The sequence below is a fragment of the Streptomyces sp. NPDC059355 genome, assembly GCF_042752335.1.
Classification (GTDB): Bacteria; Actinomycetota; Actinomycetes; order Streptomycetales; family Streptomycetaceae; genus Streptomyces.
In genome coordinates this window covers 1-55,880 of sequence record NZ_JBHYXN010000046.1, presented here as the reverse complement: position 1 = coordinate 55,880, position 55,880 = coordinate 1, and the positions used below count along the sequence as shown (strand labels likewise).

The 55,880-nt window shown below is 71.3% G+C and carries 50 protein-coding genes, 1 tRNA gene and 2 pseudogenes; 25 read left to right on the top strand and 28 right to left on the bottom strand.

Going from position 1 to position 55,880, the window contains the following annotated elements:
• The first annotated feature begins 178 nt into the window (after positions 1-178).
• Together ACFXGI_RS31800 and ACFXGI_RS31795 are read left to right on the top strand one after the other, a co-directional pair.
• Positions 179-772, top strand: coding sequence for a TetR/AcrR family transcriptional regulator (locus ACFXGI_RS31800; RefSeq protein ID WP_384714212.1), 594 nt, complete (start codon positions 179-181; stop codon positions 770-772).
• Positions 769-1,608 (top strand): alpha/beta fold hydrolase, encoded by an 840-nt coding sequence (locus ACFXGI_RS31795; protein ID WP_384714209.1) that lies wholly within the window; start codon positions 769-771, stop codon positions 1,606-1,608. Before ACFXGI_RS31800 ends, ACFXGI_RS31795 begins: the two co-directional genes overlap by 4 nt.
• Before the next feature lie 15 nt (positions 1,609-1,623).
• On the opposite strand, the gene ACFXGI_RS31790 is transcribed toward ACFXGI_RS31795, so the two are convergent.
• A complete protein-coding gene (locus ACFXGI_RS31790; protein ID WP_384714206.1) occupies positions 1,624-3,669 on the bottom strand; it encodes a hypothetical protein in 2,046 nt (681 codons plus the stop codon).
• 202 nt (positions 3,670-3,871) lie between these two features.
• On the opposite strand from ACFXGI_RS31790, the gene ACFXGI_RS31785 reads away from it, so the two are divergent.
• Complete coding sequence (locus ACFXGI_RS31785; protein ID WP_384714203.1) at positions 3,872-5,410, top strand: AMP-binding protein; 1,539 nt, start codon at positions 3,872-3,874, stop codon at positions 5,408-5,410.
• Between the two features lie 165 nt (positions 5,411-5,575).
• On the opposite strand, the gene ACFXGI_RS31780 is transcribed toward ACFXGI_RS31785, so the two are convergent.
• Positions 5,576-6,022 (bottom strand): anthrone oxygenase family protein, encoded by a 447-nt coding sequence (locus ACFXGI_RS31780; protein WP_384714200.1) that lies wholly within the window; start codon positions 6,020-6,022, stop codon positions 5,576-5,578.
• Between the two features lie 91 nt (positions 6,023-6,113).
• Between ACFXGI_RS31780 and ACFXGI_RS31775 the strand changes: the two genes are divergently transcribed.
• A complete protein-coding gene (locus tag ACFXGI_RS31775; RefSeq protein ID WP_384714197.1) occupies positions 6,114-6,692 on the top strand; it encodes a TetR/AcrR family transcriptional regulator in 579 nt (192 codons plus the stop codon).
• A gap of 176 nt (positions 6,693-6,868) precedes the next feature.
• On the opposite strand, the pseudogene ACFXGI_RS31770 reads toward ACFXGI_RS31775, so the two are convergent.
• Together ACFXGI_RS31770 and kdpB are read right to left on the bottom strand one after the other, a co-directional pair.
• Positions 6,869-7,087 (bottom strand): annotated as a pseudogene (locus tag ACFXGI_RS31770) (short-chain dehydrogenase); the annotation flags it as partial.
• A gap of 638 nt (positions 7,088-7,725) precedes the next feature.
• On the bottom strand, positions 7,726-9,876 hold the full coding sequence (kdpB, locus tag ACFXGI_RS31765; protein WP_384714194.1) for a potassium-transporting ATPase subunit KdpB: 2,151 nt from the start codon (positions 9,874-9,876) through the stop codon (positions 7,726-7,728).
• 380 nt (positions 9,877-10,256) lie between these two features.
• Here kdpB and ACFXGI_RS31760 point away from each other — a divergent pair, with 380 nt between their 5' ends.
• Positions 10,257-12,125 (top strand): APC family permease, encoded by a 1,869-nt coding sequence (locus ACFXGI_RS31760; RefSeq protein ID WP_384714191.1) that lies wholly within the window; start codon positions 10,257-10,259, stop codon positions 12,123-12,125.
• Positions 12,126-12,283: 158 nt separating this feature from the next.
• On the opposite strand, the gene ACFXGI_RS31755 is transcribed toward ACFXGI_RS31760, so the two are convergent.
• A complete protein-coding gene (locus tag ACFXGI_RS31755) occupies positions 12,284-12,916 on the bottom strand; it encodes an NAD(P)-dependent oxidoreductase (protein ID WP_384714188.1) in 633 nt (210 codons plus the stop codon).
• 410 nt (positions 12,917-13,326) lie between these two features.
• Here ACFXGI_RS31755 and ACFXGI_RS31750 point away from each other — a divergent pair, with 410 nt between their 5' ends.
• Positions 13,327-14,493 carry a copper resistance D family protein gene (locus ACFXGI_RS31750; RefSeq protein ID WP_384714185.1) on the top strand — a complete coding sequence of 389 codons (1,167 nt, stop codon included), beginning with the start codon at positions 13,327-13,329 and terminating at the stop codon, positions 14,491-14,493.
• A gap of 558 nt (positions 14,494-15,051) precedes the next feature.
• On the opposite strand, the gene ACFXGI_RS31745 is transcribed toward ACFXGI_RS31750, so the two are convergent.
• A complete protein-coding gene (locus ACFXGI_RS31745) occupies positions 15,052-18,312 on the bottom strand; it encodes a bifunctional cytochrome P450/NADPH--P450 reductase (RefSeq protein WP_384714181.1) in 3,261 nt (1,086 codons plus the stop codon).
• Between the two features lie 152 nt (positions 18,313-18,464).
• Between ACFXGI_RS31745 and ACFXGI_RS31740 the strand changes: the two genes are divergently transcribed.
• On the top strand, positions 18,465-19,148 hold the full coding sequence (locus ACFXGI_RS31740; RefSeq protein ID WP_384714178.1) for a PAS domain-containing protein: 684 nt from the start codon (positions 18,465-18,467) through the stop codon (positions 19,146-19,148).
• Positions 19,149-19,172: 24 nt separating this feature from the next.
• On the opposite strand, the gene ACFXGI_RS31735 is transcribed toward ACFXGI_RS31740, so the two are convergent.
• Genes ACFXGI_RS31735 through gnd form a run of 4 tightly spaced genes read right to left on the bottom strand, consistent with a single transcriptional unit; the run spans position 19,173 to position 24,875 of the window.
• Positions 19,173-21,575, bottom strand: a complete 2,403-nt coding sequence (locus ACFXGI_RS31735; RefSeq protein ID WP_384714175.1) for a glycoside hydrolase family 65 protein — start codon at positions 21,573-21,575, stop codon at positions 19,173-19,175.
• Positions 21,575-22,315: an HAD family hydrolase gene (locus ACFXGI_RS31730; protein WP_384714172.1), complete on the bottom strand. Its 741-nt coding sequence runs from the start codon at positions 22,313-22,315 to the stop codon at positions 21,575-21,577. Before ACFXGI_RS31730 ends, ACFXGI_RS31735 begins: the two co-directional genes overlap by 1 nt.
• Positions 22,316-22,323: 8 nt before the next feature.
• Entirely contained in the window at positions 22,324-23,820 is a 1,497-nt protein-coding gene (zwf, locus tag ACFXGI_RS31725; RefSeq protein ID WP_384714169.1) for a glucose-6-phosphate dehydrogenase, read from the bottom strand.
• Positions 23,821-23,831: 11 nt separating this feature from the next.
• Positions 23,832-24,875 carry a phosphogluconate dehydrogenase (NAD(+)-dependent, decarboxylating) gene (gene gnd / locus ACFXGI_RS31720; protein ID WP_384714166.1) on the bottom strand — a complete coding sequence of 348 codons (1,044 nt, stop codon included), beginning with the start codon at positions 24,873-24,875 and terminating at the stop codon, positions 23,832-23,834.
• A gap of 391 nt (positions 24,876-25,266) precedes the next feature.
• On the opposite strand from gnd, the gene ACFXGI_RS31715 reads away from it, so the two are divergent.
• The 3 genes from ACFXGI_RS31715 to ACFXGI_RS31705 all read left to right on the top strand — a co-directional run bounded on the left by ACFXGI_RS31715 (position 25,267) and on the right by ACFXGI_RS31705 (position 26,685).
• Positions 25,267-25,464, top strand: a complete 198-nt coding sequence (locus ACFXGI_RS31715) for a CsbD family protein (protein WP_384714163.1) — start codon at positions 25,267-25,269, stop codon at positions 25,462-25,464.
• A gap of 290 nt (positions 25,465-25,754) precedes the next feature.
• Positions 25,755-26,141, top strand: a complete 387-nt coding sequence (locus ACFXGI_RS31710) for a hypothetical protein (RefSeq protein WP_384714160.1) — start codon at positions 25,755-25,757, stop codon at positions 26,139-26,141.
• Between the two features lie 91 nt (positions 26,142-26,232).
• Positions 26,233-26,685: a VOC family protein gene (locus tag ACFXGI_RS31705; protein WP_384714157.1), complete on the top strand. Its 453-nt coding sequence runs from the start codon at positions 26,233-26,235 to the stop codon at positions 26,683-26,685.
• A gap of 75 nt (positions 26,686-26,760) precedes the next feature.
• Here the strand turns inward: ACFXGI_RS31705 and ACFXGI_RS31700 are convergent, their stop codons facing one another.
• From ACFXGI_RS31700 to ACFXGI_RS31685, 4 genes are all read right to left on the bottom strand, one after another.
• The gene (locus ACFXGI_RS31700; protein ID WP_384714154.1) at positions 26,761-26,916 is read right to left on the bottom strand and encodes a DUF6131 family protein; all 156 of its coding nucleotides are present in this window, start codon (positions 26,914-26,916) and stop codon (positions 26,761-26,763) included.
• Between the two features lie 147 nt (positions 26,917-27,063).
• Positions 27,064-27,137, bottom strand: a tRNA-Met gene (locus ACFXGI_RS31695).
• Positions 27,138-27,305: 168 nt separating this feature from the next.
• Positions 27,306-27,779, bottom strand: coding sequence for a CAP domain-containing protein (locus ACFXGI_RS31690; RefSeq protein WP_384714151.1), 474 nt, complete (start codon positions 27,777-27,779; stop codon positions 27,306-27,308).
• Between the two features lie 294 nt (positions 27,780-28,073).
• Entirely contained in the window at positions 28,074-29,582 is a 1,509-nt protein-coding gene (locus tag ACFXGI_RS31685; RefSeq protein ID WP_384714148.1) for a DUF4246 domain-containing protein, read from the bottom strand.
• 28 nt (positions 29,583-29,610) lie between these two features.
• Between ACFXGI_RS31685 and ACFXGI_RS31680 the strand changes: the two genes are divergently transcribed.
• The 3 genes from ACFXGI_RS31680 to ACFXGI_RS31670 all read left to right on the top strand — a co-directional run bounded on the left by ACFXGI_RS31680 (position 29,611) and on the right by ACFXGI_RS31670 (position 31,662).
• Complete coding sequence (locus ACFXGI_RS31680; RefSeq protein ID WP_384714144.1) at positions 29,611-30,219, top strand: hypothetical protein; 609 nt, start codon at positions 29,611-29,613, stop codon at positions 30,217-30,219.
• Positions 30,220-30,418: 199 nt separating this feature from the next.
• Positions 30,419-30,634 carry a hypothetical protein gene (locus tag ACFXGI_RS31675; RefSeq protein ID WP_384714265.1) on the top strand — a complete coding sequence of 72 codons (216 nt, stop codon included), beginning with the start codon at positions 30,419-30,421 and terminating at the stop codon, positions 30,632-30,634.
• A gap of 182 nt (positions 30,635-30,816) precedes the next feature.
• Positions 30,817-31,662 (top strand): SDR family oxidoreductase, encoded by an 846-nt coding sequence (locus tag ACFXGI_RS31670; protein WP_384714141.1) that lies wholly within the window; start codon positions 30,817-30,819, stop codon positions 31,660-31,662.
• A 33-nt stretch (positions 31,663-31,695) separates the two neighbouring features.
• Here the strand turns inward: ACFXGI_RS31670 and ACFXGI_RS31665 are convergent, their stop codons facing one another.
• Both ACFXGI_RS31665 and ACFXGI_RS31660 read right to left on the bottom strand, forming a co-directional pair.
• Entirely contained in the window at positions 31,696-31,887 is a 192-nt protein-coding gene (locus ACFXGI_RS31665) for a hypothetical protein (protein ID WP_384714138.1), read from the bottom strand.
• 491 nt (positions 31,888-32,378) lie between these two features.
• Entirely contained in the window at positions 32,379-33,218 is an 840-nt protein-coding gene (locus tag ACFXGI_RS31660; RefSeq protein ID WP_384714135.1) for an SDR family oxidoreductase, read from the bottom strand.
• A 91-nt stretch (positions 33,219-33,309) separates the two neighbouring features.
• Between ACFXGI_RS31660 and ACFXGI_RS31655 the strand changes: the two genes are divergently transcribed.
• Positions 33,310-33,681: a winged helix-turn-helix transcriptional regulator gene (locus ACFXGI_RS31655; protein WP_384714132.1), complete on the top strand. Its 372-nt coding sequence runs from the start codon at positions 33,310-33,312 to the stop codon at positions 33,679-33,681.
• A 272-nt stretch (positions 33,682-33,953) separates the two neighbouring features.
• Here ACFXGI_RS31655 and ACFXGI_RS31650 read toward each other — a convergent pair whose 3' ends face one another.
• Complete coding sequence (locus ACFXGI_RS31650; protein ID WP_384714129.1) at positions 33,954-35,234, bottom strand: MFS transporter; 1,281 nt, start codon at positions 35,232-35,234, stop codon at positions 33,954-33,956.
• Positions 35,235-35,382: 148 nt separating this feature from the next.
• Here ACFXGI_RS31650 and ACFXGI_RS31645 point away from each other — a divergent pair, with 148 nt between their 5' ends.
• Entirely contained in the window at positions 35,383-35,889 is a 507-nt protein-coding gene (locus ACFXGI_RS31645) for a MarR family winged helix-turn-helix transcriptional regulator (protein ID WP_384714126.1), read from the top strand.
• A gap of 342 nt (positions 35,890-36,231) precedes the next feature.
• A complete protein-coding gene (locus ACFXGI_RS31640) occupies positions 36,232-37,581 on the top strand; it encodes a lipase family protein (RefSeq protein ID WP_384714123.1) in 1,350 nt (449 codons plus the stop codon).
• 27 nt (positions 37,582-37,608) lie between these two features.
• Here ACFXGI_RS31640 and ACFXGI_RS31635 read toward each other — a convergent pair whose 3' ends face one another.
• Positions 37,609-38,460 (bottom strand): class I SAM-dependent methyltransferase, encoded by an 852-nt coding sequence (locus ACFXGI_RS31635; protein WP_384714120.1) that lies wholly within the window; start codon positions 38,458-38,460, stop codon positions 37,609-37,611.
• A gap of 137 nt (positions 38,461-38,597) precedes the next feature.
• A complete protein-coding gene (locus ACFXGI_RS31630) occupies positions 38,598-40,112 on the bottom strand; it encodes a carboxylesterase/lipase family protein (RefSeq protein ID WP_384714117.1) in 1,515 nt (504 codons plus the stop codon).
• A gap of 121 nt (positions 40,113-40,233) precedes the next feature.
• On the opposite strand from ACFXGI_RS31630, the gene ACFXGI_RS31625 reads away from it, so the two are divergent.
• From ACFXGI_RS31625 to ACFXGI_RS31615, 3 genes are all read left to right on the top strand, one after another.
• A complete protein-coding gene (locus ACFXGI_RS31625) occupies positions 40,234-41,082 on the top strand; it encodes an MBL fold metallo-hydrolase (RefSeq protein ID WP_384714114.1) in 849 nt (282 codons plus the stop codon).
• A gap of 3 nt (positions 41,083-41,085) precedes the next feature.
• Positions 41,086-41,967 carry a LysR family transcriptional regulator gene (locus tag ACFXGI_RS31620; RefSeq protein WP_384714111.1) on the top strand — a complete coding sequence of 294 codons (882 nt, stop codon included), beginning with the start codon at positions 41,086-41,088 and terminating at the stop codon, positions 41,965-41,967.
• Positions 41,968-42,037: 70 nt separating this feature from the next.
• Positions 42,038-43,093 (top strand): tartrate dehydrogenase, encoded by a 1,056-nt coding sequence (locus ACFXGI_RS31615; RefSeq protein WP_384714108.1) that lies wholly within the window; start codon positions 42,038-42,040, stop codon positions 43,091-43,093.
• 26 nt (positions 43,094-43,119) lie between these two features.
• Here the strand turns inward: ACFXGI_RS31615 and ACFXGI_RS31610 are convergent, their stop codons facing one another.
• Positions 43,120-43,524, bottom strand: a complete 405-nt coding sequence (locus ACFXGI_RS31610; RefSeq protein ID WP_384714105.1) for an SsgA family sporulation/cell division regulator — start codon at positions 43,522-43,524, stop codon at positions 43,120-43,122.
• 279 nt (positions 43,525-43,803) lie between these two features.
• On the opposite strand from ACFXGI_RS31610, the gene ACFXGI_RS31605 reads away from it, so the two are divergent.
• Positions 43,804-44,964, top strand: coding sequence for an SPFH domain-containing protein (locus ACFXGI_RS31605; protein WP_384714102.1), 1,161 nt, complete (start codon positions 43,804-43,806; stop codon positions 44,962-44,964).
• A gap of 62 nt (positions 44,965-45,026) precedes the next feature.
• Positions 45,027-45,929 (top strand): C40 family peptidase, encoded by a 903-nt coding sequence (locus ACFXGI_RS31600; RefSeq protein WP_384714099.1) that lies wholly within the window; start codon positions 45,027-45,029, stop codon positions 45,927-45,929.
• A 275-nt stretch (positions 45,930-46,204) separates the two neighbouring features.
• On the opposite strand, the gene ACFXGI_RS31595 is transcribed toward ACFXGI_RS31600, so the two are convergent.
• On the bottom strand, positions 46,205-46,573 hold the full coding sequence (locus ACFXGI_RS31595) for a hypothetical protein (RefSeq protein WP_384714096.1): 369 nt from the start codon (positions 46,571-46,573) through the stop codon (positions 46,205-46,207).
• A 249-nt stretch (positions 46,574-46,822) separates the two neighbouring features.
• Entirely contained in the window at positions 46,823-47,209 is a 387-nt protein-coding gene (locus ACFXGI_RS31590; RefSeq protein ID WP_384714093.1) for a hypothetical protein, read from the bottom strand.
• A gap of 467 nt (positions 47,210-47,676) precedes the next feature.
• Between ACFXGI_RS31590 and ACFXGI_RS31585 the strand changes: the two genes are divergently transcribed.
• The 3 genes from ACFXGI_RS31585 (at position 47,677) to ACFXGI_RS31575 (ending at position 50,112) form a co-directional block, all read left to right on the top strand.
• Positions 47,677-48,348 carry a response regulator transcription factor gene (locus ACFXGI_RS31585; protein WP_384714090.1) on the top strand — a complete coding sequence of 224 codons (672 nt, stop codon included), beginning with the start codon at positions 47,677-47,679 and terminating at the stop codon, positions 48,346-48,348.
• A gap of 187 nt (positions 48,349-48,535) precedes the next feature.
• A complete protein-coding gene (locus ACFXGI_RS31580) occupies positions 48,536-49,561 on the top strand; it encodes an alpha/beta hydrolase (RefSeq protein ID WP_384714087.1) in 1,026 nt (341 codons plus the stop codon).
• Positions 49,558-50,112 carry a winged helix-turn-helix domain-containing protein gene (locus ACFXGI_RS31575; protein ID WP_384714083.1) on the top strand — a complete coding sequence of 185 codons (555 nt, stop codon included), beginning with the start codon at positions 49,558-49,560 and terminating at the stop codon, positions 50,110-50,112. The genes ACFXGI_RS31580 and ACFXGI_RS31575 overlap by 4 nt, the downstream gene beginning before the upstream one ends.
• Here ACFXGI_RS31575 and ACFXGI_RS31570 read toward each other — a convergent pair.
• Together ACFXGI_RS31570 and ACFXGI_RS31565 are read right to left on the bottom strand one after the other, a co-directional pair.
• The gene (locus tag ACFXGI_RS31570) at positions 50,026-50,709 is read right to left on the bottom strand and encodes a response regulator (protein WP_384714080.1); all 684 of its coding nucleotides are present in this window, start codon (positions 50,707-50,709) and stop codon (positions 50,026-50,028) included. The genes ACFXGI_RS31575 and ACFXGI_RS31570 overlap by 87 nt on opposite strands.
• Positions 50,706-51,917: a sensor histidine kinase gene (locus ACFXGI_RS31565; protein WP_384714077.1), complete on the bottom strand. Its 1,212-nt coding sequence runs from the start codon at positions 51,915-51,917 to the stop codon at positions 50,706-50,708. The genes ACFXGI_RS31570 and ACFXGI_RS31565 overlap by 4 nt, the downstream gene beginning before the upstream one ends.
• Positions 51,918-52,205: 288 nt before the next feature.
• Between ACFXGI_RS31565 and ACFXGI_RS31560 the strand changes: the two genes are divergently transcribed.
• The gene (locus ACFXGI_RS31560; protein ID WP_384714074.1) at positions 52,206-52,877 is read left to right on the top strand and encodes a response regulator transcription factor; all 672 of its coding nucleotides are present in this window, start codon (positions 52,206-52,208) and stop codon (positions 52,875-52,877) included.
• A gap of 62 nt (positions 52,878-52,939) precedes the next feature.
• Here ACFXGI_RS31560 and ACFXGI_RS31555 read toward each other — a convergent pair whose 3' ends face one another.
• The 4 genes and pseudogenes from ACFXGI_RS31555 to ACFXGI_RS31540 form a co-directional block, all read right to left on the bottom strand.
• Positions 52,940-53,866 carry a formylglycine-generating enzyme family protein gene (locus ACFXGI_RS31555; RefSeq protein ID WP_384714071.1) on the bottom strand — a complete coding sequence of 309 codons (927 nt, stop codon included), beginning with the start codon at positions 53,864-53,866 and terminating at the stop codon, positions 52,940-52,942.
• 85 nt (positions 53,867-53,951) lie between these two features.
• Positions 53,952-55,355 (bottom strand): sulfatase, encoded by a 1,404-nt coding sequence (locus ACFXGI_RS31550; protein ID WP_384714068.1) that lies wholly within the window; start codon positions 55,353-55,355, stop codon positions 53,952-53,954.
• A 172-nt stretch (positions 55,356-55,527) separates the two neighbouring features.
• Entirely contained in the window at positions 55,528-55,620 is a 93-nt protein-coding gene (locus ACFXGI_RS31545; RefSeq protein ID WP_384714065.1) for a putative leader peptide, read from the bottom strand.
• 117 nt (positions 55,621-55,737) lie between these two features.
• Positions 55,738-55,880, bottom strand: a pseudogene (locus tag ACFXGI_RS31540) (ABC transporter permease); the annotation flags it as partial.

The window sequence follows — 55,880 nt, the reverse complement described above, 5'->3', positions numbered from 1 at the left end:
CGTCAGCTGTCCGCGCCTGCCGAGGATCCGGCCGCGGGCATCGATCACCTCGGCCCGCACCTGGTGGCCCAGAGCGCGGTGAACCGTCCGCATCCGCGGTACGGCGACATATCCCGCTCGCGTTCCTAGGACCCCTAGGTTTAAGCTAGGGGTCCTAGGAATCGGATCGGGAGGGTGCATGGCGAGGGCAGGACTGACGGCTGAGCGCGTGACCGTCGCAGGCGCCGAGCTGGCGGACGAGGTCGGGCTCGACCAGGTGACCATGTCGCAGGTGGCGCGTCGGCTGGGCGTGAAGGACGCGAGCCTCTACGCGCATGTCCGAGGCCTCGAGGATCTGCGCGGCCGGATCGCGCTGCTGGCGGCGGACGAGAAGACCATCCGCATCGCGGAGGCCACCTCGGGGCGGGCAGGCAAGGAGGCGCTGGTGGCGTACGCCAACGCCTGGCGGGAGTACGCGCTCACGCATCCGGGCCGCTACACGGCGACGCAGACTCCGATCCGTATCGACCCCGAACTGGCCGCGAAGGCGCCCGGACCACGGCGCGCGATCCAGCTGACCTACGGCATGCTGCGCGGCTACGGACTGGCCGAACCGGACCTGACCGACGCGGTCCGGTTGCTGCGCAGCACGTTCCACGGCTTCGTCGCCCTGGAGGCCGCGGGCGGGTTCGCGCACGAGCGTTCACCACAGGAGTCCTGGATCCGCGCACTCGACGCCCTCCACACCCTCCTGGAGCACTGGCCCCCGTCCCGGGAAGGAGACGCCGCATGACGACCGCCCCGACCACCGGCAGCCTGCGCGTGAACGGCGCGACCCTGCACTACGAGGTGCGCGGCCGCGGCCCGCTCCTGCTCCTGATCCCGGGAGGGACGGGCGGCGCGGCCTCCTTCGACGGCATCGCCGACGACCTGGCCGCCGCCTGCACCGTCGCGACCTACGACCCGCGCGGCATGTCCCGAAGCGCGCTGGACGACCCCGAGGCCGAGCAGCACGTGGCGGAACACGCCGACGACGCCTTCCGGATGCTGGAGCTGCTGTCGCCCGGTGAGCCCGCACGTGTCTTCGGCTCCAGCTCGGGCGCGATCGCCGCCCTGCACCTGCTCTCCGCTCATCCCGAACGCGTCGAACTCCTCGTTGCGCACGAGCCGCCGGTGGTGGAGGTCCTTCCGGACGCCCCCGAACATCGCGTGCTCATCGAGCGCGTGCAGGCGACGCTCCGCACCGAGGGGCTCATGCCGGCGATGGCCGTGTTCGCCGCGGGTCTGAAGAAGGACGGCGATGCCGATGGGCCGAAGGCCGAGATCAAGCTTCCGCCGCAGGCGGCGGCGCGGGTCGAGCGGACGATGGCCGACCTGCCCTACTTCGTCGGGCGCATCGTGCCGAGCTTCATGTCCTACGCCCCTGACGTCCACCGGCTGGCGGCGCTGTCCGGCCGGCTCGTGCTCGCCTGCGGCCAGGACTCACGCGGCGAGCTGCCCTACCGTCCGGCCGCTCTGCTGGCCGAGAGCCTCGGTACGGAACTCCTGCACTTCCCCGGCGGGCACACCGGCCTGACCACGCACCCCACCGAGTTCGGCGAGCTCCTCCGCAAGGTCTTGCGCGTCTAGGCCGTGTCTTTCGACTCAGGGCGTCCCACCCGCCGCCCCGGGACCCGCGCACGCGATGGCCTTCTCGATCAGGCCGCGCAGTTCCGCGTCGTGGAGGATCATCGGATATCCCCCGTCCGCGGACAGGCGACGCTCCGACCGCCTTACCACCAGCAGGGCTTCGCGGATCGCCGGGCTGATCTCGCCCATCCGGATCAGGGCCCGCAGGGCGTCGCCGAAGAACCCGAAGCCGTCACCGCCGTCGGCGATCGGCAGGACGAACTCCTCCAGGACCCGCATGCTCGGTTCGACCCGGCCCGTGATCTCCCAGAGCGTGATCGCCGCCGTGAGCCGCGGCCAATGCGTCGAGCCCTCCATCGCGAACCGCACCCGCTGCGCGTACGGCGCCGCGTCCCGGCCGAACCCGCCCAGTTCGCCGATCGGCCCGAACCCGGGTTCCTTCGCCCTCATGACCGCCCCGCCGACGAGGCGCAGGGCTGCGTCGCGATCGGTGCCGAGAAGGGCGGCGGTGTAGGCGACGAAGTGGTGATTGCCCGGGTGGTCCAGCACCTGACCGGTGAGCACCGCGGGTACGGCGGGGGCGGCGGCCGGTCCCATCGCCCGCAGCACCCCCATCACAGGGGTCGAAGTCCAGGTGTCCGCCAGCAGCGGGATGAGATCGGGCAAAGCGGGCAGCGCGTCCTCGCCCCAGGCTTCCAGTACCGGGAGGAAGCTGCGGGTCGCACCACGTCGGGCACCGCATTGCCGGATCGTCTCCCGTATCGCGGGCAGCAGGGTGTCCGCGTGTGCGCGCAGCGGAATCAGCGCGTCATGCGTGCTCGGTCGCCGAGGATCCCCGATGCCGTAGCCGCGGCCCTGCTCCTCCTCCTGCGCGCGGAACTGCTCGACCAGCCCGGGGAGGCCGCGAAGGTCACCGATCCGGGTCAGTGCCCACCGGGCGATTTTTCGGACCGTTCCGTCGAGGTACAAGTCGGACGCGTCGTCGTCGAGCAGGTCGGCCAGCCGGTCCGCGTACGGCGCGGCCGCCGGGCCCAGCACCGCGAGGATGTTGGCCGCCCGCAGCCGCACGGCGCCGTCCGGATCGGCCAGCAGCCCGCCCGCGAGTGGCAGCAGGGCGGCCTCCACGGAGCGCCGCTCGGTCAGGAGCCGCCACGCCACATCCAGTGCCTCCCGGCACAGCGCGGCGTCCCCGGAGCGTTGCGCGCTCTCGACCAGCCTTACGGTGAAGGAGAGTTCCACCTCGGGGTCGTGTCCGAGCAGCCACGCCGTGGATCGGACCAGGTCCTCTCGGGTCCAGGGAGTCTCGATGTCCGGGGTGTACCAGACGCTTTCGAAGCGCGGTCGCAGAGCGAGGTCCGAGAACACCTCGATCAGCCGGTCCAGTTGCCGGGCCGGCAGCTCTCGGTCGCGCTTCGCCGAGGCGTGAACGGCGGCGACCCACAGCACCGGGTCATCGCCGTCCAGTACGTCGGCCAGGACCGCTCGCGCCTCGTGGGCGGGCTCTCCGGCTCCTTCGGGAGCGGCTTCTCCCGAGGCGGCCTCTCCGGAAGCGGCCTCGCCGAGGGCGAGCAGCAGCGGCAGCCGTACGGTCGGGTCCGCCTCGACCCGCCACCGCTCCAGCAGTCGCGCGACCCCGACCGGCAGCGCCGTCGCCGCCCGTCGCACCGTAGGCTCCGGATCCGCGAGCAGAGCCCACGCCCCCGACCAGTCCTCGCCCGCCAGGGCCGGCGAGTGCATCGCCGCCAGCAGATCGACGAGGTCGACCCGTACACCCATGGCCGGGTCGGCGGCGAGCGCGATGACGAACGGCAGGGCGACCGCCGCCGCGGACGGCGTTTCGCACCCGTCCCGCGTGACGAGGGAGCCGAGCGGGTAGCAGTCCTCCTCCACCGCCTCCGACCCCGCCGAGACGAGCCGACGAAGCGCCCGCGCCACGTCCTCGACCGGTTCCTTCGGGGAGCGCGTCTCGAGCCCGTCCCACACCACGGCATCCAGAGCCTCCGGCAACGTTCCCCTCACCACTGCCTCGTTCACCACCACGTCGTCGTCCTCGCCGTCCACCGCCCGTCATCGTCCGGCAACTCCGGCGTCCTGTCGCCTCATTTGCGTTTGAGACCGGCGGAGCGGCTACAGCAGGCCGGAGGTCGGTGATGTTTGGGTGAGGAGGTGGGCATTGGCCGGATTTCGGCGTCCGGCTTTGGGTTTGTGGATCACCGACCGCTAGCCTCCCGCTAGTTGCTCAAGTCAACCAATGGGGATCGGTATGGACGACACCACCGAACACTTCCGCGGCCACGTGGAAGAGATTCTCGACGCCCTGGGAAACGAACCCGGCCGCGAGGCCCTGGTACACCGGGGCCGGCGCGTGAGCGCGGGTGAATTACGCGGCCTCGTCTACGGGATGGCCCGGGCGCTGCGCTCCCAGGGGGTGCGGCGCGGTCAGACGGTCACCCTCCTCGCCGGCAACCTTCCCGAGACGATCGCTGCCCGCTACGCCGCCGGCCTGCTCGGCTGCGCCGTGAACCATCTCTACGCCGGCCTCTCGGCCGACGTGCACGCCGACATCCTCCGGGACGTCGAGACCCGGGCGCTGATCGTCGACCCGGCCCACCGCGAGCGCGCCGCCGAACTGTCCCGGCGGGTGCCGTCGGTGCGGGTGCTGGTTCTCGGGGGAGGCGTCGGCGCGGGCCCGGACCTGGTGACGCTCGCCGCCGAGGAGTCCACCGAGGCGTTCCCGGGCTCGGCGCTTGCGCAGGACATCTGCATCATCCGTCACACCGGTGGGACCACTGGCCATCCCAAGGCCATCTGCACGACCTTCGAGCAGTGGGTGCCGGTCGGATCGGAGTGGTCCGAGGGCGGACCGGTCAGGACCCTGGTGTGCACCACCCTCGCGCATGCGGCGGGCCTCATGGCGGACACCACGCTGCACCGCGGCGGCACCGTCGTCCTGCTGGACGAGTTCGAGGCGGGTGCCGTGCTCGCCGCCCTCGAGCGCGAGCGCATCTCCCACGTGTTCCTGCTGCCGCCGCTCCTCTACCAGTTGATGGACCACCCCGAGGTCGACCGTACCGACACCTCCGGCCTGCGCTCGCTCACCTACGGAGGCTGCGCCTCCTCCCCGACCCGCCTCGCGGCTGCGGTCCGGCGCTTCGGCCCCGTGCTGAACCAGTTCTACGGCCAGAACGAGGCCGGCGGGATCAGCATGCTCCCGCCCGAAGACCATGATCCGCGGCGCCCGGAGCTGCTGCGAACCGCCGGGAAGATCATCGAGGGCGTCGAGGTCGCCGTCCGTGACGCCGGCGGACGGCACCTGCCCGCCGGCGAGCGCGGCGAGATATGCGTACGTTCCCCGCACGTGATGAAGGGGTACTGGAAGCAGCCCGAGCTCACCGCCGAGGTGCTGCGGGACGGTTGGCTGCACACCGGCGACGTCGGCTTCGCCGACGCGGACGGCTACGTCACGATCGTGGACCGGCTGAAGGACCTGATCGTGGTGGTGGGAGGCCACGTGTACACGGTGGAGCTGGAGGACGTCCTGAACTCCCATCCGCAGGTCCTGCAGAGCGCGGTGCTCGGGGTCCCCGACGCCAATCTCATGGAGCGGGTCCACGCGGTCGTCGTCCGCGCGCCGGGCGGCGAGGTCGGCGAGAAGGAGCTGCGCGCCATGGTCCGGGAACGGAAGGGCGCCATGTACGAGCCCTCGAGCATCGAGTTCGTCGACGCGCTGCCCCTGACCGACGCGGGCAAGCCGGACAAGAAGCTCCTCCGCAGCCGGGCGCTCGACGGCCCGGGCGAGTGACCGCCCCGCCCCGGGCCGGCGGCCGCGGATCACACCCCGCACGTCCTGTACCGGGGCTCTGACCTGTGGTCCCTCAGCAGCCCGTCTCATGGCGACGGCCGCGTTCCCGTCTCAGGGACGCGGCCATCGCCTGGATCTCGTGCCGGGGCCGGCCGGCAGAGGCGCTCAGGCAAGGGCGGTGACCAGCAGGGCGAAGGCGGCGATGATGACGGCGACGCGGACGTGGTGGAAGCGGTCCCAGCGGTTCATCTGCTGCTTCCAGTCGGCCGGCAGACCGTCGGCGGTCCAGGTCTTGACCCGATTGTTGATCGGGACGAGCAGAAGGATCGACATCACCACGCTGAGGATCAGCAGGGCGGCGGCGGTGACGACGAGGACGGCGCCGTCGTGGTTCCGGCCGGCGACAGCCCAGACCGCGGCGAGGGCGAGCGAGCCGATGTACCAGAACGGCATCACGGCGCCGAGCAGCCGGGCCCCATGGGTGCGGCCGCGCAGGCCGTTGTCGCCGGGGAGGCCGTCGAGGATCGGGTTGACGAAGAACGCGACGGAGAACTCCACCCCCACCATCACGCCGACGACCACGGTGGTGAAGACCTCGAGTGCGTTGAGCATGGCGACCCCTCCAGAAATCTAGCGGTGCTAGCTGTCGAGGCAACGCTATTACTGCTGCCGCTCGATTGTCTAGCGGTGCTAGGATCGAATCATGTCGGTACAGGAACGCAAGGAGCGCGAACGGGCGGGCCGCGAGCGCCTCATCTTGGCAACGGCCCGCGAACTCGCAGAGCAGCAGGGCTGGGACGCGGTCACCACCCGCCGGCTCGCCGAGCGCATCGAGTACAGCCAGCCCGTCCTCTACAGCCACTTCCGCGGCAAACGCGAGATCATCGGCGCCGTCGCCCTCGCGGGCGCCGCCGAGATGGCCGCGGCGCTGAGAGCCGCGGCCTCCGCCGCGGACGGTCCGCGCGCCCGGGTCACCACCCTCGCCCGCACCTACCTCGGCTACGCCGAACGCAACCCGGCGGTCTACGACGCCATGTTCCAGCTCGACGGCGGCCTGGCGTTCGCGCAGGAGGACACCCCGGAGCCCCTCAAGGACGCCTTCGCCGCCCTGCTGGAGAACCTCGGCGAGGCCGCCGGGGACGGCGTCCACCCGGCGCTGTTCACCGAGCTGTTCTGGGCGTCCCTGCACGGCCTGGCGACCCTGACCCGCGCGGGACGGCTGCCGCCGGGGGACGCCGACCGGAGGGTGGAACTGCTGGTGGACCGGCTCGCCGTGATCTGAGCCACCGCAGTCCTTCGGACGGCGTGGCCGACGAGGAGGTCGGCGAGCTTGTCGAGGCGCTTGACGGTGCGGTCCTCGGTGGCGGCCGGGGCCGGGGCGACGCGCTCGGAGCGGTCGTAGGAGGAGCCGTTGACGACGCGGCCGCCCGGGTCGCTGGTCAGCGCCGGCGCCGGCAGGTTGGTGAGGAGGTAGTGGGCCAGGAAGTTCACCTGGAACGCGCTCTCGTTGCCGTCGGCGGTGAGGGTGTGGCGCTCGGGGGCGGCCATGGCGGCGTTGTTGACCGGCGCGTGCAGCAGGGGGTGGTCGCGGACGACAGCGGCGCCGAGGTTCTCGACCTCCTCCAAGCGGGAGAAGTCGGCGGCGAGCGGGCGCAGGAGAGCCCCTTCGATGCCCACCGTTCGGCGGTGCGGCCGTGGAGGAGAACGGTGGCGCCGCTCTCGGCGAGCATGCGGGCGGCTTCGAAGCCGATGCCGGAGGTGGCCCCGGTGACGAGGACGGTACGGCCGGAAAGGGTGGAAGACATGTCGGGTTCCCGGATACAGGCATGAGGCGTACGCCCCTCACCCGGCGCGGAGCGCGGGGCGTGGGCTCAGGTCATGCGGGGAGAGGGGGGAGCTCCTACGCCGCCGCTGCCGCGGGATTCAGTGAACAGGAGGCAGGTGCGTGGAGCGGATGACGCGCGGCCCGAATCAGAGGGTCGGGCGGGCAGCGGGCGCTGCCGGCTGCGCCGACGCCGTCACGGCACGGCTTCGCCATGGCGGTGGCCGGTCTTCGTAGCGCGGACCGCTGTTCATGGAGCCGTCCCAGCGCATCGGCATGCGGCCGGGCAAGGTGCCGGACGTGCCTTTGACACGCCCCTGACGTGCGGTGACGGGGAGTCGTCAGGGCGGCGTCAAAGTCGGACAGGGCGCGGAAGGGACGCGTAAAGAAGGGACGTCGAGGCTCGTGGGCGTCGCACTACACAAGGGCCGCTCGGCTCGCAGCCTCAAGCGGGCGCTGCGACCGGGCGGCCTACGTGCGTACGGGGGCGGGACTATCCGAGGCCCGGGACGGCGGAGACCGCGAGGTCGATGAGCTTGATGCCGACGAAGGGCAGGACGAGGCCGCCGAGCCCGTACACGGCGAGGTTGCGGCGCAGCAGGTCGTGGGCGGAGGCCGGGGTGTAGCGGACGCCGCGCAGCGCGAGGGGGATCAGGGCCACGATGATCAGGGCGTTGAAGATGATCGCCGAGGTGATGGCCGAGGTGGGGCTGTGCAGCCCCATGACGTTGAGCGCGCCGAGTCCCGGGTATGCGGACGTGAACATCGCCGGGATGATCGCGAAGTATTTCGCGACGTCGTTGGTGATGGAGAACGTGGTCAGGGCGCCGCGCGTGATGAGCAGCTGTTTGCCGATCCGCACGATCTCGATGAGCTTGGTGGGGTTGGAGTCGAGGTCCACCATGTTCCCGGCCTCTTTGGCTGCCGAGGTGCCCGTGTTCATCGCCACGCCGACGTCCGCCTGTGCCAGCGCGGGCGCGTCGTTCGTACCGTCGCCCGTCATCGCGACGAGCTTTCCGCCCTCCTGCTCCCGTTTGATCAGCGCGAGTTTGTCCTCGGGAGTGGCCTCGGCGAGGTACTCGTCGACACCGGCCTCGGCGGCGATCGCGGCCGCGGTCAGCGGATTGTCGCCGGTCACCATGACCGTACGGATTCCCATGCTGCGCAGCTCGGCGAACCGTTCCCGGATGCCGTCCTTGACGACGTCCTTGAGGTGGATGATTCCCAGGACCCGTGGCCCTTCCCAGTCGTGGACGGCGACGAGCAGCGGCGTGCCGCCCGACCGGGACACCCGCGCAGACCGGTCGGCGGCCTCGGGCAGTACGTCCCCGCCCCGCATCGTCACCCAGGCGCAGACCTCCTGTACGGCTCCCTTGCGGATGGCGCAGCCGGTGCCGTTGTCCCAGCTCAGGTTGATGCCGCTCATCCGGGTCCTGGCGCTGAAGTGGACGAAGCGCGGGTTGCTAAGCTCGTGCTCCGCGGGTGCCGTCAGGCCGTACCGCTCGGCGAGGGCGACGACGGAGCGGCCCTCGGGGGTGTCGTCGGCGAGGGACGACAGTTGGGCGGCGTCGGCGAGCTTGCCGTGGTCGATGCCGGGCAGCGGGACGAAGCGCTCGGCTTCGCGGTTGCCGGTGGTGATGGTGCCGGTCTTGTCGAGGAGCAGGGTGTTCACATCGCCGGCAGCTTCCACGGCCCGGCCGCTCATCGCCAGGACGTTGCGCTGGACGAGGCGGTCCATGCCGGCGATGCCGATGGCCGAGAGCAGGGCGCCGATGGTGGTGGGGATGAGCGTGACGAGGAGGGCGACCAGTACGGCCGTGGACTGGGCGGCGCGCGCGTGCGCGGCCATCGGCTGGATGGTGACCACGACCAGGACGAAGATCACCGTCATGGCGGCGAGCAGGATGTTCAGCGCGATCTCGTTCGGGGTCTTCTGCCGGCTGGCGCCCTCGACCAGGGCGATCATCCGGTCGATGAAGCTGTGGCCCGGGCGGGAGGTGACCCGTACGACGATGGAGTCGGACAGGACGGTCGTACCGCCCGTGACCCCGGAGCGGTCGCCGCCCGACTCCCGCAGTACGGGCGCCGATTCGCCGGTGACGGCGGACTCGTCGATCATGGCGGCGCCGTCCACGACGTCCCCGTCGGCCGGGACCGTCTCGCCCGCCTCGATCAACACGAAGTCGAACGGCTGGAGTTCGGCCGGCGAGACGGCCTCGGTGGGCGCGTGGCGCAGGTTCGTTCCGTACGTCCAGTGCTGCAGCCGCAGCGCCACCGTGTCCGTACGGGCCTTGCGCAGCGACTCGGCCTGGGCGCGGCCCCGGCCTTCGGCCACGGCTTCGGCGAGGTTCGCGAAGAGCACGGTCAGCCAGAGCCAGACGCTGATGACCCAGGTGAAGACCGACGGATGCAGGAGCGCGGAGAGCGTGGTGAGCACGGAGCCGACGGCGACGACGAACAGCACCGGTTTGCGGACGAGTTCACGTGGGTGGAGCTTGTGCACCGCCTCGCGGGCCGAGGCCGCGAGCTGCTCGGGCTCCAGCATGTTCGCGGGGCCCGGACGCCTGCGGGGCGGCCGGGGCACAGGTGACCGAGGCGGAGTCACGAGACCTGGGGGAGTGTGCTGCGCGGCAGCGGAGGACATGGAGTGGCCTTCTGGTGGATATCGGCAGAGCGCCCCTGGCCGCATGTGTCGCGGCCCGAAGGGGAGCGGCTCCCCGGTGGCGGAACGGGCAGGAATTTACCGCCCGCTCTGAGTGATTCCCCGGACACCCAGGGGAATTGGCGGATCCTTGACGGCCGTGTACGGAGAGCCGTCAAGCGATCGACAACGACGCGTCAATGCACGCCGCGGTTGGCTCAGGACGACGATCGCCACCGACGGAACACCACTGCCGGCCAGGCCGTCAGGAGTGCGTGAAGAGTGGACGCGCCCGCGTATGGAGTGCGCCAAGAGGGCTGGTCACGCCGCGTTCTCGCCCCCACGCTGTCCCTCGTCTTCGCTCAATCGGAGGGACCGGCAACATGGCCACTCAGCTAGGCAAACGAGACACGGCGGCCTCGGTCCCCGGCACGGAGGAGCCTCCCGATACGGGAGCCGACGCCCGTCACAAGCTCACGGCCCTCCAAGGGCTGTCGGCACTGTCCCTCGACGCGATGGCGTCCGTGGCGTACGGGCCGGAGTCGATCGTTCTGGTGCTCGCGGCCGCCGGCGCGTACGGGATGGGGTTCACCCTTCCCGTCACGCTCGCCATCGCCGCGCTGCTGGCGGTGCTGGTGGCCTCGTACCGGCAGGTCATCGCCGCGTTCCCGGACGGCGGCGGCTCGTACGCCGTCGCCAAGCGGCACCTCGGCCGCCGTACCGGCCTGGTGGCCGCGGCCTCGCTGATCCTGGACTACGTGCTGAACGTCGCCGTGTCGGTCACGGCCGGCGCGGCCGCCCTGACCTCCGCCTTCCCGGGGCTGTACGGGGAGCGGGTCTGGATGTGCCTCGGCGTCCTCCTCCTGGTCACCGCCGTCAATCTGCGCGGGGTCGTCGACTCGGCCAAGGCCTTCCTGCTGCCGACGGCCCTGTTCGTCGGCTCGATCCTCGCCATGATCACCGTCGGGCTGTTCCGGGACGGGCCGGTCAGCACCGCTTCCGCCGCCGGGCACGCCTCGGCGCTCGGCGAAGGCGCGACCACGGTCGGCGCGCTCCTGCTGCTGAAGGCCTTCGCGGCCGGCTGCTCCGCCCTGACGGGCGTCGAGGCCGTCGCCAACGCCGTGCCGTCCTTCCGCGCCCCGGCCGCCCGCCGCGCCCAGCGCACCGAGGTCGCGCTCGGGGCCCTGCTCGGCGTGATGCTGACCGGCCTGTCGATCCTCATCGGCCGCTTCCACCTCCAGCCCGTCGAGGGCGTGACCGTCCTCGCGCAGCTCGCGGACGCCTCCTTCGGGCACAACATCGCTTTCTACGTGGTCCAGTTCGCCACGATGGTGCTGCTCGCGCTCGCCGCCAACACTTCCTTCGGCGGACTGCCCGTACTGATGAGCCTGCTGGCCCGCGACAACTACCTGCCGCACCTGTTCGCCTTGAAGGCCGATCGCCAGGTCCATCGCCACGGCGTGCTCGCGCTGGCCGCGATCTCGGCGGCCCTGCTGGTCTTCTCCGGCGGCGACACCAACACCCTCGTACCGCTCTTCGCGATCGGCGTGTTCGTCGGTTTCACCATCTGCCAGGTCGGGATGGTCCGCCACTGGTACACCGAACGCCCCGCGGGCTGGGGCAACAAGGCGGTCCTCAACGCCTTCGGCGCGATCCTCACCGGTGTCGCGGCCCTCGTCGTGACCGCCACCAAGTTCACCGAAGGCGCCTGGGTCATCGTCCTCGCCCTCCCGCTGCTGGTCCTCGGCTTCGAGAAGATCCGGCGGACGTACGGGCAGATCGGGGAGCGCCTGGAGATCGGCCGTATCCCGCAGCCCCCGACGACGTCCCGCTCGCTGGTCGTCGTACCCGTTTCCGGGCTCTCGAAGCTGACCCGGCAGGCGCTGACCGCCGCCCGCTCGATGGGGGACGAGGTGTTCGCCGTCACCGTCACGCACTCCGCGCCCGAGGACCGCAAGAACGCCGAGGCCCTGCGCCGCGACTGGGAGTTGTGGGACCCGGGAGTCGAGCTCGTCGAGGTCACCTCGCCGACCCGCGCGCTCGGCCGCCCCGTCTCGGAGTACGTGCGCGAGCTCACCGCCACCCACGCGGGCGCGCAGGTCACCGTACTGATCCCGGAGACCGAGCCGGCGCACCTGTGGCAGCGGCTCCTGCAGAACCAGCGCGGATCCGTCGTCGCGCACGCCGTACGCCGCGACACCGACGCGGTGATCTGCCGACTGCGCTTCCGCATCACCGACGCGATGCGGTGACAGGCCGCCGGACCCTTTTGGCCAACCGGGCCGGCCCGTTCGAGCCGGGCCGTGGTCCTCCCGTTCACGCCCGGGCCGCTCCTCGCGGTCGCGTGCGCCCTGCTGGTGGTCGGCGTCCGCCGCGACAACCCCGCGCGGCGTACTGCGCGAGCGGCGGCTCAGCGCGTGAGGATGACGCGCCGGCGGGCCCACAGGCCGCTGGTAGCCGCGGAGAGCAGGAAGTCCGCGACGTCGGCACGGTTGATCCTCCCGCCGGTACGTCCCTCGGTTCCGTCCAGCGGGATCGTCCGGTAGGCCCCCGTGGCCGGGCCGTCGCCGAACATGACGGGCAGGGCGATGGTCCAGTCGCGGTCGCTGCGGGCGATGGTTTCATCGGCGATGCCTTTGTCCGCCATGAGCGTGCCCATCACCAGCTTCGATGCCGCGGCCTGGAAGTGGGACTGGTGCCGGGAGGTGTCGCCCGAGCCGAGAGCCGAGAGCCAGACGAGACGCTCCACGCCGGCCGCGGACATGGCTTCCAGGACGGGACCGGCCGTGCGGGTGGCGAGAGTGGACTTGAAGTCCCTGCCCGGTCCGAGGGCACAGATGAGGGCCTGACTGCCCCGTGCCGCCTCTTCGAGGTCCGCGGCCGACGCGGCGTCGCCGATGACGACGGTGACGCGCTCGTGGTCGCGCTGCGGCAGTCGGGCCGGGTCACGGACCAGTGCGGTGACCCGGTGCCCGGCTGCGAGGGCCTGCTGGAGTACCTGCCGGCCGATGGGGCCGGTGGCGCCGAGGAGGGTGAGCTGCACGATCAGGCCTCTTTTCGTGTGCGGGCAGGTCGCCGGACACCCGGCTGTCGCCCTGCCCGGGCAGCGCTGATCAGCGCGGACCGTGGGTGGGTGCAGCCGCCGACCGACGAGTGGTTCGCCACCCATCTGGTTCGCCACCCATCCTCGCCGGGGTCGGCGCGGGGGCCCGGCAACGGCTCGCCCCGATCCCGGGCCGCCTTCGCGAACCCGGCCCCGACCCTGAACCCGGGCCCTGACCCGCTGCAGGGCCGGCCCGACGGGCAGGTGCCCCGGGCTTCTGCCACACCCCTGGGCGCATCACTCCCACTGCCGTGGCGTCCGCGGGAGGCGCGGTGAGGAGGCTGGTAAAGGTTCAACCATGTCCGGGCGGATGCCGATGAGCCCCGCGTCACTTAGGTTAGCCTCACCTTATGCAGCTCATACATCTGGCCGCCTCGGCCGGCTACACCATGCCCGCGTCCTGGAGAGTACTCACCAAGGCCGGATATTTCATCGGGCTGTCCGGGGCCATCGGCTCGACGGTCACGTACGCGGCCTCGGTACGTCCCTCCCTGCGCGAGGCCACGAGCCACGGCGACGACGTGGAGGTCACCAGACGAAGAGCGGCGAGTTACCTGGCCTGGGCCGGGGTGGTCCTGCTCGTCGCGGGATACTTCCAGCTCGCAGCCCGGCTGGCCCGGGCAGGAAAGGGCATGCCGTTCGGCGACGCGCTCTCGCCGGCGCGGATCTGGGACTTCCTCCGGGCCCCGGCGGGGAAGGGCGCCTGGATCGCCCAGGGCACTGTCTACCTCGTCCAGAACATCGTGCTGCTGCTCGCCTCCGCCGTCCTGATCGCACTGTTCCTGCCGCGTGCGCGGCGGCACTTGAACGCGGTCGCGCTGACGGCCCTGCCGCCCAGCCTCGCCGTGACGCTCATCGCGGCGGTGCCGGCCACCGCGCCCAAGAACGCGGACAAAGTGCTGGACCTCGTGTTCGGCCAGGTCCACATCGTCAGCGGCGTGGTCTGGATCGGCGGCCTGGCCTTCCTCGCCGGCCTCGCCGCCTCCCGCCGCCGGCTGGGGGAGAACGCGGGTCTGCTGTGGGCCGACATATGGCGCCGCTTCTCGCTCGTCGCCCTCGTCTGCGTCGGCGCGGTGCTCACTTCGGGATTGTGGCTGGGCTGGAAGCACGTCGGCTCGATCAGCCAGCTGTGGACGACGACCTACGGGCTCTTCGTGCTGGTCAAGATCCTTCTCGTGATCGGCATGGTGGCGGCCGGCGCCGTCAACCAGTTCTGGCTGATGCCCCGCATCGTCAAAGCCCGCCGGGACGATGACGCTTCCTCGCTGCTGCGTCTGACCCTGCGGCACTTCCCCAAGGTCGTCTGGGGAGAGGTCGTCCTCGGGATCGCGGTACTGGGCGTGGTCCCCTTCCTCAGCGGCTCCGCCCGTTCCGAGGCGGGCAGCCCGCCCGCCGTCTCCACCGGCAGCGTATTCGCGGTGGGTGCGCTGCTCGTCGTCACCCTGGCGGGCTCGCTCTACGTCACCTTGAAGATGTCCGACGCCCTCGCCCGGCGCGCGACCCCCACCGCGGCCTGAGCCCAATCGGCGATCCGCGCCACAAGTCCGTGATGCGATTCCCTGACCGGAATTCAAAATCCCCGGTGGACCTTTCCGGTCGGCAATTCCGTGGAAACGTGGCCGACGCCGGATGGAATCCCGGGTGATGACGCTATTGCCTGGGGGCCTTGGCCTCGGTCAGGTCAAGGCCCCCAACGCCCGCGTCCCCATGGCCGGCCAGGTGACCGCGGCCCTGGTCTGCGCAAACATCTTGAGGCAAGCCTCAGTTGGTGTGCCGCCTGACCCAGGAGATGAAATCGCTTTCCGAGGAGAAGGTGTGGTTGCGTTCCCTCGTGATCCCGTTGTTGTCATCCACGGTGGCGTTCCGCAGACTACCGTCCGATTGAAGCTGCCCCGTGGCCTTCCAGCGGCTCCTCGGATCGATCCACATTTTCGTCGTCATGTGTCGCCTCCGCCGTGTACGCGTGAGTCCTGCGAACTTTCGTGAAGGCTAACCGGCACGACTCGGGGTTGTCTCAGAATCCGGCCAATCGACGACGACATCTACGCATCGGCCGGATACAGAGCCCCGGCCGGTCAGCCGCCCACGTAGACGTCCTCCACGTACCGGCCGTCGGCCATCAGCCCTCGCAGCCACTCCGAGGCCGCCGCCCCGTCCTTCCCGCTGTGCCGGACGTACAGCCGCCGGAACGCTTCGCGGACGCCCGGGGCCATGCGGGAGCCGTCCCCGCAGACGTGGATGCGGGCGCCCGCCTCGGTCAACCGCCAGACCTCCTCGCCCTCCGCCTCGATCCGGTGCTGTACGAAGCGGACCCCGCCTTCGGGCGCCAGCGAGAAGGCGGGGCGCATGGAGACGGCGCCGTGGCGCTCGGCGTCCTCCAGCTCCGCCCGGTGGAGGTAGTCCACATCCGGGTGATCGCAGCCGAAGTAGCAGAGCGCCGGTGCCAGTTCGGCTCCCGAAGCACGCAGCGCCCGACGGTCGGCGATCGCCCCCCGGAAGGGCGCGAGGCCGGTACCCGCGCCGATCATGATGACCGGGGTCCGCTCGTCGTGCGGAACACGGAAAGCCTCCCGGCACGGCTGCACCCGCGCGAGGACCGTGTCGCCGGGACGCACCCGGTGCAGGTACGAGGAGCCCGCTCCGCGGAACACGCCGCCCCGGCCGGAGCGGTGAGGGGCTTCGAGCAGCGAGATCATCAGGTCGGCCTGCTCCGGACCTGCCGACGGCGACGAGGAGATGGAGTAGTGGCGGGGCCGCATCGGCTCCAGCAGTTCCAGCAGTACGGGCCACGGCAGCCGGCCCCGCAGCGCGGGGTGCGCCTCGACGAGGTCCACGAGGGAGCCCCGGCGGGCTCCGTCGGCTCCCGCGGCCTGCGCCGCGATCCGTTCCAGCGCGGCCTTCTCCGGCGGGCACGGGTCGTGCGCCGCGAGGACCGCCGCCTGCTCGGCCGTCACCGGGGCCTGGAGCTCGACGTACCGGGCGAGCAGCTCGCGTACGGTGACGGGGCGGTCGAGCGGCAGGGTGGTCCGGCCGGGGCGGTGGGCCCGGATGTTCAGCACCGAGCCCGGGTCGGCGCCCAGGACCCGGGCCGCCCGCTCCACCTGGTCGGGGTCGTTGGCCGGGAGGACGGCGAGGTGGTCGGCGGTGCGGTAGCGGACCCCTTCGGGAAGCCTGACGCGCAGGAAGCGCTTCGACCTGCCCGCCGGGTGGCCGAGGTCGGCGAGATCCCCGGTCTGCGTCACCGTCATCGGCCGGAGGCCGTGGCGTCGGGCCAGCGCGTCGAGCGGCCCATCCGTGATCTCGACGATGTCGTACGCGGGGCCGGATGAGTCCGGAGCCCCGGAGGGAGCCACGGACGCCGGGTCGCCGTAGCGCTCCAGCAGCGTCCGGCGCAGGGCTGCGGTGAAGCCGCGTACCGCTCCCGCGAGGTCCCCGGAGGCGTCGGCCTCGGCGCGGTCCATCAGCCGCGCCGCACCCGCCGAGGCGAGGCGGCCGTCGATGAGCGCGGGCACCTGCTGGTAGGTGGCGGCCCAGTTGCGGTCCCCGACGCCCAGGACGGCGTAGTGCACGCCTTCCGCGGCGCCGGGTCCCGCCTGCGCCAGCCAGGAGACGAATCCGGCCGCGTCGTCGGTGGGTCGTCCGTTGTACGAGGCGGCGACGACGACCACGGGCCCGTCCGTCGGCAGCCCGCCGTCGCGGTGGTCGTCGAGCGGCGCGACACGTGCCTCGAAGCCCAGTTCCGCCGCCGTTTCGGCCAGTTCTTCGGCGTACGTGCGACAGGTGCCGAAGTTGGACCCGTGCAGCAGCGTCAGCGTCGTGCCGGGAACGGCCCGGGTGGGGGAGGCGCCCGTCGCAGGCGCCTCGGTGTCTTCCCCGTGGCCGGCCGGGAGGACCGCACCGAGGGCCGCGAGGTTGCGGGAGCGGTCGGCCGGGGTACGCCGGGCCAGGGACATCGTGAACCCGTCGGGCTTGAGCGTGAGCGTCTCCTTGATGCGCAGCTCGTACCGCCCCTGGTCGACGAAGCGGTAGCGGTGCACCAGCATGCCCAGCAGCATCGTCGCCTCGTGGAGGGCGAACTGCCGTCCGATGCAGGCGCGTTCCCCGGTCCCGAACGGCTTGTACGCGTGCGGGGAACGGGCCGCCTCCGCCTCGGCGGCGAACCGGTCCGGGTCGAACTCCTCGACGTTGTCGCCCCACACCGGGTCGCGGTGCAGCATCGGGGTCAGCACCAGCATCCGCTGCCCGGCCTTGACCGGGTGGCGGCCGCCGATCACGGTGTCGGCGCGCGCCTCGCGTGCGAACGCGGCGGCGGTGGGCCACAGTCGCAGCGTCTCGCCCAGGACCTGGCGTACGTAGCGCAGCCTGCCGACGTCCTCGAAGGAGGGCTCGGGGTCGGGGTCGTCTCCCCACAGCGCGTCGGTCTCGGCCTGGGCCAGGTGCAGCACCGCCGGGTTCTTCATGAGGTGGTACAGCGCGAACGAGAGGGCGCCCGAAGTCGTCTCGTGGCCGGCGATCAGGAACGTGATCACCTGGTTCCTGATGTTCGCCTCGTCGAGCGCCTCGCCGGACCGGGGATGCGGGGAGCCCAGCATCAGGCCCAGCAGATCGTCGGTCGAGGTGTCCCCCGAGGCCTTGCGCTGCTCGATCACCTCGTCGACGACCCGGGCCAGGTAGGCGGCGTCCGCGGCGAACGCCTCGTCCTCGGCGGTGTGGTCCGCGCCGGGCACCCGGCCGAGCTTGGCCTGGCTGTGGGCGAGCGCCCGGACGAGTGCCTGGACGAACGGGTGCGCCTGCTCACGCCCGAAGGAGGCGAAGTCGTAGCCGAAGCCGGACAGGCCGATGGTGTCCAGGGTCATCCGGGTCATGTCCTCGGCGACCTCCACCGGGGCCGACACGTCGGTGCCCGCGGCGAACCGGGCGTCCCAGGAGCCGATGAGCCGCTGGGCGACCCGCAGCATGTGCGGGTGGTAGGTGCGCATCGAGGTGAGGGCGAAGGCCGGGAGCAGGATGTCGTGCGCCTTGGCCCAGTTGGGTTCGTCGTTGTACGCGGTGAACAGTCCGTCGGCGGCGACCTCGCGTACGTTCTCCAGCGCCGGGCCGATGCCCTTGACGAAGCGCTGCTCGTCGGAGAGTTCCTCCACCAGCGCCGCCGAGCTCACGAACACGGTCTCCCGGTCGTGGAAGCGCTGGACGAAGACCGGACCGAGCCGGCGGGCGTGCCCCATGGCCGTCTGCAGGGGGGTGCTCGTCATCCCCGAGTCGCTCACGTCGACGACCGGCGGGTGCGCGGCGGCGTCGTCGAAGGGTCCGGTGCCGGTGGTGTGCGATTCATTCATGGCGTCTGCCTCTTCTGGTCACGTCAGCCGTGGTGTGTCCACGGTGACGCGACCGCCGGGGCGATGGCGTGCGTCGACTACCTATTCTTGTAGGGGTGTTTTGCGTTCCGGGCCTTGATCGGAGGCAGTCGGCCGTGGCAGGGGGAGAGCGCGTGACAGAGCCGTCGGGGCGTGCGCCGGGCGAGGCGGCGGCCGCCTGGCGGTCGCGTTTCGTCAGCCTGTTCGACCGGGCGCCCGTGGCACTGGCGATCAGCGACGCGTACGGCCTGATCCTCGGCGCGAACCCCGCGTTCGCCTCCGCGTGGCAGCTCCAACCGGGAAAACTGGAAGGCCGCCGGCTCCTCGACATCCTCACTCCGACCAACGACCGGCAGCTGCACAGACTGGACGAGGCCCTGCGCTCGCGCCGCAGGTCCCGCTACCCGGTCGAAGTGAGCTGGCAGGTCCGGGGAACGGCCCGCCACGGCCGGGTCACCGTCGAACCGGTCTCCGATCCGCAGGACGACATCCCCCGCCTGCTGGTCTCGCTGACCGAGGAGCTGACCGGGGAAACGGGCGGAGGCCGGCCCGGACTGCCTCCGGAGGACCCGGCCGACGGCCTGAGCCCCCAGGAGGCGCGCATCCTGCCGCTCGTCGCGGCGGGGGCGTCGGGATCGGCCATCGCCCGCGAGGTGGGCCTCACCGTCGACGGGGTCAACTACCACGTGACCCGCCTCTGCCGACGCCTCGACGTACCCAACCGCCCCGCTCTGGTCGCCCGTGCCTACGTCCTCGGCCTGCTGGATCCCTCGGCATGGCCTCCGCGTGCGGCGGCGACCGGCCCGGAGCGGCCCTGAGGCGGCGACTGCGGGCCCCGCACCTCAGGTGCCGGGCGCACGGCCCTTGGGCTGGCGGGGTTCGGGGGAGTCGGGTGCGGGCGGGACGGGCAGGTCCGTCGGCGTGTCCACGGTGAGCGCGACCCGGGTGCCGTGATGCAACACCGTGAGGGGCTCTCCGGACAGGAGCGTGTAGCGGGCCGTCGACTGGCCCATGACGACGCGGATCAGCCGCTCCTGGAAACGGACGTTGAAGGCCAGCCGGGTCAGCGAGGACGGCAGGCGCGGCGTGAAGCGCAGGGGAGCCGGCGGTTCCTCGGCCTGCGGGATCCCGGACGGCCGGTCCTGCGGGGGCGCGTCCGGGGCCGGACGGATGAGCCGCAGCCCGCCGAGGCCCTGGACCAGGCCGATCCAGGTGCCGGCGAGCGAGGCCATGTGGAGGCCGTCCCGCGTGTTGTGTTCGAGGTCGTCCAGGTCCATCAGCGCCGCCTCGCGGGTATAGGCCCAGGCGAGGCGCAGGTGGCCGGTCTCGGCGGCGAGCACGGCCTGGCAGCAGGCGGAGAGGGAGGAGTCCCTGACCGTCAGCTGCTCGTAGTAGGCGAAGTTGCGGGCCTTCTCCTCGGCGGTGAACTCGTCCGGGCACGTGAACATGGCCAGGACCAGATCCGCCTGCTTGACGACCTGCTTGCGGTACAGGTCGAAGTACGGGAAGTGCAGCAGCAGCGGGTACTGGTCCTCGGAGGTGCCGTCGAAGTCCCAGGGCTCCTGGTCGGTGAAGCCGTCCGACTGCTCGTGCACCCGGAGCCGCTGGTTGTAGGGGATGGCCGTCCGCTCGGCGGTGTTGCGCCAGTCCGCGATCTCCTCGGCGTCGACGCCGAGGTCCGGTGCCCGGTCCGGGTGGCGCGATACGGCGTCCGCTGCGGCGAGGAGGTTCCGCCGGGCCATGGCGTTGGTGTAGAGGTTGTCGCGTGCGATGGCGCTGTACTCGTCGGGACCGGTGACCCCGTCGATGTGGAAGACGCCGTCGGCGTCGAAGTGGCCGAGCGAGCGCCAGAGCCGCGCGGTGTGCACCAGCAGGTCGAGTCCGGGACCGCGGTAGAACTCCCGGTCGCCGGCGGCGAACACGTACCGCTCGACGGCCGCGGCGATGTCGGCGTTGACGTGGAAGGCGACGGTTCCGGCAGGCCAGTAGGCCGAGCACTCGGCGCCGTTGATCGTACGCCAGGGGAAGGCCGCGCCGTCCAGGCCGAGTTGACGGGCTCGCTCCAGCGCGCGGGGGAGCGTGGAATGCCGCCAGGCGAGTGCGGAGGCGACGGCGTACGGCGCGGTGTGGGTGAGGACGGGCAGGACGAAGGACTCGGTGTCCCAGAAGGCGTGGCCGTCGTAGCCGGTGCCCGTGAGGCCCTTGGCCGGGATGGGGCGCCGCTCGCCGCGCGCGGAGGCCTGGTAAAGGTGGAAGAGGCCGAACCGGACGGCCTGCTGGACCTCTTCGTCGCCCTCCACCTCGACGTCGGCAGAGGACCAGAACTCGTCCAGGCAGGCCCGCTGTGCGTCGAGCAGTCCCTGCCACCCTGTGGTGCGGGCCCCTGCCAGCCCGCCCTCCACCTGGTCGCGCACGGCGGGCAGGGAGCGCTCCGCCGACCAGCCGTAGGCCACGAACTTGACGAGTTCGAGCCGTTGTCCGGGTTCGAGGGTGGCGGTCACGGTCAGGCGGGCGACGTCCGGCTCGCTCTCGGCGGCCCACGCGGTGCCGGCGGGGCCTTGCACGAGGTGGTCGGCCGCCACCGCGACGCGCTGCCCGCTCGTGGCCGTGCAGTGGACGAGGCGCAGCCGGGTGCCGTGCGCGTAGTGCTCCTCGGGGAGCAGCGGGGATTCGACGGCGGCGGCCATGCGCGGGTCGTCGGAGGCGGTGGGCAGCTGCTCGTTGGCGACGAGCTCGGACTGCACGGCGATGGTGGCCGGACCGTTGACGGTCTCGACGCTGTACGAGATCGCCGCGACGGCCCGCTGCGCGAGGGAGACGATGCGGTGCGAGGTCAGGCGTACCGTCCGCCCGGAGGGCGTGGTCCACTCCGCGGACCGGCTCAGGACGCCGGTGCGGAAGTCCAGGACCCGTTCGTGGGAGAGGAGTTCGCCGTAGCGCAGGTCGAAGGGGTGGTCGTCGACCAGCAGCCGGATGACCTTGCCGTCGGTGACGTTGACGGTTGTCTGCCCTGACTCCGGATACCCGTACCCGGCCTCGGCGTAGGGGAGCGGGCGGCTCGCGTAGACGCTGTTGAGGTAGGAGCCCGGCAGGCCGTGGGGCTCGCCCTCGTCGAGGTTGCCGCGCCAGCCGAGATGGCCGTTGGACTGGGCGAACACGGATTCGCTCTGCGCGAGGACGGCGAGGTCGAGGGCCGTCTCCCGCAGCTGCCAGGGCTCGGTCGCGAAGTTCTCGTGAGTGATCATCAGCGGTCCAGCAGCTCGGAGAGGTCGGAGACGACGACATCGGCGCCGTGCGCTCGCAGTTCGGCCGCCTGACCGGTGCGGTCGACGCCGACGACGAAACCGAAGCCGCCCGACTTGCCGGCGGCCACCCCGGCCAGTGCGTCCTCGAACACCGCGGCATCCTGGGGGTCGGTGCCGAAGAGGCGGGCGGCCGCCAGGTAGCTGTCGGGGGAGGGTTTGCCGCGCAGTCCCTGCTCGACGATGGTGATGCCGTCGACACGCTCTTCGAAGAGGTCCTCGATGCCGGCCGCGACCAGCACGTCGCGGCAGTTGGCACTGGAGGAGACGACGGCGCGGCGCAGGCCCGCGTCGCGTGCGGCGCGCACGTAGGCCACGGAGCCCTCGTAGGACTCGACGCCCTGCTCGCGGATGGCGCGGAGCACCAGGTCGTTCTTGCGGGTGCCGAGGCCGTGGACCGTCTCCTGGTCGGGGCCGTCACTCCCCGTGCCATCGGGCAGCGTGATGCCGCGAGAGGCGAGGAAGGTGCGTACGCCGTCCTCGCGGGGGCGGCCGTCCACGTACTCGTCGTAGTCGTGCACGGCGTCGAACGGCACGAAGGGCGAACCGTCGCGCTCGGCCCGCCGCCGCAGGTAGTCGTCGAACATCTCTTTCCAGGCGGCCGCGTGGACCTTCGCGGTCCGTGTGAGTACGCCGTCGAGGTCGAAGAGGCAGGCGCTGATGTGATCGGGAAGTCCCAGCATGCGTCGCCTCACCGCCCGGCGGGCCGGTGTCGTTCGGGCAGGTGCCACCGGTAGGGGGCGGCGAGGGAGGTGATGGCCTCGGGCCCCCAGGATCCGGGCTCGTACGGGACGACGGGTGGAGGCGCGTCCAGCAGCGGCGCGGAGACCTCCCACAGGCGTTCGATGCCGTCGGACCGGGTGAAGAGGGACTGGTCGCCGAGCATGGCCTGCAGGATGAGGTGCTCGTACGCCTCCAGGGCGTTCTCGGTGGTGAAGGAGCTCTGGTAGCCGAAGACCATGTCGGCTTCCGCGAGCTGCATGGTGGGGCCGGGTTCCTTTGCGAGGAAGCGGGCGGTGATGGAGCCGGGGTCGGCGAAGTCGATGACGAGTTCGTTGGCGCGGCCGTCCGCCGCCTCCCGGGCGTCCAGGGGGAACATGCCCAGCACGGGCTCGCGCAGGCCGAGGGTGACGACGTGCCGGCCCTCGGCCAGCGCCTTGCCCGAGCGCAGGTGGAAGGGCACGCCGGCCCAGCGCCAGTTGTCGATGTCGACGCGCAGCGCGACGAAGGTCTCGGTGTCCGAGGCCGGATCGACCCCCTGCTCGGCGCGGTAGCCGCTGTACTGCCCGCGTACGACGCGGGCGGGGTCCAGGGGCCGCATGCTGCGGAAGACCTTGACCTGCTCGTCCCGGAGCGACTGCGCTTCGAGGGCGACCGGCGGCTCCATCGCCACGAATCCGAGCAGCTGGAACAGGTGCGTGACGACCATGTCGCGGAAGGTTCCGGTGCCCTCGAAGAAGTGGGCGCGGCCCTGGATGTCGATCTGCTCGGGCACGTCGATCTGCACGTGGCTGATGTGCTCGCGGTTCCAGAGCGGCTCGAAGAGCCCGTTGGCGAACCGCAGGGCGAGGATGTTGTCCACCGCCTCCTTGCCGAGGAAGTGGTCGATGCGGAACACCCGGGACTCGTCGAAGACGGCGTGGATGGCCGCGTTGAGCGCGCGGGCGGACGCGAGGTCCGTCCCGAAGGGCTTCTCGACGATGACGCGCGCGTCCCGGGCCAGCCCCGTGGCCCCGAGCAGCTCGACGACGGAGGTGAACGCGACGGGCGGGACGGCGAGGTGGAACAACCGCCTGGGAGTGCCGCCGACGGCCTGCTCGGCCTCGCGCACCGCCGTCACCAGCGGCTCGGTCGCGTCCGTGTCGGCCGCGCCGAAGGACAGGGCGGCCTCGAACTCCTGCCACTCAGGGCCCTCGGGGCGCGAGCGGCCGAACTCCGCCACGGCCTGGCGCGCGTGGGCGCGGAACTGCTCGTCGCTCAGGGCCTCGGCCGCCGGGGCCGAGCCGACGATGCGGTAGCGCTGCGGCAGGAGCCCGGCCTTGGCGAGGTGGAAGAGGCCCGGCAGCAGTTTGCGCCTGGCGAGGTCACCCGTCGCGCCGAAGAGCACGACGACGTGGTCGGCGGGGCGCGGCCGGGTCTGGTTCCGGGTCCGGGTCCGGGTCCGGGAAGTGTCGGAATCCGTGTCCACGGCGGGCCCCCTCACGCGTCCGCGCCGGGGCGCTTCTCGGCATGGCCGCCGAACTCGCTGCGCATGGCGGACAGCACCTTGGCGGTGAACTCGCCCAGCCCCCTGGACTCGTAGCGTTCGTAGAGGGAGGCGCTGATCACCGGGGCGGGCACGCTCTCCTCGATGGCCGCCAGCACGGTCCAGCGCCCTTCACCGGAGTCGGACACGCGGCCCGTGAAGTCGTCGAGCCGGGGGGAGCGGGCCAGGGCGTCGGCGGTGAGGTCGACCAGCCACGAGCCGACGACGGACCCGCGGCGCCACACCTCGGCGACTTCGGCCACGTCGATCTCGTACTGGTAGGCCTCGGGATCGGACAGGGGTGCGGTCTCGGCGTCGGTGGTACGCGTGCGCAGGCCGGCGTCGGCGTGCTTGATGATGGCGAGGCCCTCGGCGATGGCGGCCATCATTCCGTACTCCACACCGTTGTGGACCATCTTGACGAAGTGGCCGGCGCCGCTGGGACCGCAGTGGAGGTAGCCGTGCGAGGCGGTGCCGTCGGTCCGGGTCCGGCTGGGGGTGGGCTCGGCGCTGCCGGTGCCGGGCGCGATGGTGCGGAAGAGGGGGCCGAGCCGTTCCACCGGACCCCGCTCGCCGCCGATCATGAGGCAGTAGCCGCGTTCCAGGCCCCAGACGCCGCCCGAGGTGCCGCAGTCGACGTAGTGGATGCCGCGATCTGCGAGGGACCGGGCCCGGGTGATGTCGTCCCGGTAGTAGGAGTTGCCGCCGTCGATGACCGTGTCGTCCGGCCCCAGGAGCCCGACCAGTCGGTCCAGGGTCTCCTGGACCACGCCCGCCGGCACCATCAGCCACACGGCGCGGGGCGGTTCCAGCCGCTCGACGAGCTCCTCCAGCGAGAAGGCCGGCGTCGCGCCCTCCCCTTCCAGCGCCCGTACGGCATCGGGGCTGACGTCGTTGACGACGCACCGATGGCCGTCCTGCATGAGCCGGCGCACCAGGTTGGCACCCATCCGGCCGAGTCCGACCATGCCGAGCTGCATGGGTGCGTCCGATGTCATCGCCGTGCTCCCGTTCTCCCGTACCGTGGCCCGGCCGCGAGCCCGCGTCACGCAGTACGTGCCGTCCCGCGTGCGCGGCGCCGCCCGCGCCGCCTTCCCCCCTCCGCGCCCACTGTGCCCGCCCACCCCGACCCCGGCACCCGGAGCTCCGCCACTCGGCCCTGTCGGCCGACCGACTGCCGGGTGGGCCGCAGCCACGGGCGGGTCGCATGACAGGGATCTCGGATCCTTGCGCATGCCAGGAGGACGACGGGGCAGGCGGCTGTCGGAGGTGGGCTGCGACGAAAGCCGAAGCCCGCCGGACGACTGCCGCCTCCGTCTCCACTGCGCGTAATCGTCCGGTTTCATCTAGTTTGAGCCCGTTGGGATCCCCACACCGAAGGAGTTCGTCATGACTGACAAGGGAAAGATGGACCAGGCGAAGGGCAAGGCCAAGGAGACCGTCGGCAAGGTCACCGGCAGCGACCGGATGAAGGCCGAGGGCAAGACGGACCAGGCCAAGGGCAAGGCGAAGGAAGCCCTGAGCGAGACCGAGGAACGCGCTCGTGGAGCAATGGACTCCCTGCGCGACAAGCGCGACAGGACCTGACGCCGCCCCGTTGAGTCCCCTCAGGGCTCGCGGGTGACAGGATGCGGCCCCCGGCGCCTCGGCGTCGCGGGGCCGCATTCCGTCGTGCGCCTCGCCTCGCCGCGTTGCCGAGGCTCAGGGGTCGCACCCTCCGTGAGGCAAATGATGCGCGGTCCGGTTCCCTGTGTGAGCGTGGAGGCGCCGCCTCCGGGGTCGACCCCGACGCGCGCGGCCGGTGCCCGGCCGGCGGCCGGCGCGGCTACCCGGTCTCAGGCTCCGCACCGAGCTGCACGGCAGGAGAGAGGTCCTCGATGGACAGCCAGAACAAGGACAACCCGGTGGCCGAAGTCGTGGTGGCGGTCGGCGACTGCTCCGAGGAGGACGCGCGCGCCCTCCTCGACCTGCTCGAGCGTTCCTTCCCCGCAGACACCGGGGCGGGCAGCGCAGTGCGGGGCGGTCAGGCCGCGACTGTCTGGAGCGCGACCCTCGATGCGGCGAAGCCGACGGAATCGGCAGAGGGCCAGGCGGTCCCCGTTCGGCTGAAGGGCACTGCCGAAGTCACCCTCCAGGGAAGCCCCCGTGCGGTGGAGCGCGTGCAGGCCGCGCTCGCCGGACACTTCGACGTCGAGGACATGGGAGCCGTGTCGGGTGACCAGGAACGGGAGATCGGACTGCGTATCCGCTCCCGCTCCTCATGAGTGATCGGGCGCAACGGCCGGTTCGCATCGTAGAGCCGCCGACTGCGGGCACGTGCCGTGTACGGGCGGCGACACAGGGCAAACGGAGTGCATGACCGTACCCAAGACAACCGTTCTCGTCCTGGACACTGCCGAGCCCGAGCTGCTGGCACGGTTCTACGCCGAACTGCTCGGTGCCACGACAGGGCCGGCGCCCGGTGACGGGGAACTCCTCCTCGTCACCGGCGGCGCCGGCGTGGTGCTCGGAGTCCGCCGCGATCCGGACCACGTCCCGCCGAGCTGGCCGCTCCCGGAGGGGTCCCAACAGGCCCACGTGCACATCCTCGTCGCGGCGCGATGCCTCGACGAGGCCGAGCGCGAGGCCGTGGCCCTCGGCGCCCGCCCGGTGGACGCGGAGGACGGCGGCGGCTTGCCGGGCAGCCGCACCACCCGGCGCCGATACGCCGACCCTGCCGGCCACGCCTTCGTGCTTTCCGTGGTCGGTGAAGACCTCGCCCCGGACAGCCCGCGCTCAGACCCGCCGGTGCAGCACCGGCGGGTCTGAGCGGTTGACAACGCGTGGATCACGACACTGCTTCCCGACAGGCGGGAGAACGCGTACGGCTCGGTGCCCTCACCGTCACCAATAGTGCCGTCGGCCTCCGACCGCGTGCCCCACAGCGCCGAGCACCCAAAGAACCAGACCCACCAGGAGGAGGATCAGGCCGATCGTCCACAGGATCGACATCCCGAAGACGAAGCCGAGGATCAGCAGAATAACGCCGAGGACAATCATGAGAACCTCCTTGTCCCGCCAACGCGCGGACCCCCTGCGTCTACCACTTCTGAGCCGGTTCACGCCTCTCCGGGGCAAACGGGATGAGGCGGTCCGAGTACGGCAGAAGGGCCCGGATCCTTTGAGGATCCGGGCCCTTCCGGGTAGTAGCGGGGACAGGATTTGAACCTGCGACCTCTGGGTTATGAGCCCAGCGAGCTACCGAGCTGCTCCACCCCGCGTCGGTGAACCCCACCTTACGGCATCGCCGGGCCCGTGTTCGACGGATTTCCCGGCGGTCCGTGTTTCGTGGCGATGCGCGCCTGCGGGAATTCGCCCAGGCCGTCGAGTGCGGCCGTAAGCGGTCGGTGGCGATCCGGAAGCTCTCCGTACGTATGGTTGCGGTCCTGTCAGGCGTAGCGGCAGACCGTCACGCCGGCTGCGGCACCGCACCCCATCTTCGTGTAGTTCTTCTGGACCATGTTCCAGTAGTGGCCCCAGTTCCTGTAGCCGGGGCTGTTCGTGTCCCAGTTCGGGCCGGCCGCGTCATAGGCGGCCTTCTCTCCGCCCCACTGCGATACGGCCTGGGACGGTCCGGCGCCCGACATGTTCTCGGCGCCGTTGTTGAAGCTCGTGTCATGCGCGAGCCCACTGGCGTGGGAAGAGGGGTTGTCGGCCCATGACTGCGAGCCCGAGGCGAGAGCCGCGTCCCAGGCGATGGGTGGCGCGCCTTCCGTCTGGCGTATCGCATTGGTGTCGCTCAGCAGGGCCGCCTGGTCCGCCGGGCTGACCTCGGCGGGAAGGCTGGACGAGACGGCGGCGGACGCCGTTGAGCCCGCCCCCAACACCATTCCTCCGGCCATCAGCGTTGCCGCAATGGCCACGGCTCGACGGCGTGTACGAGAAAGTCTTGTCATTGCGACTCCCTGGTCGCAGGGAAAGCAGCGGAGAGTGCCGGCGCGGTTCACGACCGTCAACGGTCGATGAAAGGGGGCAACACGGCCGGCAAGCGCGATGGTGCCTGAGCCATCGGCAACGCGGTGTTCTTGTGAGGGCGGCCCGTGGCCGCCTCCCCGTACGGCCAGCGTATGTCCGGGTGACGGGGGTGGCGACCGGGGCTGCGCGACAGGCACCGGGCGAAGGCGGACGAACTGCTCCGGCGGGTCGAGGGCCGGGTCTCAGTGCTCGCAGAGGGAGAATTCCCGTTCGTACAGCTGCTCGTTGTGTTCGTCGACGAAGAACTTGCGTTCCTGCATGAGCTGTTCGCGGTAGGCCTTGGCCTGTTCGAGAGTCATGGTCGACGTGTCGGACCATGGTTGTTGCGGCGGCACATCTGACGTCGAGACGATCGTCTCCGACGGGTCGACCAGGAAGAACGCGAGAATTTTGCGGTGTCCCGGGCGGGTGGTGTCCGTGAGGCGGAACGGGCTGACGCGGTGTTGCAGGATGTTCGGGAACGCCAGGCAACGGCCCGCCGGGGTCGACGTCGATCCCAGCATCTGGTTCAGCGCGTCCTCGTCCTCCAAGCCGTAGACCTCGCGCACGCCGTTGTCGTCGTTCTGCTCGTAGTTCGGGTCGTCGAGCGCCGCCCGGAAGCTCAGCCGGCTTTCGGTGGTGTTCTCGCTGTCCCAGTAGTAGATGCCGGTCGAGACGATCCGCTCGTTCATCATTCCCTCGACGTGCCAGGAACCGCCGGGGTACTCGGGCTTGTCCGGGGTGAGGTGAATGGTGGCGAGCTTCACGATGACCTGCAGGCGGCGGCCGCGCAGGTCGACCCGGGCGGATGCGTCGGGCAGCTCGGGAGGCGTGAAGGCCGGGGCGTCCGGGATGACCGGGCGGCGGTTCTCCCACCAGTCGTCCTGGGCCTGTTCCCACGCACTGAGGGCTTCCGCGTAGGCCCCGTCATCGCCGTAGGAGGATTTGCTCGGGTACTCCGGTTCCGAGTCGTACCACCCGTAAGGATCGGCCTCGATGCGCAAGGGCCGCGGATGGCGCAGATCGGTGAGCACGTTCTCCAGCAGTGGCAGCATGCGCGCGAACAAATCCGGCAGGACGGACGCGAGTTCGCTGTGAAGGTCGGGGTGGATGTTGTTGACGTACGAACGGAAGGCGACATCGCCGTCGTCACTGACGTCGACGTCCGTGGGCAGCCACTGGAATTTCTCCGAGAACTCGTACTTCGAATACCGGTCCGTCGGATTCCGCCAAGCCCGCTCGGGCGCGCCGCTCACCTCTCTCACCAGGCAGAACAGCGAGGGGTGAACCAGATTCAGTACCTGGCCGTCGGAGCCGGGATGCCAGTCCTGTTCCGCTTCGGGGACTTGTTCCAGCACCTGAACGGCCTTGCTCAGCCGGGACCTGAGCTTTTCGCCGACCAGCGCGTCCGACTGCCACACCCCGTCGACGCCGGACATCTCGATGCCGGTTCGTCCGTCCCGCAGCGCGGCGTAATGCAGAAGTTCGGCAAGTACATGGCGAACCTGTGCTTCGGTGAGGCCCTGGGCGACCGCTTCCTGCGTCCATCTGGCGACGACGTCGGCATCGTTCATCTTGTCGAACCAGCCCGGCTTCGCCCGAATGTGTGAGCTGCACTGCATCATCTGAAGTTCCCGCAGCGTCCGGGGTGTCGCGAACGATATGGAACGGGATGCGTGAAAGGGCAGTGGGAAAGCTGACAGGCCGGACAATTCTCTGGTTCCTCCGAGTCGGTGTGCGGTGGCGGGAAGGATACTTCAGCGGTCTGACACCGCCGCCGCGGTCCCTGCCGTCAACGATCCAGGGCTTCGGGCTTCCGGGCCCTCCCCGGCGTACCTCTCCGCGCAGCGGGCCGCCGCACCCGAACGCGATCCGAACCTCGTCACGCTGGGCCTCGCGCTGGAAGCCTCCCTGGCCGCACACGGCTACGCACGCGCGGCCGCCCTGGCCCTCGACCTGGTGCGCGCCCGCGGGGAGGCCGATGCCGTGACCCCGGTGCGGGCCGCCCTGCTCCGGGGAGCGCCGGCGGGGGTGGCGAAGGCCCGTACCTACCCGGAGAACACCGCCCTGGTGTGGCCGCTGCTGATCGTGGCCGACTCGGGCGTACGGTCGCCGGGCGAGGCCGGCGCCGCACTGCACGAGATCGGCTCCGGCGGGTTCACCGAGACCGACGACCGCCGGTCCCCGGCGGTCGCGGCGCTGCTGGCCCCGCTGGTTCCCCGGTTCACGGAGGAGGAGCTGGCCCCGGTCCTGGACATCGCCGACGACGTACTGCCGGGCCACCTCGCGGCGTTCCTCTTGGAGGACGCCGGACCGGAGGAGGCGCTGGGACCCGCCCTGCGCATCTGAGAGGACATCCCGAGGGCCCGTACGGTCACCGGCATCCTCACCCACGCGGCGCTGGCGGCGCTCACGGAAGCTCCGCAGCACCTCACCGGCCTGTTCGTACAGGAACCGTATCGGATCGCCCATTCTGGATCCCTTTCCCGCCGGGGCACCAGGGCGCGAGGCGGGGCGGCCCGCTTCCTACACTCGCTCCGTGGAAGCGATGAGATGTACGTACTGCGGTGGCGTCGGCCTGGAGCCGGGTTTCGTCGAGGACGCCGGGGAGGGGGCGCGGGGGTACGCGCGCTGGATCGCCGGGCCGCTGGAACGCGGCCTGTTCGGCGGTGCCAAACGGCTGGGCAGGCCCCGGCGGCGCATCGAGGCGTACCGCTGCCCGCACTGCGCCCACCTGGAGCTCTTCGCGACCGAATCCGTCTGACCGGTAGAGCGCCGGGCCGCCGCGGTCCCGCCTCGGCACGGGCGGCCCGCGCCGTGCGCGCCCGCAGGTGCGCCCGCGCGCCTCCGCACGCCCCCGCGGGGAGGGATGACCGCGGGCCGCCGTCCCACGACCATGACCGTCACCACCACGGTCCGGAACACTCGCTCGTCACGGGGGTAACGATGGGACGACGCTGGCTGCTCACGGGATGCTCCTCCGGCCTCGGACGCGCGCTGGCCTCGGCCGCGGCCCGGGCCGGGGACGAACTGGCGGTCACCGCCCGCAAGACCGCCGACCTGGAGGGCCTCGCCGCCACCTGGCCCGGCCGCATCGTCCCGATCCCGCTCGAACTGCGGGACGCCGCCTCCTGCGAGGAAGCCGTCCGCAGAGCCGCCGACGGTCTCGGCGGCATCGACATCCTCGTCAACAACGCGGGCATCGGACTGTTCGGCGCGGTGGAGGAGGTGTCGGACGCCGAACTGCGCGACCAGTTGGAGACCCTGGTCGTGGGCCCATGGCGGCTCACGCGGCTCGTCCTGCCGCTGATGCGGGCCCAGGGCCACGGCCACGTCGTCAACATCTCTTCCGTGGTCGGCCGGATCGCGTTCCCGGGCATGGGCGCCTATGTCGCCGGGAAGCACGCCCTGGAGGGCATGAGCCAGGCGCTGGCCATCGAGGCCGCCCCGCACAACATCCGGGTCACGGTGGTGGAACCGGGCATGTTCGCCACGCGCTACGGCACGTCCATGGCGGAGGCACGGCGCCGGATCCCGGCATACGACGTGACCAACCGCGAGATGCTCGAGGGCGCCCGCGGCCTCGCGGAAAACCCCGAGACGGGACGCCCCGAGGACTTCGCCGCGCGGGTTCTGTCCATCGTCGGGGCCGAGGGCCCGACACCGCTGCGGATCCCGGTCGGCGACGACGCGTACGGCTACCTGGACCTGGCCGAACAGGCCTCCCGCGAGGAGTTTGCCGCGGCCCGGATCCTCGCACAGGGCCCGCCACCGCCCCTGCCGCCGGTCTGACGGCGGGGCGTGCGGCGGCAGTCCACCCCGGGGTCAGCGCGCGTGGTGCCAGACGTCCCGCTGACCGGGTACTCGGGCCGACCGGGGAGCGCCCGAGCGGCGATGGTCTGCCCGCGCTCGGCGCCCCGGGAAGGGGTTGCGCCGGACGGTGGCGCTCGGAGCCACGATCAGAAGGCCGACGAGGACGAGGGCCACGACGAGGATGAGGACGGCAACGAGGTTCATGTTCCTGCCTTTCGCCGGGTGTTGACTTGCTGTTGCTACTCTTTGTTACCAAATCCCGGCCGTCTAAACGCGGAGGGTGACCATTCGTGGATCTTGCCCGGTGTCCGCGCCGACGGGCCTGCACGGAGGCCCTGGACGGGAAAGGGCTCGGGGTCATCGACATCGACATCGACAGTCCCTCGGTCGGTCATCCGTGAGCCACCGTCATGTTCGGCACGCGCCCGCCGGTCGCCGTGCCGACCAGGGCCCGATAGCGCTCCAGCCGGGGGGCGAAGCCGGAGCGCACACTTCGCGCGCACCGGAGACCCGAACGCCCCCGGGGCCCCGACCTGGCCCGTCCTGCGCCCTTCGTCACCTGACGCGAGGTCGGTGCGGTCGCTCGCTCCCGGATTGGGCGGAATCCATCCCGCCGGCGTGGATTCCGCACACCACTGCTCGTTCTGGGGTCGCCCGCCTCGGTGATCGGTAACTCACCCGTCGGAAGGCGGCTCTCAGCGGAACGCGGCGACGTTGCGGGCGGCCCAGTCGGCGAAGGGGCGTGGGGCGCGGCCGAGGATCCGCTGCACGTCCGGGCTGACGCGCAGTTCGGCCGGGTTCGGGGATCCGAGGATGTCCAGGGTGTCGTCAGCGAGTTCGGCAGGCAGGCTCTGGGTCATGAAGGCCTTGGCCTCGTCGCGGGTGAGGTCGTCGAACCGCACCGGGGACCCCAATGCGGCGGCGATGGCCTCCGCCTGCCGGCGCGGCGTGATCAACTCCGGGCCTGTCAGCTCGTATACGCCGCCGGTGTGCCGGTCGTCCAGAAGGCAGGCCGCCGCGACCTCGGCGATGTCCGCCGGGTCGATGATCGGCACCCCGACGTCGCCGAAGGGCGCGGCGACGACCCGCCGCGTGCGGACGGGCTCGGCCCACCACAGGGCGTTGGAGGCGAAGCCGCCCGGCCGCAGGATCGCCCAGTCCAGGCCGGAGTCCCGCAGTGCGTCCTCCACCGCTCGCATCGCGATGCGCGTCGTGCCGAAGGGCCTGGTCGCCACGCCCTGCGAGGAGAGCAGGACGACCCGTCGGACCCCGGCGGCCGCGGCTCGGCCGATGATGTCGCCCGGCCTGGCCCCGGGGGCGTGCAGGTCGCCGGAGAGCAGCAGGAACAGCGCCTTCGCGCCGGCCAGCGCGGGTTCGAGGCCGGCAGGCTCGCCCAGGTCGGCCACCACGTGGCGGACACCTTCCGGTGCTGCTGCCGCGTGCCGCGACACCGCCGTCACCTGCTGGCCCGCCTCGGCCAGCGCCCGCGTCAACGGCCGTCCCACATTGCCGGTAGCCCCGGTCACCACGATCATGATTCGCTCCTCGTTCGATGTTCTCGACGACGTTCACGCTAGGAGCCGGGCTTACTTTCAGTAAGGACGTACCTGAAGGTAAGCTCATCACATGGCGGGAAGCGCGCAGTTCACACGGACCGAGCCGGGCGAACGGTATGACGTGTTTCACACGGACTGCCCCGCACGCGACATGGTCGACCACGTGACCAGCAGGTGGGGCATCTGGGTGCTGATCTCCCTGCGGAGCAATGACCTTCGGTTCTACGAGCTGCGCGAGAGCATCCACGGCATCAGCGAGAAGATGCTCGCCCAGACCCTGCGTGCGCTCGTCCAGGACGGCCTGGTCTGGCGGAAGGTCGAGCCGACGACACCGCCTCAGGTCACCTACGGGCTGACCGAGTTCGGCCGGGACATCGGCGAGCCACTGACGGATCTGTTCGACCGGATCACACGACGACTGTCGTCAGGCACTCCGAGCTAGGGAGTGTCGTCAAAGTGGCGTCGGCCGCCCGAGAGGGCGGGGCCTCGCCGGCCAGACGGGACTTTGACGACACGACCTAGGGCGTGTCCGCGTAGTCCCGCCTGCCCGCGGCGCTACTTCGCGGACACCCCCAGGCGTGGTGATGGCCGACCGCGCGGCGGCGCATCGGGCATGGCCGGGCACCCGAGGGAGTCGAAGATCTCGAAGCTCTGCCCCGCGTACCGGTTGACCGGTGCGCGGGGCAGTCGCACGTCAAAGGCACCGCCCCTGCGTCAGGAGCCGAGGACCAGGGCGGCGGCGACCGCCGGGCCGAAGGCGCCTCCGAGCTGGTAGCAGAGGGCGAACAGGCCGATGGCGGTGGGCCGCTGGTGCTCGGGGGCGCCGGCCGCGGCGTGCATCGAGAGGCATGCGTTGGCGCCGGTGGCGGCGAAGACCCCGCCGACGGTGGCCGCCAGGAGGAGCGGGCCCCAGTCGGAGAAGGCCGCGGTGGCAGCGGCCAGTGCGCCGACACCGATCAGGACGGCCAGTACGGCCGGGCGGCCCATCCGGGCCGAGGCTGCGGCGAGCAGCCACGACAGAGCCGATCCGACGAGCAGCGCGAGGAGTTGGCCGGCCGCGGCGGAGCCGGTGTCCCAGCCGGCCCGGTCACCGAGCAGCCGCGGCACCGCGAAGAGCAGGGTGAAGTACGAGCCCGAAAGGGCGAGTGCCAGCAGTCCCGAGGTCAGGAAGACCGGCTTGCGCAGCAGAGTGGCCGGGACGAACCCCTCGGGGCGGCGGCGGATGTGCAGGGCGAGCAGGACCGCGGCGGCGAGGGCCGCGCCGAGCGCGGCCAGCGGGGCGTGGGGGAGGGTGACCAGGGCGGTGGCCAGCACGGTCAGCAGGGCGGCGCCGCGGCCGTCGAAGCGGTCGGACGAGGGTGTGATGGCCCCGGCGTACCGGAGCACCGCGGGCACCGCGAGCACCGCGACCACCGACACGGAGAGGGACAGCCGCCACGAGGCGGCGTGCGCGAGCTGTTCGCCGAGGAGCGGGCCGGCCGCGCCCAGCATGCCGAACCCGGCGCTGATGACACCCATCCGGCGGGCCGTGCCGGCGAGGCTCATCGCGGCCGCGACCAGTCCCGCACCCCCCGCGGCCTGGGCGGCCCGGCCGGCCAGGGTGAGCGGGAGCCAGGGGGAGACGGCGACGAGGAGGGTGCCGGCGATGACGAGCACGGAGGCGAGGCGCAGTACGGGTCGCAGGCCGGTGCGGCGCAGGAGTCCGGCGAGCAGCGGGGTGCCGACGGCCATGGCCCAGGCGAAGGCGGAGACCAGCCAGGACGCGGTGGAGGTGGACACCCCGAGCGAGCGGGCCATGTCCGGGAGGATCAGGACCGGGGCGTTGGCCCCGGCGGCGATGGGAGTGGCGAGCAGCGCGAGCCAGAAGGCGGGGACGGGCCCGCGGGCCGCTGGGCGGCCGGGGGCCGCCGGGGCTCCCGGTGTGCGGGTGGCGGACGTGCCGGTCCCGGCACGGATGCCGGTGCCGGTGTCTGTGCCTGCGGGCGCGGTGGTCATGGCGCCGCTCCAATCCATCTGAAGGTTAACAATCTCAACGTTGAAATAAAATCACCGGAAGCCCCTCAATGTCAAGTCTCTTAACGTTGAGACATTCGGGTTATGCTGGATCCGGCACGAGCGGGTGATGGAGACGGACGGAGACCTGATGAGTGACGCGGTGGACGTGATCGTCGGCCAGTGGGCGGCGCAGCGGCCCGACCTGACGGGCGAGCTGTGGCCCATCGAGGTCCTGGCCCGGATCCAGCGGATGAACCGCATCATCGAGAAGCAGCTCAAGGCCTTCGTGGCCGAACGCGACCTGGAGGTCGGCGAGCTGGGCATCCTGACGACGCTGCGGCGTTCGGGCCCGCCGTACACGCTCACCGCCGGGGCGCTCATCCCGGCCGCGATGGTCACCTCGGGCGCCATCACCAACCGCATCGACCGGATGGAGGCCAAGGGTCTGGTCGAGCGGGTCCGCGACGGCCAGGACCGCCGCTCGGTCCGCGTCCGCCTGACCGATCAGGGGTGTGAGGTCGCGGAGAAGGTGATGGCGGAGCATCTGCAGCACTTCGCCTCCCTCCTCGCTCCTCTGGACCGCGACACCTGCGACGCGGTGGCCTCGGCGCTGCGTACCCTCCTGGAATCCCACGGGGACACCTCGATCGGCTAGGGCTCTCCGGGTGCTGTGTCAGGTCGCCCCCACACATCCGGCCATCCCGCGTACGCACCACCCCTGATCTGCGACGAAGCCGTACGCGGAGGCCAGTTGGAACCATCCCCTCCGCGCAACCGGCGCGTGCCGGCCGCCGCCACCCCGGGCTCCTCCATCCGATGTGGCCGGTTTCGCGCGTGCGCCCCGGCCGCCCTCGGCCGCGTGGCGTCCCGCTGCGCAACCGTGCGGCCCACGTGGAGTGGACTCCGGAAATCAAGGTGACGTGCCTATGTGAAACGGCGTTACCTCCAGTAAGTTACCGCCAGGTAAAGCCACTGCGGCTCGACGTACGGGGGAGTAATGAACCGGAGAACCACGCATCTGCTGTCTGCCGCCATCGTGACTGCCATCGGCGTCGGCATCGCCGCGGCGCCGTCGGCGTCAGCCGCACCCAGTGCGGGCGCACGGGGGGCCGGCGCGACGCCCGACCCGTTCTACCGCTACGACGGCGGCAAGCCGCTGGCCTCGTACCGGCCGGGCGACGTTCTGAAGAAGCGCATGCTGAACTACCACGTCTTCGGGCACCCGACGCCGTTGAAGGCCGTCCAACTGCTCTACCGCACGACCGACGCCCAGGGCAGGCCCTCGGCCAACGTGACCACCGTGGTCCGCAGCCCCCACGGCGACGGCAGCAAGGCGGTGTCGTACCAGTCGTTCTACGATTCCCTCAGCCCGGAGCACGGGCCCTCCCGGGCCATCGCAGGTGACGTCTCCCTCGGCGGCGCCATCGCCAACGCCGAATCCCTCATCCTGGCACCGCTGTTGGCCAAGGGCTACGACCTGGTCATCCCGGACACCGAGGGCCAGAACGCCGACTTCGCGGCCGGCCCGGAGTACGGAACGAACACGCTGGACTCGATCCGCGCCGCCGGCCGCACCCCGGAGACCGGCCTGCACGCGGGTACGAGGATCGGCCTGTTCGGCTACTCGGGCGGCGCCATCGCCACCAACTGGACGTCAGCCCTCGCCCCCGCGTACGCGCCCGAGGTGAACGGGCAGCTGGTCGGCTTCGCCGAGGGCGGGCTGCTCGTCGCCCCCGCGCACAACCTCAAGTACGTCGACGGCGCGCTGGCGTGGAACGGAGTGATCCCGATGGCCGTCATCGGCGTCTCGCGTTCGTACGGCATCGACCTCACCCCGTACCTGAGCGCGAAGGGCCTCGCGGTCGTCAAGGAGCTCGAACGCGGCTCGATCGTCGATGCGCTGGGCCGCCACCCGGGGATGACCTGGAAGGACATGGCCAAACCGGAGTACAAGGACCCGAACTCCATTCCGTCCTTCGTCGAGGCGGTCAACAAGATCAATCTGGGCCAGGCCGCCACCCCGACCATCCCGGGGTTCATCGGACAGGGCAACGCGGGCTGGCTCGAAGGAACGTTCAACACCCCGCCGGGCATCGGCACGGGGGACGGGGTCATGGTCGCCGGGGACGTACGGACGCTGGCCCGGCAGTACTGCGCCAACGGCAACGGCTCGATCAAGTACGAGCAGTACGGCCTGCTCAGCCATGTCGGCGCCATGCCGTACTGGGCGCCGCGCGCGATGGCCTGGCTGGACGACCGCTTCGCGGGCCGGTCCGCACCCACCAGCTGCGGCAGGATCCCCGCCGGCAACTCGCTGGAGCCGGAGAAGCCGACCGCCACGCCGTGACCGTCGTGGAAGTCGCCTGCGAGGTCGTCACGGGCGGGTCGCCCGGATGATCCAGGCCGCCGAGGCGTAGAGGACGCCGGTCTCGCTCTCGTGGGCGACGAGCGTGGTTCTCAAGCCGTCGACGGCGCGACGCCGGTCCCGCTCGCCGAGGCCGTCGAGCATCCAGCCCAGCATGCCCAGCGTGAACCGCTCTGCGTCGGCCGCGTCCTCGCCGAACCACATCGCCTCACTGTGCGGCTCCAGCCGGATGTCCCGGAAGCCCGCGGCGCCGAGTACGGTCCGTGCCCGCGCGGGATCGGACAGCGAGAACGGCCCGGGTCCGTCGGCCGAGGGCGCGGGCAACGGGCGGCCGGCGGCCAGGGCCCGGGTCAACGAGAGGAACCACTCGTTGCCGGCCGGCGGTTGCCACACGAGCTGCACGAGGCGTGCGCCGGGGCGCAGCGCGCCGCCGATGTTGCGGAACGCGGCGACGGGGTCGGCGAAGAACATCGTCCCGGAACGGCTGACGGCCACGTCGAACGCCGTGGCGGGGAACGGATGAACCTGGGCGTCAGCCTGGACGAAGTCGACGTTCTGCAGTCCTTCGGCCGCCGCGCGCTGCCGTGCGACCCGCAGCATCGCGGCCGACAGGTCCACACCCAGGGCCCGGCCTCCGGTCGCCCGCCGCGCGAGGTCACGGGTGGTCTCGCCGGTGCCGCAGCCGATGTCGAGCACCCGGTCGGCGGCGGCCACGCCGGCCGCGGCGAGGAGGGCCGTGCGGTAGGCCCGTACCGCGCGGTCGAACCGATCGGCGTGCTCCGCCCAGTACGCACCCTCGGGCCCGTCCCAGGAACGCGCCTGATCGGCGTTGGACGGATCGGCCTGAACAGCCCTGACCATGGTCACCACCACCTATGTGTCCCAAAATACGCCCAGGGCCGATGGAGCCCCACCGGACGCGGCAGGGCGGTCTCGGCCGCCATCGCACCGGCCGCCGGGGCACCGGCCGCCGGGGCTCCCGGGAGTCGGCGATGGGTTCAGTGCGGCGCGATGTGTGGAACGGCCTTGGTGACGGTGTCGAACCGCATGGTGGTGCGGGACGGTCCGTCGTACCGGTCCCAGCGCGGCATGGCCGGGTGGTTGGGGTCGCCGGTGCCTACGAACGAGATCCATGCCTGGTGCATGGTCCGGGCGAGGCCGTCCCTGATCCTCGTGTCCATTCCCGCCAGGAACGGAGCGTGCGACCACTTGTCGAAGTTGTCGAAGACGAACGGCAGGTCCAGACAGTGCGGTGCGCCCAGGCGCCCGTCGTGCGCGGGGGTGGGGAATGCGAACTCGTACGTCCAGACCGGGCGCCGCCGTACCGCCCGCGCTTCCGCGAACGCCAGCGTGGGCTTCCTGAACAGCTCGTCGGTGCTCAGGTCGACGAGTACGTCGACCGGACGAGCGCCCGGGCGGGCGGCCTCGTACGCCGCGTACGCTTCGGCCGCGCCGTCGCCGAAGCTGTCCCGCGCCCGGCGGAGCACCTGCCCCTTCGTCGCCGACACGTAGGTCTCGCCCAGCGCGAAGGTGAACGCGGACTCCTCCCCGGTCCAGCCGACGAGGACGTCGATGTCCGCGCCCGGACCGTCGAGCAGGTTCAGGGCGGGTAGGCGCGGAGCCGTCCGGCTGTCGAGCACCGGCATGAAGGGCGCGGTCCAGTGTCCCCATTCCACGGTTGCCGCGAGGAGTCCGGCGGTGGCCTCGACCAGGCGCGGCCACGGCAGCGTGCGCAGTTCGTCCTCGTCCTCGACGCCGACGATCTCCAGGTAGGCGGCGGTGCGGGCCCGGGACTCGGCAGGAGTGGCGAGGGGCATGGCGAGCGGGACGCTCTGGAGGACGGCCCGCCGGAAGAGCCGGTCGCCGGCGTGACCCGCGAGCGCCGCCGTGGACAGGGCTCCGGCGGACTGGCCGGCGACGGTGACGCTGCCGGGATCCCCGCCGAAGGCGGCGATGTTGTCCCGGACCCAGCGCAGCGCGGCGAGTTGGTCCGTGAGCCACACGTTGCCGCACCCGTCGCTGCCCTCCGACGCCTCCGGCGCGTCCGCCGCGAAGGACAGCAGGCCGAGTGGTCCGAGACGGTAGTTGAGGTTCACCACCACCAGGTCGCCGTTCCGTGCGAAGGTCTCGCCGGAGTAGTTGGGCATCGCCCCGGAGCCGGAGATGAAGGCGCCACCGTGGATCCAGACCAGGACGGGCCGGCGTGCGTCGTCGGTGCCGGGCGTCCAGATGTTGAGCGTCAGGCAGTCCTCGTCGAAGGGAGGGGAGCCGTGGCCGCCCAGGACCGGATCGCCCTCGCGGACGGCCTGGGGCGAACCGAACCCGTACTCCGTCGCGTCGAGGGTGCCGCTCCATCCCGGATGCGGCTGCGCGGGGCGCCATCGGAGGGGGCCGACGGGGGGCGCCGCGTACGGCACGCCCTTGAACACGGCCAGGCCGTCTTCGGTGACGCCGCGGACCGGGCCCGAGCGAGTGTTGACGACGGGCGCGGTGCGGTTCTGAGCGAAACCCATCCGATGCGTCCTTCCAGGCCGGGATCGAGACTCTTGGGGCCACTGGGGCACCCCAAAATATTGCGCCATTATGTCGGTCGTCAATATTATGCAATCTCTGGTTGGTGTGGAGGATGGACTCATGGCGACGTGGCGCATCGGGACGACGACGATCCGCAAAGTGCTGGAGGTGGAGCTGCGGGTCCTTCTCACGGAGGCCTTGCGGACGGACGACACGGCACTCCTGAAGAGGTATCCGTGGCCCGCCCCCGGGTTCAGCGGAGTGGACGGCAGCTTCCTGCTCTCGGTGCACGGGCTGGTCGTGGACACCGGCACGCGCCGGATCCTCGTCGACTCCTGTGCGGGCAACGCGCGGGCCTCGGTGCCCTTCCTGCGCATGCTGGACACGGCGTGGCTCGAAGACCTCACCGCCCTCGGCTGCCCTCCGGAATCGATCGACACCGTGGTGTGCACCCACCTGCACTTCGACCACATCGGGTGGAACACGCGCCTGGTGGACGGGAAATGGGTGCCGACCTTCCCCCGGGCACGTCACCTCGTCACACGCGTGGAATGGGACCACTGGGCGGGCGAAGCGGGTACGGACCTCCGCGACACGATGCAGCCGTTGATCGACGAGGGTCTTGTCGACTTCGTCGCAACAGATCACCAGGTGTGCGACGGCGTACGCCTGGAAGCCGCTCCCGGACACACCCCGGGTCACGTCGCGGTCGTGATCGAGTCCGGAGGGGATCGTGCGGTGATCACGGGTGACCTCGTACACCACCCGGTGCAGTTCATCGAACCCGACGTGGCGGGCCTCGCCGACACCGACGCCGTGCAGGCCGCTGCCACCCGGCGGGCGTTCGTCGACCGGTACGCCGATACCGGAACCCTCGTGATCGGCACGCACTTCCCCGCCCCCACGGCCGGCCTGCTCCGGCGCGGCGGTGACGGGGGCGTGCGGTTCGTCGCGGACGGCCTACGCTGAACCGTGGACTTCCGGCAGCTGACGTACTTCCTCGCCATCGTGGACCACGGTGGTTTCAACCGCGCGGCCGCGGCACTCTACGTATCGCAGCCCTCCCTGTCACAGGCCATCCAGACCCTGGAACGAGACGTGGACGCCGACCTGTTCCACCGGATCGGCCGGAGGGCGGTCCTGACCGAGGCCGGTGCCGCCCTGGTTCCCCGGGCCCGGGAAGCCCTGCACGCCCTGGAGCTGGCCAGGGCCGGCGTAGGCGCAGTCCGCGAACTGCGCGGAGGGCGCCTGGAGATCGCCGCGATGGCCTCACCCACCATCGAACCCCTCAGCTCCATGGTCCAGCGCTTCACCGAGCGCTATCCGGCGGTGTCACTCAGCCTGCGCGTGGCCCTCACCCCCGAGGACGTGGTCGAGACGGTGCGCACCGGAGGCTGCGAACTCGGACTGCTGACCACATCGTCGCCGCTGCCGAGCCGGGAGGTGGTCCCGCACCACGTCGGAGACGACCGGCTCGTACTGGTCACCCCGCTGGACGGTCCCTTCCCGGCCGGACAGGCGGTTCAACGCGAACAGCTCGAAGGGCATCGGCTGATCGTCGGGCAGAGGGGGACCGGGATCCGCGCCTACGTCGACGACCTGAAAGCACAGGGCATCGACGTCCGCATCGCGGTGGAGACCGAACACCGCATGGCCTTCCTGCCCCTGGTGCTCGGGGGAGTCGGGCTGGCGGTTGTGACGGAGTCCTGGGCCGGCCTGTCCGAGCGGTCCGGCGCCCTCGTACTCGATCTGGAACCGGCCCGCATCCAGCACAACTTCCTGGTGAGCCGGAAGGGGCAGCTGACACCGGCGGCCGGCGCCTTCCTGGAGATCGCCCGCCCCACCCGCTCATAGGACCGGCCTATGAGGCACATCGGCGATACGTGTTGGACCCGGACGGCCCCCGATTGCTGGAATGCGAGCCATGACGAACCACAGCATCGCCCTCATCCCCGGTGACGGCATCGGCGCCGAAGTCCTCCCGGCGGCACGCGAGGTCCTCGACACCATCGGGACGCGCCACGGCATCACGTTCACCTACGAGCAGTTCGACTGGTCCTGCGAGCGCTACCTGCGCCACGGATCGATGATGCCGGAGGACGGGCTGGAGCAGCTCCGCCGTCATGACGCGATCCTCCTCGGCGCCGTCGGCTACCCGGGTGTGCCGGACCACGTCTCGCTGTGGGGACTGCTCATCCCGATCCGCCGGGCCTTCGGCCAGTACGTCAACCTCCGCCCGATCCGCGTGTTCGACGGCCTTCCCAGCCCCGTCCGCGCGGCCGTGCCCGGTGAGGTGGACTTCGTGGTCGTCCGGGAGAACACCGAAGGCGAGTACAGCGAGATCGGCGGCCGGATGAACCACGGAGGCCCCGATGAAATGGCAGTGCAGCAGGCCGTGTTCACGCGCAGGGGAGTGACCCGGGTCCTGGACTTCGCCTTCGGCCTCGCCGAACGGCGCGGCGGCCCCCTCACGTCGGCGACGAAGTCCAACGGGATCGTGCACACCATGCCGTTCTGGGACGAGCTGGTGGCCGAGCGTTCCGCCGAGCACCCCACAGTGGAGTGGAACCAGGAGCACATCGACGCGCTGGCCGCCAAGTTCGTCCTCGACCCCGCCCGCTTCGACGTCGTCGTCGCCTCCAACCTCTTCGGGGACATACTCAGCGACCTGGCGGCGGCCGTGGCCGGCGGCATCGGCATCGCCCCGTCCGCCAACCTCAACCCGGAGGGTGAACACCCCTCCATGTTCGAACCGGTCCACGGATCGGCCCCCGACATCGCCGGGCAGGGCATCGCCAATCCCATCGGCGCGATCTGGTCCGCCGCGATGATGCTCGACCACCTCGGCCACCCCGAAGCCGCGACCGACATCACCGACGCCATCGCCCGCGTCCTGGCCACCACCCCGATACGCACGCGCGACCTCGGCGGCTCCGCCTCCACCGCCGAGTTCACGTCCGCCGTCCTCCGGCACCTCTGAGGCGGGGCGCTCCCGACCGGCGACGATCACGCGAGGAAGAGCCGCAGCTGCTCGTCCAGGTCGAAATGGTCCTGTTCGCTGCCGTGGGGCACGAGGTCGGTCATCCGCCGGCACCAGTCGTCGACGTCCGCGGCCCCGAGCGACAGCGCGCACCGCCCACCGTCGGCGCGGAGGCGGATCCAGACGCGCCCGGAGCCGGGCAAGCGTTGGGGCCAGATCCGCACGTCGCCCTCGCCCCACGAGCGATGACGGCCGACGAGCAGCAGATCACGGGCGAAGGTCCAGCAGATACGGTCCCCGGGACCGGCCAGGAGTTCCATGGACATTTCATACGGGTGGTCGGACCGGAACCCGAGCCTCACCACGAGGGGGAACTCGTGGTCCGAGCCCTCCAGCACAAAGGGCAGAACTGTGTATATCTGTTGAGTCACGGTGCTCCTCTCGCCGTCAGCATGCCTGCGCACGGGCGACGGGCACGAGAAGACTGAGGGCATCTTCAGAAGCGCCGAAGTTCCTGACGAAGCGCCGACGAGAAGGGGTCCAAAGTCCCCCCCTCAGGACCTTTGCGGGGAGGAGCGTCCGCACGGTTCCCGGAAGATCGATCCATTCATGATCGTTACCGAACTTCTGGGGTGCCCTTGTCGTACGCGCCGAGCGGAACAGGGGGGCGGCCGGCCGGAGAGCCGACGCCCGCCGGTGCGCCCGAGTCCATGCCCTTGCCCTTGCCCACGCTGGTCGTACGCTCGTACCAGGATCCCGTCGTGCGGGGGCCGCTGTTCCGGGACGAGGAACCGGAGCCCGACACCCTGGAGCAGCCCGCCATGGGGAGTGCCCCGTTGCCGGAACCGCCCCGGAACCACCCGGGCCAAGTCCGCCACCGCCGCCTCCCGCGGCCGCCGGAATCCCCGCGGCCCGCACGGGCCGAACCGGATGCCCCCACCCGCCCGGCCGCCCGCCGGTCGCTGCCGCCCGTTCTCGATCCGGACCTCGTCGAGCGCCGGGCCCGCGCCTGCTCCGGCTGGTGGGCCGTCACGTCCCTGGTGGCGGTGGGTACGGCGGCCGCCTGGCTGGTCCGGAACCGCGGTCTGCCCACCCGGATCGAGCCGGGGTCCTGGCCGGCCGCGGCCACGGCCGGATGCCTCCTGGCCGCCCTGCTCGCCGCCGCCGGACTGCGGCGCGGCCGGTCCGGACATGCCCACGTGCAGACCCTGTTCGGCCGCTACCGCGGCACGATCCGCCGTACGGGCCTCCTGTGGGCCTCTCCCTTCCCCCGACATGCAAGGATCGACGTACGGTTGCGGCACTGGCGCAGTGAACCGCTGCCCGTGGTGGACGCCGAGGGCACCGCGCTGCACGTCGTGGTCCTGGTCGTCTGGCGGGTGAAGGACACCGCACGGACACTGGCCGTCGACGACCACCACGGATACCTCCGGGAGCAGATCGAGTCCGGCGCCGCCCGGGTCTTCTCCCGGATGCCGGCCGACTCCTTCGACGACGCAGTCCACGTCGGCGCGGACACCGTGCCCGGCACCCTCCGCGACACGGAGGCGGTCGGTGACGAACTCACCCGTGTGCTGGCCGCCGAGTGCCGCGCCGTGGGCATCGAGGTGTTCTCCGCCCGCGCTCTGCAGATCGCCTACGCCCCTGAGGTCGCCGAGGCCATGCAGCGCCGCCGCGTCGCGGCGATCGACGCCCGCCACCGCGACTCCGTCCTCACCTCCGTCATCGACGCCGTCGACGACGCCGTTCGCCGCATGGCCGAACGCGGACTCGTCGGTCTCGACGACTACGAACGCAAGGCGTTGGTCAAGGACTTGACGGTCGCCTTCTACACGGCACGCGGCAGCGCCGCGGACGCCGGCCGCCGCTGAACGGCCCCTCCGTTCCGCGGTCTTTTCCACGGTCTTTCCCCCCACCCGAAAGGAATGAAGTCTTGCCCTTGCGTACCCCTGAGTTCACCGAGGAGAACCCGGACCGCTGCGACTGCGCGTCCTGCCGTACGGCCTCCAGCGCTGCGGCCGGCCCGGGACGGCAGCACTGCACCGTTCGCGGTGCCGTGATCGCAGCCGTCGGCGCGGCGGTCCTGGTGGGCACCGGAGCCGGCGGCGCGGCCGCCGAGCCTGCGCCGAGCCACGCCGGCTGGGACGGCTCGAAGTACTGGTACCAGGACGGGAGCGGCTGGTGGCGCTGGACCTCGCACCACGACAAGTACCTGGCCGAGTCAGGGAAGGCGGGTGGCGGCAGCACAAGGCGGGAGGCGGCCGGTTCGAGCGGCGCGCGGACCTCGGAACCGGTCTTCCGAGGCCGCCAGGGCTGGGACCCCGTCGACCGCGTGTACTGGTACCAGCGGAACGGGTCCTGGTGGTGGACCGGCCACAAGGACAAGTACGAGCGCTACGCGGGCGGCGGCTCGGGCAGCCCCGGCAACCCCGGCAGCTCAGGCGAGTCCGGCGGCTCGGGGACGCCCGTCCGGTACGGCACCGAGGGGGCCATCGCCTTCGCGACGGAGCACCTGGGCGACCCGTACGTCTGGGGCGGCAACGGGCCGCACGGCTGGGACTGTTCGGGCCTGGTGAAGGCCGCTTACCAGAGCGCCGGGATCAGCCTCCCCCGGGTCGCGGACGACCAGTACCGGGCCACCACCCCGATCTCGCGCTCCGAACTGCGCCGCGGCGACCTGGTGTTCTGGTCGAGCGACGGCCGGGCCTCCGGCATCCACCACGTCGCCGTCTACCTGGGCGGCGGCCGGTACCTGGAGGCCCCGCGCCCCGGTAGGAACGTCCGGATCTCCTCGTTCAGCGACTACAACCCGAACCTGTACGGCCGGGTGCGCTAGGGAGTGTCGTCAAAGTGGCGTCGGCCGCCCGAGAGGGCGGGGTCGGCGGGGTCTGGTGCGTGCGATCGCAGGGCGGAGGAGGGAATCGACGCGGTGGGGGCACCTCCCAGCGGTAGCTGGGGGATGTCGGTGACCGACGACAACGCGGCGAGCGTGCGTGCCAGGCCCCGCCGGCCAGACGGGACTTCGACGACACGACCTGGACCGCGGGAACGGGGTGAGCCGCCGATCGCAGATGGCGATCGGCGGTCCACCCGCGTCGAGAGGTCTACCGGCTACGAGCCCACCGGTGTGGGCGGGCTGAACGCAGCGGCGCGCCTGTGCCTCCTGACGCGCAAAGCCTTCTTGGCGACGCACCACAGCAGGACGGCGCCGGCCAGGAGGGAGAGTCCGACCACGGGTCCGATCGAGCGCACCTGGACGATCCGACCGCCGAGGTGCGGGAGGCGGTACGCGTCGCCCACGTCACGGGTGATCCCGGTGATCCGGTGGACCGTCGGGAGCCCGTCTCCCGGTGTCCACGGTTCCGGCAGCATGAGCGCGATCACGTCACCCGCCTTCATGTCCTGGGTGCGCACAGGCTCGGTGACGACGAGCGAGCCCTTCGGGGTACCGGGTTCCATGGACCCGGTCAGGATGGGCACGTACCGGTATCCCTTGGCACAGTACGCCCAGAAGCCTCCTCCGACACGCACCACCATCGCGATGGCCGCCACCCACCACGCCAGTGTGGACAGCCCGATACCGATCCGTCGGGCCCTCTTTTCCGGCACCGTTTCACCTTCACCGTCCTGACGTTCCATTTCACCGTTCCTCATCGTTCACCGCACACGGCAGAGGCCGGCTACCCCGCCTGCCGGGGCGGGATAGCCGGCCGTCGTCATCGTCTGCTGCTACTTCTTGCTCGACTCCTGCGCCGTGCCGAGGAAGCGGAAGTGGATCTGGTCCAGCGCCTTGCCGGCGTGCGCCTCGGTGAAGCGGTCGGAGATGATCGCCTTGATGGTGATGTTCTCCGTCCCCTTCCCGTCGCCCGTCAGGTCCCGGAGACCGAGTTCCTTCGAGAGGTCCACGTCGCCACTGGCGAACTCGGCCAGCGAGTGCCTGACCTTCGTGGGGACGATGCCGTGCCCGCCGCCGATCTCGATGTCGATCACGTCCGCGAGTGCCTTGGCGTCCTCGAGGCTGGGGAAGCTGGTCTTCAGGGCGATGTTGCTGATGCCCGTGTTGCCCTTGTCGGTGAGAACCACGGTCTCCGGCACGGTCGTGTCGCCGGCCTTCATGTCCTTGGCGGAGAGGCCCTTGGCCGGACTCGACCTCGGCGTGAGACCTCAGCGTCGCGTAACCACCGGCCGTCGCCAGGCCGAGGCCCAGCAGGGCGCCACCCGCGACTACGAGCTTCTTCCTGCGGTTGCGTCCGGCATCGTTCTGCGGTGCCTGCGTAACCTTCTTCATTTCATTGCCTTTCATGATTCCGTGAGGAGGACTCAGAAAGGATGGGATGAGGTGTACGCGGCCGGCGGGCATTGAGTTCGGTTCACCCCGCGAAGGAATTCCCGGCCGTCGCCGGCCGCGCACTCCATGAATATTCGCCGGGTTGCGAAGCGGGCGACAGAGCCGAACGTCCTTAGGTTTTCAACAGGTTGCCCTGTTCTGGCGGCTGCCGGTGTGACGACGGCAGCATCGGGCCAAGCTGAATTCTGCTTCAGGGATTTCCGCTGCCTGGAACAGGTGTCGGCATGCTGAGCCCATGCAGTTGCTTCTGATCGAGGACAGCGCCCGTTTCGCCGATGCACTCCGGTCGAAACTGGCGGCCGAGGGAATCCGTACGGAATGGGCGTCCAATGGCCACGCGGGATTGCGGCGGGCCCTGGAAGGCAGTCACGACGTGATCGTGCTCGACGTACTGCTGACCGGTATGAACGGCTACGAGGTGTGCTCTCGGATCCGCGCCGCGGGCCAGACCACTCCCATCCTGATCCTCACGGCCAAGGCCGGCGAATATGACATCGCCGAGGCGCTGGAGACGGGTGCCGACGACTACTTGGTCAAACCCTCCTCATTCCTGGTGCTCGTCGCGCGCCTGCGAGCGCTCGTGCGCAGGTCCGGACGGAACGCGAGCACCGAATGGACCGTGGGTGACCTGCGCGTGGATCCCATCGCGATGCGCGTCTGGCGTGGAGAGACGGAAGTCGAACTGACCGCGAAGGAATTCAGCGTTCTCGCCTGTCTCACCGATCAAGTCGAACAGGTCGTGAGCAAACAGGAAATCGTCCAGCGGGTATGGGAAGCATCCACACGGCAACTCAATGTGGTGGAGGTCTACGTCAGTTCCCTGCGCCGCAAGATCGACGCCCCGTTCGGTCGCTCCAGCATCGTGACCGTGCGCGGCGCCGGCTACAAACTCGTCCACCACCGATAGCTGAATGCATCTACGGCCGGCAGTAAAAGGAATTCCCGTGGTGTCTCGCTCATCCGCATCCGGCGGCCACCCGTCGGCGTCCGCCGCCGAAGTGGCTCGCGCCTTCGCGCTCGGCCGGGCCCTCGCGGCGTCCCGCGTACGCGGCCGCGGGCCCCGGCAGACCGTACCCTCCCCGAAAGGACTTCCGATGGCTTACGCCTACGACCGGGAACTCGCGGCCTGGGCCGCGATGCTCCCACCGGTCGACCACAGCGACCCCGACGGCGCACGCGAGCAGATGCGCGAACCCCGGTACCAGCAGCCCCTGCGGTCCGCTCCCGAGGACCTCTGGATCGCGGAGGTCGACGTGCCGGGGCCCGTCGGTGCCCCCGCCGTTCCCGTCCGCGTGTACGCACCGGTCCGCCCCGCGGACCCGTGGGCTGCGTCGCCCGCCGTGCTCTACTTCCACGGCGGCGGCTTCGTCACCGGAGACCTGGAGACCGGTCACGACGAATGCGTATGGACCGCCACCGCGCTCGGCGCCGTCGTCGTCAACGTGGCCTACCGGCTCGCTCCGCAGCACCCGTACCCCCACGCCCTGATGGACGCCCACGCCGCGCTCTACTGGCTGTCCACGCAGGGCGAGTCGCTGGGTGTCGACCCCGCCCGAATCGCCGTGGCGGGCGAGGACGCGGGCGCGGGCATCGCCGCGTCGCTGTGTCTGCTCGCCCGGGAGCGGATGGGGGTGCGCCCGTGCTTCCAGCTGCTGGCCGACCCCCTGCTGGACGACAGGCTCGCGACCCCTTCCGCCTGCGTGTTCACGGACACGCCGGTGCTCGACCGCATCCAGGCGGCGAACATGTGGTTCCACTACGTCGGGGCCGCCGCGGGCGGCCCGCACGTCGCCCCGTACGCCGCTCCGGGCCGCGCCGACGACCTGTCCGGCCTGCCGCCGGCCTACGTGTCCGTGTGCGAGTTCGACCCGGCCAGGGACGAGGGGATCGCCTACGCCGAACGGCTCATCGGGGCCGGGGTCCCCACGGAGTTGCACCACTACCCCGGCACCTTCCACGGCAGCGCGTCGGTTCCCGGGGTCGACGTCTCCCTGCGGATGCGGGAGGACCGGGTGCGCGCGCTCCACGGTGCGCTGTGCGCCCCGCCGCCCCAGCCCGTCCCGGTCCCGGAACCGCCCGTACGGCAGACACCGTCCGCGCAGCCCACGTCCCTGAGATGACCACATCGCACGAAGGCGGACGGCGGCAGGCGCGAAGACCCCGGTACCAGCTCCTGGCGGACGAACTGATGAGCCGGTTCGGAGCGTCCGGGTCCGGTGCCTTCGCGGAGGTTCCGTCAACGGCCGAGATCGCCCGGGAGTACCGCGTCCCGCTTCCCACGGCCCAGTTCGTGCACCGGGCCGTGTACACACGGCTGCGGGCCCAAGGGTCCCCGCACGCCCTGCCGATGGCGCCCGAGACGCTGTCCGTCGCGGAGCGCGTCGCCGACCTGCTGCGCAGCCGCATTCTGCACGGAACCCTCACCGGCCGCCTGCCCGTCCGGTCTGCCCTCGCCGCGGAGTACCGGGTCAGCGTGGACACGGTGAGCAAGGCCGTCCGCGTGCTCGCGGAGGAGGGCCTGGTCTTCGGGGCGGCACGGCACGGCACGTACGTACTCGGCCGTCCGGCCCCGGCGCCGCCCCCGTCAGCCCCTGCCGGTCAGGCCTGCCCGGTGGGCCAGGATCGCGGCCTGCGTGCGGTTGTCGACCTCGAGCACGGACATCAGCCGTGACACGTAGGCCTTCACCGTCCCTTCGGAGAGGTGCATCGACCGGGCGATCCCTGCATTGGACAGGCCCTCGCCCAGGTGGCGCAGGAGCTCCCGCTGCTGCGGGTTCAGGTCGGCCAGCCGCCGGCGTTGCTCGGGTGCGGGCAGCGTACGGCCCACGGTTCCTCCGCCGGCCGGCGCCCCGGCCGCCGCCCGGGATGCCAGCCGGGCCGCCGGGCCCGGGGCGAGCGCGGCTGCGCCGGACGCCACCAGCCGAACGGCGGCGACGACCTGCTCGGGGGGCGCGTCCTTGAGCAGGTATCCGGTGGCTCCTGCCGCGAGGGCGTGGGCGATGCCGTCCTCGGTGTCGAAGGTGGTCAGCACCAGGACCGCGGGGGGTTCGGGCAGCTCCATCAGCCTCCGGGTCGCCGCGATGCCGTCCATGCCGGGCATGCGCAGGTCCGTCAGTACGAGGTCGGGCCGGGCTTCGAGGGCCCGCTCCAGCACCTGGGCACCGTCGCACGCCTCGCCTGTGACAACGATGTCATCCTGGCTTTCCAGCAGCGTGCGCAGAGCGAACCGCATCAGGGGCTCGTCGTCCGCCACGATCACGCGGATCACGGTGCGCATCCTTCGGTCAGGGCGTGTCCCGTACGGGGAGGCAGGGCGGGCGCGTGGTGTTCCACGGGCACCGTCACGGAGACCAGCCACCCGCCGTCCGCGGTGGGTCCGGCGGCGAACGTGCCGTGAAGGAGGGAGACCCGTTCCCGAAGCCCGGTCATTCCGAAGCCCCCGCCCGAGTCCGGGGCTCCGGCCGGTCCGCGGGTGGGGCCCGGCGTGTTGGTCACGCACACCGACAGGGCCGAGTCCTCGTGGCGGACCCGGACGGCCGTGCGGGCTCCGGGCGCGTGCTTGACGGCGTTGGTCAGAGCCTCCTGCACCGTCCGGTAGACGGTCAGCGCTGCCTCCGGGGGGACCGGGGTCACCGGAGCGGCCGTGCACTCGACCGGGAGGCCGGCCGACCGGGCCTCCTCGACCAGGGCGTCGAGGTCGGCCAGCCGGTGCCCGACCACCACCGAGCCCTCGCCGTCGCGCAGCGCACCCAGGACATGGCGCAGGTCACGCATAGCCGCCCGGGCCGTGTCGCCCACGGCCCGGGCGAGCTGCCGGCCTTCGGGGCGAGAGCCGCCCGCGGCCTCGATCGCGCCCGCGTGCATGGCCATGAGCGCGATGCGGTGGCCGAGGACGTCGTGCATCTCCCGGGCCAGGCGGAGCCGCTCCTCGGTGCGCGTCTGCTCCGTCCGCCGCTCCCGTTCCTCGCGCAGGGCCGCGAGGCTGTGCTCGTAGGCCCGCGAACCCAGGCCGAAGACCACAGGGAAGGCGCTGTAGAGGGCTGCGCACGCCAGCTGGCCGAGGACGGTGGTCCCGACGTGGCCGGGGAGCAGGGCCTTGAGGACGGTGAAGACCGCCCAGGCCAGGCCGATCACGACGGTCCGGTGGCGGCGCTGGTCCCGGGCCAGGCAGTACAGGGCGAGGAAGACCGGGACCCTCGAACCGTCGACAGCCAGGCCACCCGCGGTGAGCAAGGCGACCAGCAGGGGTGCCTGGCGCCGCCACAGGAAGCCGGCCGACACGATCACGGCTACCACGGCGCCGGGCAGGATTCCGCGGACCAGTCCCGTTTCCGCGTCCAGGGCGCTGGTCAGTGATCCGGCCGCCACGACGGCGACGATCAACAGGTCGCTCCGCAGCAGCCAGGTCCGGCCGACGGGGGCGGTGAGCTCGGCGTACCAGCGTTCGAAGGCATCCGGAGAGGCGAGGGCGGTCACACAGGTCCTTGATCGGGTTCGCACGGGTTCCACCATAAGAGCGACAGACCCTACCAGAAAGGACTAGACCAGCCGGTGACCTCTGCCGGACTGCCGGGAGGTGGACGACCACCGCCGGGGAGCGGGTGACGAAAGTGAACGCGGCTGCCCGTGAATTCACCTACGGCCACAAAGGGTGGCGGAAAGCGCCCGATCCGGACCGTGCGGACCGGGGGGCGGCCGTCCCGGTCTAGCTTGATTCCCCGACAGGGCGGTGAAAGCCCACCCCCACCCCCGAAGGGAACTTCCGTGCGCCTCCTCCTCATCGAAAGCAGTGCCCGCTCCGCGAATGCGCTGAGGCAGGGGCTGACGGCCGAGGGGTTCCACACGGAATGGGCGCCCGACGGGCGCTCGGGACTGCGCAGGGCGCTCGACGGCGACCACGACGTGATCGTGCTCGACATCCTGCTCGCCGGACTCAACGGATACGAAGTCTGCTCCCGGATCCGCGCCGCGGGCCGGACCGCCCCCATCCTGATCCTCACGGCGAAGGACGGCGAGTACGACATCGCCGAAGGGCTGGAGAGCGGTGCGGACGACTACCTCGTGAAGCCTTACGCGTTCGTGGTGCTCGTCGCCCGGCTGCGGGCCCTGCTGCGCCGGGGCCGCGAACACGGTCCGGCGCAGTGGCAGGCGGGTGACCTCCGGGTGGACCCCGTCTCGATGAGGGCGTGGCGGGGAGAGAGCGAGATCGATCTGACCGCGAAGGAGTTCGGTGTTCTCGCCTGTCTGATCCGTCCGGCGGAGCGGGTCGTCACCAAGCCCGAGATCATCGCGCGGGTCTGGGACCAGGAGTCGGCGCGGCGGGCGAACGTCCTGGAGGTCCACATCAGCGCCCTGCGCCGCAAGATCGACAGACCCTTCCGGCGTTCGAGCATCGTCACGGTGAGGGGAGCGGGCTACAAGTTCGTCGCCGAGTGAGGTGCAGCCCCCCGGCACACCGAGGCGACGCCGTTCCCGCGCCGAGGACCCCGAAGGGATGGTCACCCGAGCCCTGCCTGGCCGGCGGCCGTGCCGCTGTCCGCGGCCACGCGGAAGCCGATGTTGCCGGTGGAGCTGTCCGGCGTGTTGGAGCTGCGGGCCGCGACGCGGTAGCGGTTGCAGTACGAATCGTGGCAGAGGTAGGAGCCGCCGCGCATCACGCGACCGGTTCCGGGCGTGAACCGGTCGGCGCACCATTCCCACACGTTGCCGACGGCGTTGTAGAGGCCGAAGCCGTTGGGGCGGAAGGACTTCGCCGGCGCCGTGCTCTCGTAGCCGTCCTCCGCGGTGTTCCGGGTGGGGAAGTCGCCTTGCCAGATGTTGCACATGTGCCGGCCGCCGGGCGTGAGGTCGTCTCCCCACGGGTAGCGCCGCTGCTCCAGCCCGCCGCGGGCCGCGTACTCCCATTCGGCCTCGGTGGGCAGGCGCGTGCCGGACCAGGCGCAGTACGCCTGGGCGTCGTTCCAGGAGACGTGGACGACGGGATGGTTCCGGCGCGCCGAGAACGACGATCCGGCGCCCTCGGGGTGCCGCCAGTCGGAGCCGGAGACGGCCCGCCACCAGGGGACGGCCGCCACCGGCGGCGACACGGCAGCGACGTCCTCGGCCAGGAAGCCGCCGAAGACGAAGGAGAAACCGAAGCGCTCGGCCTCGGTGACGTGACCGGTGGCCTCGACGAAGGTGGCGAACTGGGCGTTGGTGACCGTCGTGGGCGCGATGCGGAACGGGTCGACGACGACCTTGCGCACCGGCCCTTCGCCGTCGGCCGGGAAGGAGTCCGGGTCCTCGGTTCCCATCAGGAAGTGACCGCCAGGCAGGTCGATCAGCCGGCGGGGGGCACGCGGGGCGGCGGCGACGGGCGGCCGTGGTGCGAGGGAGAGCGCGACGGCGGTGGCGTCGCCGTGTCCGGGGGTGCAGCAGGAGAGCATGACGGCTCCGTCGGTGTGCGTTGGGGGAGGGTCGGGTGCCCCGCGCGTGATGCCGCGGGGCCGCGGGGCACCGGAACGGGTACCGCTAGGCGGCGCGGTCAGCGGCGAGTTGGGCCGCCAGGGCGGGGACGCCCAGGCTCTGCTCGTCCGCCGGGGTGGCCTGGTAGAGCTTGTTGGCCAGCTGGTGGGGGTCGCCCGCCAGGTCGTAGTACTCGCGGAACTTCACCTGGCCCGTGCCCGTCACGGTGCCGTTGCCGTCGGTGGTGAGGTCGTAGTACTCCGTGTACTGCTTTTCCCGGGACACGTACGAGGCCCAGGTGGGCGGGCCGCCCGCGGCCGTGCCCTGCTTCCACCACTCCACGAGCAGGTGGTCGCGGCTGTACGAGGAGAGCAGGGACCGGCCGTCCACCGAGTGGGTGGGCGTGATGCCGGCCGCGTCGAGGACCGTGGGCGTGATGTCGATGTTCGCGGTGATGCGGCTGTCGGTGGTCCCCGCACCCAGGCCGCCGGCGGGCCAGGAGAAGTAGAACGGCACCTCGTGCGCCGGGCGGTAGGGGACCGACTTCTTGGTCCAACCGTGGTCGGCCCAGGTGAAGCCGTTGTCGGCGATGTAGATGACCAGGGTGTTCTCGAGCTGGCCGAGCGCCTGGAGCTTGTCCCTGATCGCCTGCACCGTGTCGTCGACGGAGAGCAGCGTGCGCAGCTGTTCCGCACGGATCTGCTTCCCGTCGGCCAGGGTCCCGGTCGCGTTCCGGATGTAGGGCGGTTTGTCGCTGCGGTCGCCCTCCGGGACGGAGGGCCTGCCGCTCCAGTCCGGGACTGCCGTTCCGGCGTACTTCGCCTCGGGCGTGCGCGGGCCGTGGGAGGCGTACGGGGTGACGTACGCGAACCAGGGCCGGGTGTCGGCCGCCGCCTCGTCGAGGAAGTCCAGCGTGCGGTTCTTGATGATGTCGGTGGTGTAGCCGTTGATCGTCCGGACCGTGCCGTTGACGTTCCACTGCGCGTCGACGTAGCCCGGCTGGAGCAGGGCGAACTCCTCGAAGTGCGGCGGGTTGTCGGACAGGGTCCAGGAGTTGAGCCACTTGCCGAACAGGCCGGTGCGGTAGCCGGCCTGCTTCAGGTACCGGGGCAGGGTGGTGTTCTGGTCGAGCTGGTACGAGGCCTTGTTGTTGCGGACGCCGTGGTGGTGCGCGTGGCGGCCGGTGAGGACCGACGAACGGGAGGGCGCGCAGAGCGGGGTGGTGACGTGCCCGTTGGTGAATTTGACGCCCTGGTCGGCCAGCCAGGCCGTGGTCTGCGGCAGCGCCCATTCGGTGTGCTTGGGCTGGTCGTCCGTGACGATGAGCAGGATGTTCGGACGCGTCGCGGCAGCGGCGGGAGAGGCGGCCGCCACCTGGGCGATCGCCGGAACCGTCGCGGCGGCCGCGGCGGCCGCGGTGCCGGCGAGGAATCCGCGGCGGCTCACCCGCGGTCTGCTGTTGTCGCTCATGGGATGTCTTCTCCTGGTTCCGCAGCTCGTACGGGTACGGCGGGGCAACCGCCGCGAAGGGTGGAAGAGAGAGACGGGGATCAGGCATCAGGCATCGACCGGCCGGCCCCCGTGGGGGCGGGCCGGTGCGCGAATGCCAGGTGGGGATCCCGTGCGAAGAGGCGACGCGTGACTACCGTCGCGCCCGGGCGATCGGACACAGGGCGCTCGCCAGCCTGCCCAGGTCGAGGTGGCGGCGCACGGTGAGAAGGCTTCCAGCTGCCATGGCGATCAGACTAGGGGCGGGGGCGAAGGCGGTCCATGTACGGCATGTGAAGAGTGCAACTCTGGGTGAGCGGCGGTGTGTTGCTCGGCCGAAGCGGCCGACGAGCTGCTCGCCCGGTCAGTTCTTGACCAGGAGGCCGCGGGTGCGCAGGACCCGGCGTTCGATGGGGCTGAAGATGAGGAGGTCGATGGCGATGCCGACGACGAGGATGAGGGTGATGGCGAGGAATACGCCGGGGAGGTCGATGTTGTTGCGGCCGT

Coding starts and splice junctions, on each gene's coding strand:
- ACFXGI_RS31800 (WP_384714212.1), top strand. CDS start 179: ATGGCGAGGGCAGGACTGACGGCTGAGCGCGTGACCGTCGCAGGCGCC.
- ACFXGI_RS31795 (WP_384714209.1), top strand. CDS start 769: ATGACGACCGCCCCGACCACCGGCAGCCTGCGCGTGAACGGCGCGACC.
- ACFXGI_RS31785 (WP_384714203.1), top strand. CDS start 3,872: ATGGACGACACCACCGAACACTTCCGCGGCCACGTGGAAGAGATTCTC.
- ACFXGI_RS31780 (WP_384714200.1), bottom strand. CDS start 6,022: ATGCTCAACGCACTCGAGGTCTTCACCACCGTGGTCGTCGGCGTGATG.
- ACFXGI_RS31775 (WP_384714197.1), top strand. CDS start 6,114: ATGTCGGTACAGGAACGCAAGGAGCGCGAACGGGCGGGCCGCGAGCGC.
- kdpB (WP_384714194.1), bottom strand. CDS start 9,876: ATGTCCTCCGCTGCCGCGCAGCACACTCCCCCAGGTCTCGTGACTCCG.
- ACFXGI_RS31760 (WP_384714191.1), top strand. CDS start 10,257: ATGGCCACTCAGCTAGGCAAACGAGACACGGCGGCCTCGGTCCCCGGC.
- ACFXGI_RS31750 (WP_384714185.1), top strand. CDS start 13,327: ATGCAGCTCATACATCTGGCCGCCTCGGCCGGCTACACCATGCCCGCG.
- ACFXGI_RS31745 (WP_384714181.1), bottom strand. CDS start 18,312: ATGAATGAATCGCACACCACCGGCACCGGACCCTTCGACGACGCCGCC.
- ACFXGI_RS31735 (WP_384714175.1), bottom strand. CDS start 21,575: ATGATCACTCACGAGAACTTCGCGACCGAGCCCTGGCAGCTGCGGGAG.
- ACFXGI_RS31730 (WP_384714172.1), bottom strand. CDS start 22,315: ATGCTGGGACTTCCCGATCACATCAGCGCCTGCCTCTTCGACCTCGAC.
- gnd (WP_384714166.1), bottom strand. CDS start 24,875: ATGACATCGGACGCACCCATGCAGCTCGGCATGGTCGGACTCGGCCGG.
- ACFXGI_RS31715 (WP_384714163.1), top strand. CDS start 25,267: ATGACTGACAAGGGAAAGATGGACCAGGCGAAGGGCAAGGCCAAGGAG.
- ACFXGI_RS31710 (WP_384714160.1), top strand. CDS start 25,755: ATGGACAGCCAGAACAAGGACAACCCGGTGGCCGAAGTCGTGGTGGCG.
- ACFXGI_RS31705 (WP_384714157.1), top strand. CDS start 26,233: ATGACCGTACCCAAGACAACCGTTCTCGTCCTGGACACTGCCGAGCCC.
- ACFXGI_RS31700 (WP_384714154.1), bottom strand. CDS start 26,916: ATGATTGTCCTCGGCGTTATTCTGCTGATCCTCGGCTTCGTCTTCGGG.
- ACFXGI_RS31675 (WP_384714265.1), top strand. CDS start 30,419: ATGAGATGTACGTACTGCGGTGGCGTCGGCCTGGAGCCGGGTTTCGTC.
- ACFXGI_RS31670 (WP_384714141.1), top strand. CDS start 30,817: ATGGGACGACGCTGGCTGCTCACGGGATGCTCCTCCGGCCTCGGACGC.
- ACFXGI_RS31665 (WP_384714138.1), bottom strand. CDS start 31,887: ATGAACCTCGTTGCCGTCCTCATCCTCGTCGTGGCCCTCGTCCTCGTC.
- ACFXGI_RS31660 (WP_384714135.1), bottom strand. CDS start 33,218: ATGATCGTGGTGACCGGGGCTACCGGCAATGTGGGACGGCCGTTGACG.
- ACFXGI_RS31655 (WP_384714132.1), top strand. CDS start 33,310: ATGGCGGGAAGCGCGCAGTTCACACGGACCGAGCCGGGCGAACGGTAT.
- ACFXGI_RS31650 (WP_384714129.1), bottom strand. CDS start 35,234: ATGACCACCGCGCCCGCAGGCACAGACACCGGCACCGGCATCCGTGCC.
- ACFXGI_RS31645 (WP_384714126.1), top strand. CDS start 35,383: ATGAGTGACGCGGTGGACGTGATCGTCGGCCAGTGGGCGGCGCAGCGG.
- ACFXGI_RS31640 (WP_384714123.1), top strand. CDS start 36,232: ATGAACCGGAGAACCACGCATCTGCTGTCTGCCGCCATCGTGACTGCC.
- ACFXGI_RS31635 (WP_384714120.1), bottom strand. CDS start 38,460: ATGGTCAGGGCTGTTCAGGCCGATCCGTCCAACGCCGATCAGGCGCGT.
- ACFXGI_RS31630 (WP_384714117.1), bottom strand. CDS start 40,112: ATGGGTTTCGCTCAGAACCGCACCGCGCCCGTCGTCAACACTCGCTCG.
- ACFXGI_RS31625 (WP_384714114.1), top strand. CDS start 40,234: ATGGCGACGTGGCGCATCGGGACGACGACGATCCGCAAAGTGCTGGAG.
- ACFXGI_RS31615 (WP_384714108.1), top strand. CDS start 42,038: ATGACGAACCACAGCATCGCCCTCATCCCCGGTGACGGCATCGGCGCC.
- ACFXGI_RS31605 (WP_384714102.1), top strand. CDS start 43,804: ATGCCCTTGCCCTTGCCCACGCTGGTCGTACGCTCGTACCAGGATCCC.
- ACFXGI_RS31590 (WP_384714093.1), bottom strand. CDS start 47,209: ATGAAGGCCGGCGACACGACCGTGCCGGAGACCGTGGTTCTCACCGAC.
- ACFXGI_RS31585 (WP_384714090.1), top strand. CDS start 47,677: ATGCAGTTGCTTCTGATCGAGGACAGCGCCCGTTTCGCCGATGCACTC.
- ACFXGI_RS31580 (WP_384714087.1), top strand. CDS start 48,536: ATGGCTTACGCCTACGACCGGGAACTCGCGGCCTGGGCCGCGATGCTC.
- ACFXGI_RS31575 (WP_384714083.1), top strand. CDS start 49,558: ATGACCACATCGCACGAAGGCGGACGGCGGCAGGCGCGAAGACCCCGG.
- ACFXGI_RS31555 (WP_384714071.1), bottom strand. CDS start 53,866: ATGCTCTCCTGCTGCACCCCCGGACACGGCGACGCCACCGCCGTCGCG.
- ACFXGI_RS31550 (WP_384714068.1), bottom strand. CDS start 55,355: ATGAGCGACAACAGCAGACCGCGGGTGAGCCGCCGCGGATTCCTCGCC.
- ACFXGI_RS31545 (WP_384714065.1), bottom strand. CDS start 55,620: ATGGCAGCTGGAAGCCTTCTCACCGTGCGCCGCCACCTCGACCTGGGC.